The organism is Bacteroides sp. AM44-19, assembly GCF_003603395.1.
Classification (GTDB): domain Bacteria; phylum Bacteroidota; class Bacteroidia; order Bacteroidales; family Bacteroidaceae; genus Bacteroides; species Bacteroides uniformis.
Genome location: NZ_QTNB01000002.1, coordinates 461,371 through 519,041, shown reverse-complemented (window position 1 = coordinate 519,041; position 57,671 = coordinate 461,371). Strand labels below are relative to the sequence as shown.

The 57,671-nt window shown below is 45.9% G+C and carries 46 protein-coding genes (2 of these 46 only partly in view); 5 read left to right on the top strand and 41 right to left on the bottom strand.

Annotation, left to right across the window (positions count from 1 at the left end; all coding sequences use genetic code 11):
* The 16 genes from DW947_RS06550 to DW947_RS06475 all read right to left on the bottom strand — a co-directional run.
* Positions 1-728, bottom strand: the start of a protein-coding gene (locus DW947_RS06550; RefSeq protein ID WP_057281731.1) for a DUF4091 domain-containing protein. 1,003 nt of this gene lie to the left of the window's left edge; 728 of the gene's 1,731 nt are visible here — the first part of the coding sequence; it begins with the start codon at positions 726-728; the stop codon falls past the left edge of the window.
* 5 nt (positions 729-733) lie between these two features.
* Positions 734-1,783, bottom strand: a complete 1,050-nt coding sequence (locus tag DW947_RS06545) for a hypothetical protein (RefSeq protein ID WP_057089556.1) — start codon at positions 1,781-1,783, stop codon at positions 734-736.
* 25 nt (positions 1,784-1,808) lie between these two features.
* Positions 1,809-3,269: a RagB/SusD family nutrient uptake outer membrane protein gene (locus DW947_RS06540; protein WP_081027331.1), complete on the bottom strand. Its 1,461-nt coding sequence runs from the start codon at positions 3,267-3,269 to the stop codon at positions 1,809-1,811.
* A gap of 33 nt (positions 3,270-3,302) precedes the next feature.
* A complete protein-coding gene (locus DW947_RS06535; protein WP_005832743.1) occupies positions 3,303-6,590 on the bottom strand; it encodes a TonB-dependent receptor in 3,288 nt (1,095 codons plus the stop codon).
* An 86-nt stretch (positions 6,591-6,676) separates the two neighbouring features.
* Entirely contained in the window at positions 6,677-7,591 is a 915-nt protein-coding gene (locus tag DW947_RS06530; RefSeq protein ID WP_118930887.1) for a FecR family protein, read from the bottom strand.
* Between the two features lie 62 nt (positions 7,592-7,653).
* Complete coding sequence (locus tag DW947_RS06525; RefSeq protein WP_034523224.1) at positions 7,654-8,250, bottom strand: RNA polymerase sigma-70 factor; 597 nt, start codon at positions 8,248-8,250, stop codon at positions 7,654-7,656.
* A 408-nt stretch (positions 8,251-8,658) separates the two neighbouring features.
* Positions 8,659-10,011, bottom strand: coding sequence for an MFS transporter (locus DW947_RS06520; protein WP_005832748.1), 1,353 nt, complete (start codon positions 10,009-10,011; stop codon positions 8,659-8,661).
* Between the two features lie 190 nt (positions 10,012-10,201).
* Positions 10,202-11,098: a glycerophosphodiester phosphodiesterase family protein gene (locus DW947_RS06515; RefSeq protein WP_005832750.1), complete on the bottom strand. Its 897-nt coding sequence runs from the start codon at positions 11,096-11,098 to the stop codon at positions 10,202-10,204.
* Between the two features lie 23 nt (positions 11,099-11,121).
* The gene (locus tag DW947_RS06510) at positions 11,122-12,492 is read right to left on the bottom strand and encodes a RagB/SusD family nutrient uptake outer membrane protein (protein ID WP_057089558.1); all 1,371 of its coding nucleotides are present in this window, start codon (positions 12,490-12,492) and stop codon (positions 11,122-11,124) included.
* Positions 12,493-12,510: 18 nt separating this feature from the next.
* Positions 12,511-16,068 (bottom strand): TonB-dependent receptor, encoded by a 3,558-nt coding sequence (locus DW947_RS06505; RefSeq protein ID WP_005832753.1) that lies wholly within the window; start codon positions 16,066-16,068, stop codon positions 12,511-12,513.
* 1,081 nt (positions 16,069-17,149) lie between these two features.
* Entirely contained in the window at positions 17,150-18,130 is a 981-nt protein-coding gene (locus DW947_RS06500; protein ID WP_057281682.1) for a FecR family protein, read from the bottom strand.
* A 131-nt stretch (positions 18,131-18,261) separates the two neighbouring features.
* Positions 18,262-18,864, bottom strand: coding sequence for an RNA polymerase sigma-70 factor (locus DW947_RS06495; protein WP_005832757.1), 603 nt, complete (start codon positions 18,862-18,864; stop codon positions 18,262-18,264).
* 134 nt (positions 18,865-18,998) lie between these two features.
* Complete coding sequence (locus DW947_RS06490; RefSeq protein ID WP_057281681.1) at positions 18,999-20,270, bottom strand: histidine-type phosphatase; 1,272 nt, start codon at positions 20,268-20,270, stop codon at positions 18,999-19,001.
* A gap of 20 nt (positions 20,271-20,290) precedes the next feature.
* Positions 20,291-20,950 carry a CatA-like O-acetyltransferase gene (locus DW947_RS06485; RefSeq protein ID WP_005832761.1) on the bottom strand — a complete coding sequence of 220 codons (660 nt, stop codon included), beginning with the start codon at positions 20,948-20,950 and terminating at the stop codon, positions 20,291-20,293.
* A 61-nt stretch (positions 20,951-21,011) separates the two neighbouring features.
* Entirely contained in the window at positions 21,012-23,045 is a 2,034-nt protein-coding gene (locus tag DW947_RS06480; RefSeq protein ID WP_117962745.1) for a protein-disulfide reductase DsbD family protein, read from the bottom strand.
* A gap of 24 nt (positions 23,046-23,069) precedes the next feature.
* Positions 23,070-23,378 carry a Dabb family protein gene (locus DW947_RS06475; protein ID WP_005832765.1) on the bottom strand — a complete coding sequence of 103 codons (309 nt, stop codon included), beginning with the start codon at positions 23,376-23,378 and terminating at the stop codon, positions 23,070-23,072.
* A 102-nt stretch (positions 23,379-23,480) separates the two neighbouring features.
* Between DW947_RS06475 and udk the strand changes: the two genes are divergently transcribed.
* Positions 23,481-24,092, top strand: coding sequence for a uridine kinase (gene udk / locus DW947_RS06470; protein ID WP_005831829.1), 612 nt, complete (start codon positions 23,481-23,483; stop codon positions 24,090-24,092).
* A 55-nt stretch (positions 24,093-24,147) separates the two neighbouring features.
* A complete protein-coding gene (locus tag DW947_RS06465) occupies positions 24,148-25,569 on the top strand; it encodes a transglycosylase SLT domain-containing protein (RefSeq protein ID WP_172793037.1) in 1,422 nt (473 codons plus the stop codon).
* Positions 25,570-25,609: 40 nt separating this feature from the next.
* Here the strand turns inward: DW947_RS06465 and metH are convergent, their stop codons facing one another.
* From metH to DW947_RS06425, 8 genes are all read right to left on the bottom strand, one after another.
* Complete coding sequence (metH, locus tag DW947_RS06460) at positions 25,610-28,375, bottom strand: methionine synthase (protein ID WP_005831833.1); 2,766 nt, start codon at positions 28,373-28,375, stop codon at positions 25,610-25,612.
* A gap of 1 nt (position 28,376) precedes the next feature.
* Positions 28,377-28,829 carry an SsrA-binding protein gene (gene smpB / locus DW947_RS06455; RefSeq protein WP_005831836.1) on the bottom strand — a complete coding sequence of 151 codons (453 nt, stop codon included), beginning with the start codon at positions 28,827-28,829 and terminating at the stop codon, positions 28,377-28,379.
* An 8-nt stretch (positions 28,830-28,837) separates the two neighbouring features.
* Positions 28,838-29,410, bottom strand: coding sequence for a Yip1 family protein (locus tag DW947_RS06450; RefSeq protein WP_008665379.1), 573 nt, complete (start codon positions 29,408-29,410; stop codon positions 28,838-28,840).
* A 7-nt stretch (positions 29,411-29,417) separates the two neighbouring features.
* Positions 29,418-30,290 carry a hypothetical protein gene (locus DW947_RS06445; protein ID WP_022401972.1) on the bottom strand — a complete coding sequence of 291 codons (873 nt, stop codon included), beginning with the start codon at positions 30,288-30,290 and terminating at the stop codon, positions 29,418-29,420.
* 92 nt (positions 30,291-30,382) lie between these two features.
* Positions 30,383-31,552, bottom strand: a complete 1,170-nt coding sequence (locus DW947_RS06440) for a hypothetical protein (protein ID WP_225982668.1) — start codon at positions 31,550-31,552, stop codon at positions 30,383-30,385.
* A 29-nt stretch (positions 31,553-31,581) separates the two neighbouring features.
* On the bottom strand, positions 31,582-32,004 hold the full coding sequence (locus DW947_RS06435; RefSeq protein WP_022401970.1) for a DUF3244 domain-containing protein: 423 nt from the start codon (positions 32,002-32,004) through the stop codon (positions 31,582-31,584).
* Between the two features lie 143 nt (positions 32,005-32,147).
* Positions 32,148-33,842 carry a tetratricopeptide repeat protein gene (locus tag DW947_RS06430; RefSeq protein WP_117720956.1) on the bottom strand — a complete coding sequence of 565 codons (1,695 nt, stop codon included), beginning with the start codon at positions 33,840-33,842 and terminating at the stop codon, positions 32,148-32,150.
* 85 nt (positions 33,843-33,927) lie between these two features.
* Complete coding sequence (locus DW947_RS06425) at positions 33,928-34,425, bottom strand: DMP19 family protein (RefSeq protein WP_022401968.1); 498 nt, start codon at positions 34,423-34,425, stop codon at positions 33,928-33,930.
* A 444-nt stretch (positions 34,426-34,869) separates the two neighbouring features.
* Between DW947_RS06425 and DW947_RS06420 the strand changes: the two genes are divergently transcribed.
* A complete protein-coding gene (locus DW947_RS06420) occupies positions 34,870-35,571 on the top strand; it encodes an iron-sulfur cluster assembly scaffold protein (protein ID WP_005831848.1) in 702 nt (233 codons plus the stop codon).
* An 18-nt stretch (positions 35,572-35,589) separates the two neighbouring features.
* Positions 35,590-36,600, top strand: a complete 1,011-nt coding sequence (locus DW947_RS06415; RefSeq protein ID WP_005831851.1) for a GGGtGRT protein — start codon at positions 35,590-35,592, stop codon at positions 36,598-36,600.
* A gap of 59 nt (positions 36,601-36,659) precedes the next feature.
* On the opposite strand, the gene DW947_RS06410 is transcribed toward DW947_RS06415, so the two are convergent.
* The 8 genes from DW947_RS06410 to DW947_RS06375 all read right to left on the bottom strand — a co-directional run bounded on the left by DW947_RS06410 (position 36,660) and on the right by DW947_RS06375 (position 46,064).
* On the bottom strand, positions 36,660-37,697 hold the full coding sequence (locus tag DW947_RS06410; RefSeq protein WP_005832802.1) for an alcohol dehydrogenase: 1,038 nt from the start codon (positions 37,695-37,697) through the stop codon (positions 36,660-36,662).
* A 27-nt stretch (positions 37,698-37,724) separates the two neighbouring features.
* Positions 37,725-38,522, bottom strand: a complete 798-nt coding sequence (locus tag DW947_RS06405) for a TrmH family RNA methyltransferase (protein ID WP_005831855.1) — start codon at positions 38,520-38,522, stop codon at positions 37,725-37,727.
* A 51-nt stretch (positions 38,523-38,573) separates the two neighbouring features.
* On the bottom strand, positions 38,574-41,261 hold the full coding sequence (locus DW947_RS06400) for a transglutaminase domain-containing protein (protein WP_005831857.1): 2,688 nt from the start codon (positions 41,259-41,261) through the stop codon (positions 38,574-38,576).
* An 86-nt stretch (positions 41,262-41,347) separates the two neighbouring features.
* On the bottom strand, positions 41,348-41,761 hold the full coding sequence (locus DW947_RS06395; RefSeq protein ID WP_005831860.1) for a DUF2141 domain-containing protein: 414 nt from the start codon (positions 41,759-41,761) through the stop codon (positions 41,348-41,350).
* Between the two features lie 28 nt (positions 41,762-41,789).
* A complete protein-coding gene (locus tag DW947_RS06390; RefSeq protein WP_117962743.1) occupies positions 41,790-43,715 on the bottom strand; it encodes a TonB-dependent receptor plug domain-containing protein in 1,926 nt (641 codons plus the stop codon).
* Between the two features lie 137 nt (positions 43,716-43,852).
* Positions 43,853-44,764 carry a LytTR family DNA-binding domain-containing protein gene (locus tag DW947_RS06385; protein ID WP_005831863.1) on the bottom strand — a complete coding sequence of 304 codons (912 nt, stop codon included), beginning with the start codon at positions 44,762-44,764 and terminating at the stop codon, positions 43,853-43,855.
* Between the two features lie 66 nt (positions 44,765-44,830).
* Positions 44,831-45,433 carry a sugar O-acetyltransferase gene (locus DW947_RS06380; RefSeq protein WP_016272870.1) on the bottom strand — a complete coding sequence of 201 codons (603 nt, stop codon included), beginning with the start codon at positions 45,431-45,433 and terminating at the stop codon, positions 44,831-44,833.
* A gap of 55 nt (positions 45,434-45,488) precedes the next feature.
* Positions 45,489-46,064, bottom strand: coding sequence for a Crp/Fnr family transcriptional regulator (locus DW947_RS06375; protein WP_016272871.1), 576 nt, complete (start codon positions 46,062-46,064; stop codon positions 45,489-45,491).
* Between the two features lie 245 nt (positions 46,065-46,309).
* Between DW947_RS06375 and DW947_RS21540 the strand changes: the two genes are divergently transcribed.
* Positions 46,310-46,450, top strand: a complete 141-nt coding sequence (locus DW947_RS21540) for a hypothetical protein (protein WP_016272872.1) — start codon at positions 46,310-46,312, stop codon at positions 46,448-46,450.
* A 79-nt stretch (positions 46,451-46,529) separates the two neighbouring features.
* Here DW947_RS21540 and DW947_RS06370 read toward each other — a convergent pair whose 3' ends face one another.
* The 9 genes from DW947_RS06370 to DW947_RS06325 form a co-directional block, all read right to left on the bottom strand.
* Entirely contained in the window at positions 46,530-48,095 is a 1,566-nt protein-coding gene (locus DW947_RS06370) for a hypothetical protein (protein WP_243635074.1), read from the bottom strand.
* A gap of 84 nt (positions 48,096-48,179) precedes the next feature.
* Entirely contained in the window at positions 48,180-49,313 is a 1,134-nt protein-coding gene (locus DW947_RS06365; RefSeq protein ID WP_117962740.1) for a DUF4249 domain-containing protein, read from the bottom strand.
* Between the two features lie 12 nt (positions 49,314-49,325).
* A complete protein-coding gene (locus tag DW947_RS06360) occupies positions 49,326-50,489 on the bottom strand; it encodes a DUF4249 domain-containing protein (protein WP_005832823.1) in 1,164 nt (387 codons plus the stop codon).
* Between the two features lie 6 nt (positions 50,490-50,495).
* Positions 50,496-53,234: a TonB-dependent receptor domain-containing protein gene (locus DW947_RS06355; RefSeq protein WP_117962738.1), complete on the bottom strand. Its 2,739-nt coding sequence runs from the start codon at positions 53,232-53,234 to the stop codon at positions 50,496-50,498.
* A 1-nt stretch (position 53,235) separates the two neighbouring features.
* Positions 53,236-53,919: a hypothetical protein gene (locus DW947_RS06350; protein ID WP_087331801.1), complete on the bottom strand. Its 684-nt coding sequence runs from the start codon at positions 53,917-53,919 to the stop codon at positions 53,236-53,238.
* Between the two features lie 241 nt (positions 53,920-54,160).
* Positions 54,161-54,535 carry a YccF domain-containing protein gene (locus DW947_RS06345; protein ID WP_005832831.1) on the bottom strand — a complete coding sequence of 125 codons (375 nt, stop codon included), beginning with the start codon at positions 54,533-54,535 and terminating at the stop codon, positions 54,161-54,163.
* A gap of 37 nt (positions 54,536-54,572) precedes the next feature.
* Positions 54,573-55,679: a DNA polymerase IV gene (dinB, locus tag DW947_RS06340; protein ID WP_117962736.1), complete on the bottom strand. Its 1,107-nt coding sequence runs from the start codon at positions 55,677-55,679 to the stop codon at positions 54,573-54,575.
* Positions 55,680-55,710: 31 nt separating this feature from the next.
* Positions 55,711-57,057 (bottom strand): MATE family efflux transporter, encoded by a 1,347-nt coding sequence (locus tag DW947_RS06335; protein ID WP_044469012.1) that lies wholly within the window; start codon positions 57,055-57,057, stop codon positions 55,711-55,713.
* Between the two features lie 223 nt (positions 57,058-57,280).
* Positions 57,281-57,671: the final stretch of a 2-aminoethylphosphonate--pyruvate transaminase gene (locus DW947_RS06325; protein WP_117962754.1), read on the bottom strand. 698 nt of this gene lie beyond the right edge of the window; 391 of the gene's 1,089 nt are visible here — the last part of the coding sequence; its start codon lies off the right edge, out of view — the gene reads right to left on this strand; it ends in the stop codon at positions 57,281-57,283.

The following is a 57,671-nucleotide window of genomic DNA, read 5'->3' as shown; positions in this document are numbered from 1 at the left end:
TTTTGCCCATTATCAGCACACAAGCCGGACAGCTGGAAAGGGAACTGCCATAAATCCAAATGGAAAGCCCATTCGCTCACCGGAGGCAAGGCATGATTGACAACCAGCAACCTTACCGTGAACGTCAGTTGCACCTCACCACCCGATTTTACGGTGACCGTGCCTTCGTACTCTCCAGGCGCGGTGCCCGCAGGAATGTCGGCAGTCAGCCAAAGTTTTACCGGTTCCGAAGCAGTCACTGTTCTGACTGCCTCTTCGGACAACTTATCCGCAATCTGTACCGAAGTATGCGTGCGGTATTCATTGCAAACAAGAGCCTTTTCATCTCCCAACACATAGGATGGAAAACGCAAATGCAGATTGGAAGAAGCAATACGGTTGCCGCCGGACAGCAGGTCGCCGATTTCGTACGTCAAGTCATCATACCGTTTTGATTCCGTCCAAAGCACAATCTGCTTATGCACGCGCTCATTCTGCCATACGGTGTCTTTCCATACCGTAGTCACCAGCCTATCATCCTCCTGCCCGGTGAACTTCTGTCCTTTAGCATATCTCACAAACTTACTTTCAAACGAGCCTTTCAAAGTCTCCGAAGGGGTAACGGGCGGCTCGGGATTGACCGGCAGTTCCGGTTTTTCAGTGTTTCCGGATGGCGCCTCGTCCGAACAAGCACTCGTTCCAAGGGAGAAAAAGAACAAAGAAGACAATAATAATGTAATTTTTTTCATAAGTGTCATCCGTTTTTCTTGATTGAATAGTCATAATACGGCGGCTGACTCAAATTCAGTGTAATCGTATAATTCCCAGCCGTCCCGATTTCTATGTCCGTACCCTCTTCCGACAGTTTGGAAAGTCCTTCGGACGCTCCATATACAATTATCGGGTCGCCATAACCGACAGCAATGGTGGTAAACTTCAGCGTTCCTGGCGACAAATCCGTATCCAGGCTCCAGAGACGCGTTTCCGAAGAATAGGTCATAGCCTTCAAGGAACTGATGGCAGAGCCTGTAACCGCCCATTGCGTGTGGAGCAGCGTCATCACCTGAGTCGCCGCATCGAAATTAATCTTCCATACGCCCGGAGAAGTAATTTCGGGGGTTCCGTTATTGGAAGTCCAGTTTCCCCAAGGACCATCGCAAGCAAAAACATTTCCACCGGCAGACTCTTTCTTCACCATCTCGAACGAGCAGCTTGAACCGTCGGCTCCACCGGAGAAGTCGTAGTAGGAAGACAAATCCGAAGCAACAAGACCGATATTATCCCAATTCGTTCCGGTCAAATCAATATATCCCTCAAACTTGGTATCATAGTTGATGGAAGCAATCTTTTGCGATTTGTCCGGATTGACATAATATCTTTCTCCTTCCGGTCCATAGTCTCCGGTTTTGACGAAGTACATAAACGGCGGTTCATTGTAGACCATCTCAACAAAATAGCTTCCGGTTTCCATGCCGCGTTTCAAGACAAGCTCCCATCTGTTGCCGGTAAAAGTCACCTCGTCACCTACGGCAACGTTAGCCTCAGCCGAGGCATCTGCAAGAACGATTGATTTCACAACGGCCTTTGTCGAAGCCTTTCTGACCTCAAGGGTCAATACATTATCCAGCGTCTTGTCTTCCTTCAACCTGGGCACCGCCACATAGTCCATACCCTCGACCGACAACACCAGAGAAGATACCGGAGACACTATCGTGGGATTGGCAGGCAGTTCTTCGCTGCTGCAAGACACTCCACCAACCAAGGTACTTAAAAGTACCCAAAACAAAAATATATTCTTTTTCATCTTGTTCGTTTTTTTAAGGTTATTGTCAATATCCGGGGTTCTGCTTTACTCCGGTCATAATCATTAACTGGTCATTCGGTTTCGGCAGCAGATAGTTATGGTCGTCTATCGTTGATTCCGGATACCAAGGAGACAATTTCTCTTTCAACAGATAACGGCGGCAGAGGTCGAACCAGCGGTTACATTCAAACGCCAGCTCCCAATTTCGCTCGTCAAGAACCGCGTCATCAAACTGTTTCGCCGTCAAGCCGGAAAGTTCGGGCAAGCCTGCCCTTCTGCGAACTTCATTCAGTGCATCATAAGCCTTTTGCGAAGGGCTTCCTTCTGCAAGATTGGCAGCCTCGGCATATATAAGCAATATATCAGAATAACGCAACATGCAGTAAAAGCCATCCGCATTCTGCCCGCTCCCGATGGGCGCATTGTAATATCCGCCGCTTGCAGGACCGGCATCGCGCAGTTTCCCTACGTAGGGCTGAGCCGTGTTTGTCTGCTCCCACGGGGTTCCGTCTATCATGGTCAGATAAAAAGTACCTTTCACACGGCTGCCATCTCCTTTAGGAAACATATCAAAGAAGCGGCTGTCGCTTGTCCAGTCGGCCCAACCTCCTTCACCATTGGCATCGGGACGAGTGGCACGGAATTGATAACCGCCCGTCCTGCTGATGGAATTGCCATAAAGGGTGAAAATAAATTCGGAATTAGTCTGTCTGTTATCATACAGCCACAAGTCGAAGAAATGTCTCTCCAACGAATAAACTTTCTCATTGATGACTTCTCCAGCCTTATCACGTGCCAGCGCATAGCATGAAGTGTCGTTCAACGGGAAGCCTGCCATAGTGAGATATACCTTTGCCAGCAAGGACTTTGCCGTCCAGCTTGTGGGACGGGTACGGTCTTCCCGCTTCGAAGGCAGCGTCGTTTCCGCCGACTGCAAATCCACAACAATCTGTTTATAAATATCAGCTATGGCAGCCTGCGGTTCCACCGACGCATTCTTCTGATTGGCCTCCGTCAGTAAAGGAACCTCACCAAACCAGCGGACCAACTGGAAATAGCCGAAAGCACGGAGGAATTTGGCTTCGCCGTCAATGGGGCTCAACTCCTCTGCCGTGAGATTCGTATTCTGTGCAACCAGTTCTATCGTAGTATTACATGCACTGATGCTCGAATAACAATTGTTCCATAAAATATCCGTCACTTCTTCCGGATTGCCTACTGTGTTAATGTTAACCTGCTCGAATCCTTTCCATCTGACTACCGGGGTACATACATCTTCAGCACCGGCACACGCAACGTAGGGTGCATCTTCTCCATAGAGCTTGACAAGGGGGGTATAAGCTCCGGAAATATAACTGTTGAAATCGACAATTGTCTTAAAGAACTTGTCAGATGTGGGCTGTCCGGTCAAATCTTCCGATAAATCGGCACATCCGCAACAGATGCTAACGGTCATCAATCCCACTACCATTCTTTTTATATTCATCTTTATTTTCATAATATATCCTTAATTTATCAGTTAAAATGTAATATCCAAACCCACCAAGAAGCTCTTTGCCGAGGGATAGATGCCGCGGTCTACCCCGGCAGCCGTAGCGTCGGTTCCCATACTGGCCTCGGGGTCATATCCGGTATAGTTCGTTATCGTCCAAAGGTTGTTGGCACTTACATAAATGCGGGCAGCATTGAATCCAATCTTCGACAACAGTTGCCGGGGCAGACGATAGCCCAAAGTGATATTCTTCAACCGCAGATAAGCACCTTTTTCAACCCAACGGGAAGAGTTGACATATTCTGTCCCCGAAAATGACGGGATGTCCGTTTCGTTCTCCTGTGTCCAATGCTCTTTTATAACCGGATTGGTAGGAAAAGCATCCGAAGAATAGACTTCACGGCGCACACGGTTCTGATTATAAACATCATTACCCGCTACTCCCTGCCAGAAGATGTTCAAGTCGAAATCGTAAATGGTAAATGTATTGTTGAAGCCAAAGCTCCATGTGGGTTGCGCATTGCCTATGATACCGATGTCTTCTTTATCTATTTTTCCATCCCTGTTGAGATCTGCATATTTGGCATCTCCCGGCTTAGCACCATACAAGGCTGCCGTAGTCGCTTCATTCTGTTTCCACACTCCGGCAAAGGTGTAGCCCAGGAATGTACCCATCGGCTGTCCTACCATCTGCACGTAAGAGCCTACCAATCCGGGAAAGTCGGCATTGCTGGTGTAAATCATCATATCGGAAAGGCCATCCAGTTCCAGAATTTTGTTCTTATTATAGTTCACCGTATAGTTTATATCCCATTTGAAGTTTTTTGTCGATACGGGAATACCACCGAATGTCAAGTCAAAACCCCGATTGGATACCGCGCCTACATTTGTCAGGATAGATTCTACTCCCAATGCCGTGGGCACCTTCTGCCACATCAACAAATCGGTTGTCTTCTTCTTGTAATACTCGGCAGAAAAACTCAGCCTGCCGCCCCACCAACGGCTGTCGATACCTACATTCAGCTCATTCGTACGTTCCCACTTCAGGTTTTCATTACTCAACTGGGAAATGGCAAGGGTAGGATTGTTGTTGGCATCCAAGCCGGGAGTAAACTTCAACTGGGAGGCAAACGACGGAACAGCCGCATTGCCCACCGTTCCGTAGCTGGCCCTTAACTTGAATTCGGGGACAACATGACGGAATCTCTCCATAAAAGCCTCTTCCATCAAATTCCATCCTACGGAAAAGGCTGTGAAACCGTCGTATTTATGCCCTTCGGCCAATTGGCTGGCACCGTCGTAACGAACGGAAGCCGACAACATATACCGCTTCTGATAACTGTAATTGACGCGTCCCATGAACGACTGCATGGTTGTTTTGGAAGTTTCCGCCCAAGGCTGCTGCAAGATAGAACCAAACTGTATTCCATTGTATCCCAATCCCACGGGGATGCCTTTGGCTGATGCTGTCGTGCCATCATAGCTATCTTTCAGCATTTCGTAAACACCGGTTGCCTGCACATTGTGCTTACCGAAAGATTTGTCGAAAGTAAGGATTGAGGTACTTTGCAATGCAATATAATTAGACTGCGTTTTGCTTCCGCTTACTTCCGTAGTCGGACCGTTGTTCACTACCTGATTGTCGAAATAGCCTGAAGTCCGGCTATTGGTCTTGTATGAAAACAAGGTCGAAAATTTCAGGAAATCCCAAAACTTATATTCACCCGTGACAGCAACATTAAACACGGAAGCAGAGTTATCATTTACAAACTCCTTGGCATATCCTACCGGATTGAACGAAGTAGGCCCTACACCGCCCGGCTGCGTATAGCCGCCTTCGCTTTCGGAATCATAAACCTTCTTGGTGGGCGACCATTGCAATGCCGAACTGATAGCTTGTTCATATTCACCTTTCTGTGATTTGTTATAGGAAGCAAAGGTGTTCAGTATAAAGCTCAAACGCTTGTTGGCTTGTATCTTAAAATTTGAGCGGAAAGTATATTCCCTGAAATCCGTATTCAAGACAACCCCTTGCTTGTCGACATATCCCCCTGCCAGAAAATAGGATATGCCTTCTTTTCCACCACTCACACTGACGTTGTGCGTGTGGGATATGGCTTCTCTGAATATTTCATTCTGCCAATTGGTTCCTTCTCCTAAAGCGGCAATCTCATCCTGCATAAAAATCGGATTTTGCCCGTTTTCAATTCTCGCTTCATTCAGCAAAGTTGCATAGTCTGTCGCATTCAGAGAAGGTAACTTCTTCCTTACCTGGTCAAATGAAACAAATCCGTTATAAGAGATGCGTGCCTTGCCGGCTGTACCGTTCTTGGTTGTTACAAGAATGACACCATTGGCACCTTTAGAGCCGTATACTGACAAGGCCGCTGCATCTTTCAGAACCTCTATGGATTGAATCTGGTTAGGATTCAAGCTGCCGATGTTTCCGTCTTGTACGCCATCGATAATCACCAAAGGGTCGTTACCGTAGGTCAGAGAGTTTGAGCCGCGAATACGGATAGAGACAGCACCAGCAGGGTCACCACTGGTGTTTTGTACTACAACACCCGATACGCGTCCCTGAAGAGCCTGCGCTGTACTTGTATTGGGAGCAGAGAGCAATTCTTCTGATTTCACGGAAGATACGGAACCGGTTATATCGCTCTTCTTCTGTACACCATAGCCCACAACAACCACCTCATCAAGCATTTCCGTATCCTCTTTCAAGATTACTCTTGCCAGCGATTTATCCGTCACTTTAATATCTACGGTCTTATATCCGACATAGGAAATTGAAATCATGGCATCTCCGGGCACATCCATAAGAGAATATACACCATCCACATCGGTAATTCCTCCGTTGGAAGCACCTTTCACCATAACAGTAGCACCGATAATAGGTTCACCATTGGCATCTACAACAATACCGGTTATTTTCTTTGCAGATGAAGCGTTTTGCGCAGGCTTGCGAATCAGAGCAATTACATTCCCCTGCTCCTGCTTATACGAAAGAGCCGTCTTTGCCAGAAGCTGCCGCATAGTCTGGTCAATCGTTGCATCCTGCACATTCAACGATACTTTCCGGTCCAAATCCGGCAGGCTCTCATTGTAAAAGAACTTATAGGCACTCACCTGCTCTATCTGCTTCAGGGCAGACCTCAACGGCTGCTCCTTGAAGCTGATTGTGATTTGGGAATAAGCACTAAAGGAAATACTTAGAAACAATGCCAGACAGACAGTCCGCACTGCGTTCCGATTACCACTTCTCCCGACAAAGGAGCGGAAGAGTCTTAAAAAGGCTAACTTGTGTTTCATACATCAAAACTTTTATAGGTTTGATAAGTATACAGCCACCCCTATGTCTTCGTCCAAGCCGCCTTGCGATTTTAACTCCCGTTAACCTATTTGCTTTTTATTACGATGACAGAGCCGTCCATTTCATACGTAAAATCGGCAGTAAGCATCAGCATGTTCAAAGCACTCCGGATGCCATTGCCGGGGATGGTTCCGGTGAAACGTTCGTTCAAAAGCTTATCCGACTCAAAGCGTATCTCTACATTATAAATGCGCGAAAGAGTGTTCATGATATTCTTCAACGATTCTTTGTCGAAATACAGATTTCCCTTTATCCACTCAATGTAATCTTCGGAATTCACTTTTGTGGTAGTCAGCTTTTGGGTAAGCTTATTGTATTCCAGCTTGTCGCCGGGAATCATGGTGTGCGACATTCCTTGGGCGTACACCCCTACTTTACCTTCTTGCAACACAACAACGATGTCCTCGTCGTCTTCGTAAGCCGAAACATTGAAAGACGTGCCATGCACTTTCACTTCCAGGTTGCCGGCTTGCACTATGAACGTACGGCTTTCATCATGAGCAACCTTAAAGAATGCCTCTCCATTGAGTTGCACACACCGATTCTTTTTACCAAAATCATTGAGGTAGCTCAATTGGGACGCTGAATTCAGAACAACGTTCGTTCCATCCGGCAACTCAATCCTTGCCTTGTCGCCCTTACCAGCTTTCACAACGAAAGGCATTCCGGGTGCTTGAGACATGTCTATCAGGTAATAAGTGAAGAAAGCGAGGCAAACGGGCAGACAAATCATGGCAGCCCATCTCAGAATATTCATACGGACAACCCGCGCAGACCGTGACTTGCCAACCGTCTCTTCCTTGATACGGACAAACATCTTGTTGCGCAATGCAACATCAATCTCTGCATCCGATTTGACAAACTCTCCCTCCCACCAGTTTTGCAGGTGGCGATCGTTCTTCATCCAATCCATTAGTTTTCTATACTGTGCCTTATCCATCTTTTTGTTATTTAAAAGTATACACTTTCATCCCGCTTATTATCCAAAAGCCCTTGTCACATTTACACTTCATTAACAAAGAATACAAATAAAAGGGCAAGAACAGCGTCGTAATTCTGCATTAACTGCGTGCGCATGAATTTTACGGCAAGAGACAACTGCGTGGCAACCGTGCTCTCGGATATTCCCAATTGTTCTGCTATCTCCTTATTGGTGTAATGCTGCCTTTTGCTCAGGATGAATATCTTTTTGCGTTGTTCGGGAAGCTTGTCTGCCAATGAGTCTATGTACTCATGCAGAAAGTGCAAGTCGATGCCTTCTTCCGTCCGGAAATCACGGTCTACGCCGCTTTTCATCAGATACTCGTTATAGACAAACTCTACAGTCTGCCTTTGGTACATATTCATCAGCAGATTCTTGGCAATGGTGCAGAGGAAAGATATGAATGATGATTCCGGGTCTACTGTTCCGCGTACCTCCCATATACGGATAAAGGTGGACTGCACCACTTCTTCAGCCATATACCGGTTGCCCGCGGAAATACGCATGATGAAGTTATACAGCTTACCGCTATATCTGTGATAGAGCTTCTCGAATGCCTGGAAAGAGCCTGCACCCAATTCGGCCAATAAGCGTTTTTCATCTGTAGAATCGACCATATCCTTAGATTTTTGCAACAAAAGCATATCCTTTACGGACATAAAGAGATGGCAATATTATCAATATTTTCGCAAATAAAGGCAGATAAAAGGAAATATTATGTGAAAAAAGAATTCAAAGTGATTTTGGTGCGGCAGGAACTTCATACTTTTTGAGTGTTTTTAAATGAAAGACAACTCCACATTCTGAAAATCAAAAGGATGTTTGTTTTCCAAAACACATTTGTTATCTAAGTTTGCCCTAAATACACAAACTATGAGAATTATAGCCAGGAGCATTTGGGAAGTACAGCAAATCAAATCCCATAAAAGAGGCATCGCTATGATGCCTCGAATTTTAGTTGCAAACTCCCCTTATTCTATTCATTTGCCGATGTAAGGATAGAATTAAGCTGCTTTGGCAATGTGCTATGCTTCTTCTTCATTCCGCGCATTCCACACAAACAAAGCCAGCAATGTAGATAGCAATGCCGCCCCTATCCAGAACCAGTTGATGTAGGTAAAGTCGTACACCTCCACGCCATCCACCAACTGCTTGTTCCCTTCTATCAGCACGCCGCTCATTACGTCTTGCAATCCTGCACCTATATAGCTGGCTATACCTACAACGCCCAATGCTGCGCCCGAAGCATTGCGCGGAGCAATATCTACAGCCATCAGCCCTCCGAGAAAGCAAATCAGCACACCGATGCCAAGGCCGAAAAGTATCATGGCCAAAGCGTCCACCCAGAAATGAACACCGGGAACCAGCAGGAACAAGCAGAGTGCAACCACATTCATCAGTCCGAAGATAAGGGCGGGCACATTACGGCGGCCGCCGAACAGCTTGTCCGAAATGACACCGGAAAACATCGTACCCACAATGCCACAGACCGAACTGATGGAAATGATGAAACTGGCATCCAGTGTAGAATAGCCCTTCTGCGCTTCCAGATAGAATACGCCCCAACTGTTCACCGCATAACGGCTGATATACATAAAAGCACTACTGAGTGCCAATATCCAGATGGCAGGATTGCGAAGTACGGCTTTCTGCGCACGGCTGAATTCCTCGCTTTCCAACACACTCATTTTTTTCTTCGCCTTAGGCATATTGACAATGGGCAACCCTTTGCTTTGCGGTGTATCGTGGAAGAAACGCCAGGCAATCAATGCACCTGCCAGCCCCACAAGTCCTGCTCCAAAGAAACCATACCGCCAGCCGAAAGCACTGACAATGGAGGCAATGATGATAAATGTCATCGCCTCGCCGATGTTGTGGCTCGCACTCCAGAAGCCGTAGAAAGAACCGCGCTGTTTGTCGGTGAACCAGCGTGACAAGCCTACCACGCAAGAAGCGGCCCCCATCGACTGGAACCAGCCACTGATGCCCCAAAGGATGGCAAACAAGATGAATGAATGGACAAAGCCGAGACAAAGGTTCACCAATGCCGTGACCAAGAGTCCGGTAGTCATGAAACGGTTGATGTTGCTGCGGTCGGCCAGGAAACCGTTTGTAAACTTACCTATGGCATAAGTGAAGAAAAGTACGGAACCGATAATACCCAGTTCTGTTTCGGAGAAAATACCTTCCTCCACTATCGGTTTCTTCACTACATTCAAGCTGAGACGGCATACATAATACATGCCGTAGCCAAGCGTTGCCGCAAGAAAAGTAGACCATTGCAGCCGCTTCAAGCGCCGTTGACAGGCGGACACAGAAAGGTCGGTACAAGGTTTATCGGAAGAAACCTTGTAGAAATTTATAAGATGTTTCAACATTGTATTTTGTTATTGGATTTAAGTTTCGCAAGCTCAATCGCAACCATCCGGCGGATGTATAGCGAGGAAAGGAGATATTCCGTCGCTACACTCCGCTGAATGACAGAGATTACTGAATATAAATTTGTATTATGCCAGAGCCTTTGCAACCAAGCTTGCGGAACTCGAACGGATAGTGAACCAAATTGCTTTATTCGTGCATTTTTTTCGTTCTCAGATACTCCAGCAAATAAGCCGGACGGTCAGTCTGTAGGATGCGGCATCCCAATGTGTCAATCAAATAGCCATAGCCCTCATCGGGGTTTTGCAAAGACATGTCATCGTCGTGTCCGCCTGCCATCGTATCCCACAAAGTGTTGTACCAGATAAGGGAGCGGTCGGCTAAAGTCGTTGCCAGCTTCTTGGGAAGCGGGTTGGAGTCCTTTACATACAGCAGTTCAAAAGCTACGGGAGACATCTCCTTGACAAACGTCTCTATCTGTTCCTCGGCCCCCGGCTTGTCGAGGTCGACAATGGGCATATAGATTACGTCATTCAGATAATCGCCGAATTGTTTCTTGACTTCGGCTGCTGTTTTGCGCCCTTTCATTATAATCTGCTTGGTGGTTCCGGTCTTCTTCATCAGCTCATAAATCTGGTCGAAATAGAGGTCGGCCTGGTCCAGATTTATCATTATCTTGCCTTTGGCATGCAGCAAGGCCTCTTCCAAAGTAGGAACTTTGTGGATGGTACGTATGTTGCAGCCGTTTTTCAACTTCAACCCACGTATGTAGTCGAGAGTGGCTTCCGAAACCAGCCCCTTGCCGGTGGTTGTGCGGTCCAGTGCCCGGTCGTGCATCAGTATCAGTTCACCATCCTTTGTCTTCTTTACATCCAGTTCCACAATATCCACACCCATTCTAACGGCATTGTCTATTGCCTCTAAAGAGTTTTCCGGAAAATTGCGCCAGTCGCCGCGATGGGCTACCACAATTACTGAACTCTGGTCGCGATTCATCAGTTTTTCACGAATCTGCGTCACTCGGTCTTGAGCCGAAAGCTGCAATACTGCCAAAACAGCAAACAGCAATAAATATATCTTTTTCATCATTTCATGGATTATAAATTCAATCATTCCAATGCATAGCCTTCGTTCTGCCAACCGGCTTTGTCATTGACATTCTCTATTTCGGTTTGAGGAACCGGATAGAGCTGCCGATAAGCATCAATACCGGGAAATATGGCAGCCATTTGTCCGGTGCGAACAATGTCGAACCAACGGTCGCACTCCAGAGCAAGCTCCAAACGGCGTTCCTTATATACTGCCTGGCGGAAGAGTGTTTTTGTGGACAGTTCGGCCAATGTTTTCCCTTCAAGACCTGCATTTGTGCGTACGGCATTCAGAGCATCCAAAGCATCTTGTGTAGGAACAGCGGCAAGCTCATTGGCAGCTTCGGCATACATCAGCATCACTTCGGCACAACGCATTACCGGAAAGTCGGCACTGGTCTCATTGTTCGTTGCCGGAGCATTGAACTTGCCCGGACGCTGTCCGCTGCCCGTAGGTTCTACCAGGGCCTTACGGTTATCCTTGTCGCTTTCAAACTCCGCTTGCTCCAATGAGATGATATTGCCATTGTCATTGTTACGATAGCGGTTGTTCTGATGTACCGACTCGCCTACTCCACCTTTCAGATATTGAACGGCAAAAATAATGTCCTTGCTCGTCTTCAAGTCGTTGGGAAAAGTTTGCGGCATGGGCACCAGCATCAAGTCTTTTCCGGCATGAATGGCTGCTACCACCGGAGCAAGTTCATTGACCACTTCCTGATAGTTCTTCCTATATAAATAAACCTTTGCCAGCAATGCATGCGCCGCATACGAAGTGGCACGGCCTCTTTCCGATTCGGGCCAAACCGCGGGTAAACCTTTGGCTACAGCCAAGTCGCTGATTATCTGCCCATAGACTTCATCAATGGGAGCACGCTTGTTGTTACGCGCTTCGGCCACGGTCTGCGTTTTTGTAATGATGGGCACCTCGCCCCACAAGCGAACCAGGTTAAAGTAACAAAGAGCACGTATAAACGAAGCTTGTCCGGCAATGCGAGAGCGCTGTTCGTCGGACATCGGCACTTCTTCCACATTCTGCAACACCAGGTTGCAACGATAAATAGTCTTGTACAACGAAAGCCATGCCCCCGACAAGTTGGAGTTTGCCGGAGTTTCCGTGAAAACTTCTATCTGATAAGTGATGCCGCCACTGGCACCGGAATTGTCATTCTTCACATTGTCACCACGTACTTCCATCAAAGTCATGAACTTCGCTCCATACTGGTCGCTGGATTGCAACTCATCATAGATACCTATAACGGCTCCTTCCAAACCCTTCACATCCTTATAAAAGGTTTCCTCCGTAGGAAAATCAATAGGTTTCAAGTCTATAAAATCACTACAGCTTGAAAGAACCATTGCTGTAAGAACAAACATTATTACTTTTTTCATATTACTGTCTTTTTAAGATTAAAACGTAAGATTAACACCTATCGAAGTGGTTCTTGCCAACGGGTATACACCATAGTCTTCGCCATTGGTAGTAGCGGCACTGCGATTTGAAACTTCCGGATTATAGCCTTCATAGTTGGTAAAGGTAAACGGATTTTGGATGGAACAGTATACGCGCGCCGACTTCAGATACACCTTTTTGAGCCAGTTTTCGGGCAAGGTATATCCCAACGAAATATTCTTGATGCGCAGGTAAGACCCGTCTTCCACGTGCCATGTAGAGGTGGTGCCGTTCTGCCCCTTACTGACGCGGTTGGCACGTACATTCATTCCACTACCAGGATTGTCTTCCGACTTCCAGCGGTTCAAAGCTCCTTTGTAGTTATTCATATTCCCTTCGTGGTTATAGAAATACCGGCGAGACAAGTTCAGGATTTCATTGCCCTGCACACCTTGAAACACAATGCCGAAGTCAATGCCTTTCCAAGCCAGTGTAGCACCGAAGCCATAAGTAAAGTCGGGCATATAGTTGCCCACGATGGCGCGGTCGGTATCCGAAATATCAAGTATCCCGTCTCCATTGACGTCCTTGAACTTGAAGTCGCCCGGCTTCGTGTCGGCCAGTCCGTAGTTGGTGGGAGAATCCTTGTAGTGCAAAGCTGCATCCACTTCGGCCTGATTCTTATAGACACCTTCTACCACTGGAAGATAATAGCTTCCGATGGCCTCACCCACGCGGGTTATGAAATAGGCATTGCTCACCGAACCGGAAGAAATAATATCGGCATTGCCCGGTCCAAGTTCTTTCACTTCGTTGATGTTCTTCGAGATATTGAAGTAAACACTCCAGTTGAAATCGCCCATCTTCTGATTGGTGGCGATATTGAATTCCACACCTTTGTTGTTCACCTTGCCGATGTTCTCGAGGCGAGTGTTGTAACCGGTTGTCATGGGTACGGGGACATTGAGCAACAAGTCATACGTGTTACTGTTATATAAATCCAGCCCCAAAGTCAAACGGTTACTGAACAGCGACGCATCGAAACCTACATTCACCTGCGCTGTCTTTTCCCAATGCAGTTCGGGATTGGGCATGCTCTTGGGGGCCGCACCCTTTATTACTTCGGCATTGCTTCCGCCCAACACATAACTATAATAGGCAACTTCGCCTTGTGCACCATAGTTGGGAATACGGAAGTTACCCGTCAGACCGTAGCTGGCGCGAAGTTTCAAGTCGTCGATGAAAGTCAGCGACTTCATAAATTGCTCTTCCGTCAGACGCCATCCGGCAGATACCGACGGAAACCATCCCCAACGGTTCTGTTTGCCAAAACGGGAAGCACCGTCGGCACGGATTGCTCCTGTAAGCATGTACTTGCCTTTATAGTTATACTGAATTCTGGCAAGTCCTGAAAGCAAGGCCCATTCGGAAGCATGCGAATTGCCGCGGGTAACGGTACCTGCATTGAGAGTGGGCACGCTGTTCGTAATGAATCCGTTGGCAAAAGCATAAGTACTTTCGTCTCGTTGGTATTGCATGGTCCAGCCTACCAGTGCAGAAAGAGAATGCCCGTGGATTTCCTTATTATAGCTCATCGTTTGCTCAAACAGCCAGTTGTACATCTTGGCAGTCTTCGCCGTTGCTTCGGGCACCGACTCCGGATTTCCCTCCGTATTGGAAATGGGGATAGTGGACGGACGGAACGTATCTTGCGAGCTACTGTAAATATCCACACCGAAATTGGCCCGATACTTCAATTCGGGCATAAAAGCCACTTCTCCGTAAATATTGCCAAAAACACGGGATGCCTTCGTTTCGTCCTTCTGCAACATGGCTAATGCTACGGGATTCCATACTTGCGTCTGGCTGTTACCTTTCTTTATGGAACCGTTTTCGAGTACTGTCTGTGTATTGGGACTCCAGGCATTCTGAGAGAAGCAAAATGAACCGTCGGGATTATAAACCGGAAATATAGGAGCACTGTGCAGCGCCGAAGCAATGATACCGCCACCGCCCGAATTGTAAGCGCCGTCAGAATTAACCGCATTCTCTATCGTTACAGACGGATTGAGCGAAAGGCCGAACTTGAAAATACCTTCGGTTACATCGAGGTTGAAGCGCGAGCTGTAGCGCGTAAAGTCACTGTTGATAATGACACCTTCTTGTGACAAATAATCTACAGACGCATAATATCTTATCTTCGGGCTGCCGCCTGAGACAGAAACCGAATGGCTCTGCATGCCTGCCGTACGGAAGATTTCGTCCTGCCAGTCCGTGTCTACCAGTCCTTTTTCACCTCTCAGGTATGGCAAGATTTCAACGGGAACAATTGTATTATAATCATTGCTTGTATTTTGCAGACGGATGGCATTGCTGTCCGAGATGTCAAAAGACAAAGGATTCTTATTCTGCGCTATGAGCTTACGGTTGATGGACTCCATCTTGTCGGTATACGTATTGTTGCGTGCATCGTTCACCAAATCGGCATACTCGTAGGCATTCAGCATGTCTATCTTCTTTGAAACCGTCTGCCAGCCATAGTATCCGTTATAGGAAACTGTAGCACGCCCTTCCTGCCCTCTCTTGGTAGTAATCAGTACCACACCGTTCGAACCACGCGAACCGTAGATGGCAGCCGAAGAAGCATCTTTCAGCACCTCGATGGACTCTACATCGTTCATATTGAACGTATTCAGCTGCTCCTGGGCAAGAGGCACACCGTCCACAACATAGAGCGGAGAGGTTCCTGCCGTAATAGTGCCCGTTCCGCGTACCTTAATCTGCAAGGAAGAGCCCGGAGCACCCGTCGACTGAGACACCTGCACACCCGGCATCTTGCCCACCATCGCCTCGGCCATGGAAGTAACCGGTTGGCCTTTCATATCACTGGCACGAAGGCTGGCAATGGCAGTAGTCACGTCGCGCTTCTTCTGCACACCATATCCCACAACCACTACTTCGTCCAGCAACTCGTTGTCTTCCATCAAGACGATTCTGTCCAGGCCTTTGCCGCCCGCTTTTATCTCTACCGTCTGATAGCCGATATATGAAAAGGCGAGCATCGCATTCCCGGGTACATCGGCCAGGCTATAATTTCCGTCAAGATCGGTAATCACTCCATTGGCAGTGCCCTTTACCAATACACTGGCACCGATAATCGGCTCCCCGTTTGGGTCTACCACTTTTCCGTTGATTGTCTTTGTCCTCACTTTCTCAATAAGCTCTCCACTTTTCTGATTGCCTACGGATATTGTATTGTTGTCCCTATTGAAATATAATTTTGCTTGCGAGGTAATCTGCTCCAAGACCTCTTGCAAAGAAGCGTTGGAAACATGGATGGAGATGCGTGGAGCTGCATTGACTATTTCTTGGTCATAGAAGAATTTCAAACCAGTCTGCACGCCCAGTTGGTTGAACACATTCTCTACCGTTTCATTCTGAACATTCAGTGTAATGCTTCTTGTCTCTTGTGCCCGCACGTATGGGGCTGTAAACAACAAGCATACGAACAGTAAAAAAGCTAAAAATGAATCTACATTTCTACATTTCCTTTCAGTATTAGGAAGATTATTCATAAATTTGTGCGTTTTAGTAATTGAAATAAATTATTAAAAACAAAGATGTGTAATGCGCGATACGTTATTCACACGGGTCGAAACGAATGAATATCCGTCCGGATTACCGGAATAGGGGCTTCTCTTAGAGACAGCTCCTATTTTTTTGTGTAGCTCAAGTTGGTGGTTTCATACTTAATTTTATTAATGATAAAGGTTAACACTCTGGCGATTCGCTTATATATAGTACACAGTCGCCCGAAGAAGCAGGGGTCTCATTAAGATATTTTCACTATTTATGCGAAGCAGTGATTGAATTATATTCATATTTGATAAGAAAGGAACCTAAGTGATTAGCAGTACTATCTCAATTGAGGGTGTGTCGAAATAGAGACTTAGAACACAAATTACGCAAATTATACAAATCATGCTTTTTAATGACTACTGATAATCAGGGATTATCCGAGTCGCTTATTTGCGTAATTTGTGTAATTCGTGTTCCCTTATCACTTCTGACACACCTTCTACCCGTAGGGGGAGGTGGTAGGTAAAACAATAAACACCTATGAATCATAAGAATAAGGTTTTCTTTCCTCACCTACCACCCCGCCCTTTGGGCACCCCTCCTTCTTGAAGGAGGGGAATTGAGATAGTACTTTTAACTCATAAGCGTTTCTGAAACAGTTCATAACTGATAAGAAAGAAATAATCCGTGCTTGAGTAACAAGAGTTTCTTCAACTTGCCCTCACCACCCTCACCGTTTTCCTGAACCTCCCTGTTCATCGGTGTTTCTTACGAAAAATGCAGTGAATTGATAGTGTGTTCACTATAGTGGTCTGTCTTCTTCACGATAGTGAACAATTCGGGCCATCTTAGTGAACATACTTGTTCACTTAAGTGGAGCGTCAACAAACTCAAAGACTTTTCAGGAGAAACGTATGTGCGAAACACAATGAATGCCTGCACAGTACACTACAAACGCCTTTCAAATACCCTTCAAACGGACAGCACCAAGCCCTTTTTTCTATATTGGCCTGAGTTCGATATAAGGCTTTGCTTATAACTGTATAATAGCGAGTCAAATTCAACTCCTGATTCACACTATTTATAGAGCAATACCTTGTTCCCATCTTTCTTATAATGAATGCCGCTGGTATATTCGATAGACTGCAACACAGCTTCCAGGCTCTTGTTGTCGTGCTCGCCCGAAATCAGATTCTTGAACACCTGCCCTTCGGCAAAAGAGATGGAGCAATTATAAACGCGTTCCAACTCTTTTGCAACATCGTTTATCGGAGTACTGCTGAATCGCAATCCGCCTTTCCGCCATACTGCCACAGTGCGTTTTTCATGCTGCTTGTTGTATTCGCCGGAAATGGTATTGATGTACACCCGCTCCTGGGCGCTTAAGCGCATCATGGCTTCTGGCAAGTCCACTTGCACCTTGCCACTCTCCACATCGACAGAAACAACCTCATCGGACAAATAAGCTTTGATATCAAAGCACGTGCCCAATACACGAACGTCGAAATGATGGGTATTGACAATGAACGGCTGCTTCTCGTTGCGATGAACCCGAAAGTAGCCCTCACCTTCGAGCTCCACCCTGCGTTCGTTGCCCGCAAAGCGGTCGGGATAGCGAATGCGGGAGCAGGAGTTCAAGACCAGTTGCGTGCCGTCAGGAAGCAACACCTGCTTGCATTCGCCATAAGAGGTCGAGGCTTCCAGATAAGAAATCTGCTGTTCGTTGATGTAATCCAGATATCCGACGCCACCCAGCACCAAACAAAGAACCGCAGCCGCAGCTGCAGCGACAGTTGCCATGCGGCGAAACCAGGTCCGTTTTTTGTGCTCGATGCGCTTCAACAATTGGCGCGCCTCTTTCTTCGACTTCTCGCGTTCGAGGTCAGTCAGCGGTTGTTGCGACGCTGATTCGTCCCAAACATCGGCAGCCAGTTCCTCAAGGATGCCTTCCGGTTCCGGCACAGCCAAGTGGTCTGCCAACTTGCTGACATCTTCAACCGTGTACAAGTCATCCAAGTAACGGCGAAGCAAAGTCTTATCTTTCTCGTTATGTTTCATAATCGTTTTTTTGCGGGGAGCTACAAAGATGTTCTTAAACTATCCCTTTTAAAAGAATAGTACACGCAAAAGCGAAGCATCTAGGGTGTATTTAACGTTTTTTATCTCATACGGAAGAAAGATGGGCTTCATTACAAATTCATACAAACAAGAAGCAGCACGAGGTCGGCAGCCGCTACCGAGTTCTTCTGCAAATATCCGCGCAGCGATTTCAATGACAAGGATATAGACTCCTGCACCGTATTGACCGATATACCCAGCGTTTCAGCAATCTCCTTGTGAGACATCTGCTGTTCACGGCTCATTTCAAAGATTTCACGCTGGCGGGGCGTCAATTGCTGCAATGCACGCAAGATTAGTTGCCGCAAGTCATTAGCTAGAATTTCATTCTTCGTTTCATCGGTATAATCCACAGCCTGCGCAAGGACATGCTCCTTGAGTTTGTTCTGGTTATCGAGGTCGCGCAGCTGATTCAGCACACGGTTGCGAACAATTGTATAAAGGTAGGAAGAGAAGGAAGCATCGGGATTGATGAAACGTCGGCTCTGCCAAATCACGGTGAAAGCGTCCTGAAAAACATCCTCGGCATGCTCGCGCGACTTCAGAAAACGCATGGCAAAGTATATCAGGCGGCCCTTATAGGCAGCGTACAGTTCACAAAAAGCATCCTCATCTCCATCTATCAGGCGGAGAACAAGTGCCTTTTCATCAATTAGAGTTTCTGCTGCATACATAGGGCTATCTTTACATTCAAGTACAAAGGTATCGCTAAGATGTTGCAAACGTATGTAAAATTCGGGAAAGAAAAAAGAAAAATGAAAAATAAAGCCGGTTCATCCCTCAAGCAATGACCGGCTTTAACACGCTTCTATCGTCTATAGGCTTTCAGTTTATTCCTATAATAAGCCTCCACATCCTTCCAATGGTAATAAGGAGCCAGTTCGCTTTCTACCGGAAGTTTCATCTCATGCTCGTTGAGCAGCACCTTTACAAGAATGTCATCACTGCCTTTCTTGCGGAAGAAAACGAATTGAACGTTGCCTGCCATCGGGAAAATCTTGTAGTTTCGCCAAGTTTCATCGAGTCTGCTTAAATCGGTAGTCTGATAAGCACAATCACCCAATTCCAGCAGGCATACCAAAGGAAGCAGGCAAGATTCATGGCCGAAACGTAAAGTTGCGCTGTTCTCTTTCTTCACGATGCAAGTGTCGGCCGTATTCAGTATATTTTCCAGCAGATTGGATTCCATATAAGGTATTTCGCTTTTGGTGAGCGGAGACGGGCCATAGGATATATACCAATTCTTGTTGCTGATTTGCCACAAATCATAGCATTCGTCTTTGGTGAAGAGAGAGTAAAGTTCCAGATTCGTGTCGAGACTCTGCATGTTGCTTGCCACATCAAACAACCGGGTCATCAATCTGCCGGCATCCACTTTCCAGTTTACATAATCCTCGTTGTTGAACAAAGCCTTCATCAAGCGTTCCGGATGTACATGCTCCTTCCGGATGGCAGCCTTCGCCTCGACCACTTCATCCGCCTTGCACAATGTCTTGACATAGGGGTCATCGTTATTCATATAGTACATGTCGGCATAGCTGGCATCGTTCTTGAACTGCAACTTCGGATTGAGAGATTGCAGCTTCAAACATTCTGCCGCCATAGAAAGAATGCAGCGGATAACCACCGTGGAGCATGCATCCACCTCGGCTTCTCCTTTAAAGACTTTCGGGAAATTCTTGTACATTCGCTCTGCAATGCCTTTGTGCTGGCGTGCACCCAGCGGAGTCAGTTCGCCATATCTGCTCTTAGCCATGCGCGAGACGCTATCCAAAACACAAAGTGTCTTCTTTCCCAACTCAGTGAGCACACCATTCTCATCAGCCTCACGCATCACTGCCAACGGCTTCTCGTAATCATCCGGATTTATAAGGAACCGTGAACCATGACGGGCATAGTGGCTCAGATAAAAGGGTTTATAACCTGCAGGAGGAGCTGTCTGCTCCACAGTCGGTTCGGGATAGGCATAGTAATTGGCTGCCGAACGATGAACATCTGCAAAGATTTCTTCTTTGGCTGTCTGGGCTCTCATTCCAAGCACCAGGCAACAAAGAACGGTTAGAAAAACGAAACGCTTCATAGATACTACTCTTTTATGATTTATTCATGTGAAATCTCTTTCAGGTATTCTTCTATCTTTCCGAAGAAGGATGCCAAGTGCGAACCATCAACAAAAGAATGATCCACATAGATGGAAAGTGGAAATACCAGACGCCCTTCACGGGTCACCGTTTTTCCGGCAGTCATCAAAGGGTGGCTGCAAGCATTCCCGGCTTCGGCAAGCGTATAAGTGGTAGAGGTGAAATACATCTTAGGGACAGCGCTCAAATGCACTACATCGTAATCGCCTTGCTGCGCGAGATGCTTCTCGGCTCCATAAGGATCGCCATCTTCGGGAATATTGGTAATCAAAGCATAGGCTTCGGCATAAAAGCGGTTGAAATCTTCGTGATAAGGTATGCGTATTGTATAGAAAGTCTTACCGGGAACGGCTATCGGAGAAATGATATCCACCCGATCGTGAAAGACGACCTGTCCATTCTTGTCTTTACGGAAACGAAGTTCATCCACCTCGTTTGCCGAACGGAGCACGGCATAAAGATAGTAAAGGAAAAAAGAGCGTCCCGCTGCTCTGGCAGCCAGACTTGCCTCTGTACAATCAATCTCTGTAGTAATGGAATACCAGGAGCTAACAAAGTTGCGGAAAAAGTTGTAGTTATCCCGGCGTTCCCAAGTTTCAATGTCTATAATCTGTTTCATATACAAAAAAGGGGGTTAGAAAAAAGGATGCCACTTTACGGGCATCCTTTCTATATTCAGTTTATTTTTCTTTCTTATAATTCTCCAATCCAGTCTGCAAGAACTCGATATATTTGGGAATATCTTCGTCGTAGGAGTAAGACTTATTGAGCGGTTTGCCTTCGTTGTCAATCAACACGTAGAAGGGCTGCGCATTGGCGCCGAACTTGACACGCTGCAGATAGCTCCATTTGTCGCCTACGGTACGTAGCGTACGTTCCGTGCCGTTCTCCACAATCTTCACGGGAGAAGGAAGCGGTGTCTTGTTGTCGACGTAAAGCGTGATAAGTACATAGTCGTTGTTGATAATGTCACTCACCTTCGGGTTTGTCCATACGGCAAGCTCCATCTTACGGCAGTTCACGCAACCATAACCGGTGAAGTCGAGCATCACGGGCTTGCCATGCTGACGGGCATACTCCATACCGAGGTCGTAATCATCGAACTTGGCATGCACTTCATTATTGTAAAGATTGAAGTCTTGCGTCTGCATGGGCGGCGCAAAGGCACTGACAGCTTTCAACGGAGCTCCCCACAAACCGGGAACCATATACACCGCAAATGCCAGTGAGGCCAACGCCATAAAGAAACGGGGTACACTAACCTTTGAATCGTCATCATCGTGCGGGAACTTGATTTTGCCCAACAAGTAGAAACCAAGCAGCGCAAAAAGCACAATCCACAAGGCGAGGAACGTCTCACGGTCGAGGATGCGCCAGCCGTAAGCCAAATCGGCCACCGAAAGGAATTTCAGGGCAAAGGCCAGCTCCAGGAAGCCGAGCGTCACCTTGATGATGTTCATCCATCCACCGGACTTGGGCATGGACTTCAGCCAGGACGGGAACAGGGCAAACAGCGTGAAAGGCAATGCCAAAGCTATGGCAAAGCCCAGCATGCCGATGGCGGGAGCCACCACGCTGCCCGTCGTGGAAACCTGCACCAGCAGGAATCCGATAATGGGTCCCGTGCAGGAGAAAGATACCAGCGACAAGGTAAATGCCATCAGGAAGATGCTGAGCAAACCGCTTGTCGCCTCGGCCTTGCTGTCTACAGCCGTACTCCACTTGGAGGGCAACGTTATCTCGAACGCTCCGAAGAAGGAAGCCGCAAACACCACCAGCATCAGGCAGAAAAGGATATTGAATACTGCATTCGTAGAGAGTGCGTTCAGTGCGCTGGCTCCGAAAACAAGCGTGATTGCCAGTCCGAGCGTCACATAAATCACCACGATGGAAGCGCCATACGTCCACGCATCGCGGATGCCCTTCTTCTTGTCCTTGCTGCGTTTCAGAAAGAAGCTGACCGTCATCGGGATGATGGGCCATACACAGGGGGTGAAGAGCGCCAGCAGTCCACCGGCAAATCCCGTAATGAAAATATAAATCCAGGACATGTCTTCCTGCGAAGTGGTTTCGCCCAAAGAATTCAGTTCACTGATGACCGGCTTCCATAGGTCCACCTTGTCCGCCACCTTGATTTCCGTCGGCCCGTCCGCACCGCCGATAGCAGCCACGGGAGCCGTGCCGGAGACAGTCTCCTGCTTTGCGGGCTGTTCTTCGGCTTTCGTTTCAGCGGCAGCGGCGGCAGCTTCTTTGGCAGCCCCTTCTGCCTTGCCGGAGAACTTGAAAGGAACTTGTGTGGGCGGCAGGCAGTTTTCATCGTTGCAAGCGCCATATTCCAGATAGCCTTCTATCTGATAAGCGCCACCCGTCAACTTCAGCTTCTGCACAAATTGCGCCGTATTCTCAAAATAGCGCACCTTCATTTCGAACAACTTATCGAAAGTAGAGATTTCCTTGCCTACGGGCTTCAGTTTACCAACCACTTCCGCTCCGGATATTTTCTCCACATTGAAAGTCGCCGAGATAGGACCGCCATCGTCCAGGTCAGTGGAATAGACATGCCAGCCCTTGTCAATAGCAGCCGTAAAAACGACCTCCGCTTCATCAGCAGCCACAGTCTTCAGTTCGGACTTGAACTTGACGGGATCTTGTATCTGTGCCCGCATCGCCACCGTGAAAAGCAACAGAAATAGAGGGAACAATAATTTCTTCATGTTCTCTGATTTAATTTTTAATTTTTAATTTTCAATTATCTCGTAGTCCACGCAGGCACGGCTCTCTTTCACAGCAGCGATAAGCTTGCCGGCAGCTACATGGTCGGGATGGGTAGCATAGTATTTCACGTCATCCAACGTATCGAACTCACTGTAAAGAGCGATGTTCCAAGCCTCGGCAGGATTGATGTTCAATCCGACTTCAATCTTGCGGATAACGGATATTTTAGCCGGAAGCGCTTCGATAGCTGCCTTGAAACTGTTCATCGCAGCCAACTTTTCGTCAGCCGGTGCCTCATCTTTTAACTTAAATAATACAATGTGCTTTACCATAACTTTGCCATTTAAATGATTTATCACTATATTTGTCAGCCTAAGCGGCTGTTTTAACAACTGCAAAAATACTGGTTTTGTTTCAAATATACACTTAAACGGATGTTAATAATAGGAATTGCAGGCGGAACCGGCTCGGGAAAGACCACCGTCGTACGTAAAATTATCGAAAGCCTACCGGCTGGTGAAGTGGTATTGTTGCCACAAGACTCTTACTACAAGGACAGCAGCCATGTGCCCGTGGAAGAACGGCAGAACATCAACTTCGACCACCCCGACGCTTTCGAGTGGAGCCTTCTTTCCAGGCATGTCGCCATGCTGCGCGAAGGAAGAAGCATAGAACAGCCCACCTACTCATACCTGACGTGTACCCGGCAGCCCGAAACCATCCATATCGAGCCCCGGGAAGTCATCATCATAGAAGGTATCCTTGCCTTGTGCGACAAGAAACTGCGAAGCATGATGGACCTCAAGATATTTGTAGACGCTGACCCCGACGAACGCCTAATTCGTGTAATCCAGCGCGATGTAGTGGAACGCGGACGTACGGCCGAAGCCGTTATGGAACGCTATACACGTATACTGAAACCCATGCACCAGCAATTCATAGAGCCCTGCAAACGATACGCCGACCTCATTGTGCCGGAAGGCGGAAACAACCAGGTGGCCATTGATATATTGACCATGTACATCAAGAAGCACTTGGGGAGTTAATTTGTAATGGAGAATTGATAATGGAGGATTAAGAACGCACTAAACCCTATGAGATATGAACAGCCTGTTTTCTTTCGCCAGACATAAATCATCCATTATCAATTCTCCCGTCCCAATTATCTTGCTGTTGTTGTTGTGCTGCATCGCAGGATGCCGTGGAGGACATCCTGCCGAAAAAGAAGAAGCGGATGACCTGCAACAGATAAAGGACAGCGGAGAACTGGTCGTATTGACACTGTACAGTTCCACTTCCTACTTCATCTACCGTGGCCAGGACATGGGATTCCAGTATGAGCTAAGCGAACAGTTTGCCAAGAGCCTGGGAGTAAAGCTAAGAATAGAGGTAGCCCGGAACGTGCACGAACTCATAGAGAAGTTATTGGCAGGCAAGGGAGACCTCATTGCCTACAACCTGCCTATCACTAAAGAATGGAAAGACAGCCTGATATATTGCGGTGAGGAGGTCATCACGCACCAAGTCATCGTGCAACGTAACGGCGGACGCACCAAACCACTGAAAGACGTGACGGAACTCATCGGGAAAGATGTATATGTGAAGCCCGGAAAATATTATGAACGGCTGGTCAATCTGGACGAAGAGCTCGGAGGAGGTATCCACATCCATAAAGTGACCAACGACAGTATCAGTGCAGAAGACCTCATCACCCAGGTGGCACAAGGAAAAATCCCCTATACCGTAGCAGACAATGATGTGGCACAGCTTAATACCACCTATTACCCCAACCTAAATATCGGACTCTCCATCAGCTTTGACCAGCGTGCATCGTGGGCAGTCCGGAAAGACTGTCCGCAACTGGCAGCCACCGCCAACAAATGGCATGAGGAGAATATGACTTCACCTGCCTATACAGCAAGTATGAAACGATATTTTGAAATCGGCAAGGCCATTCCCCACTCTCCTATCCTCTCCCTGCGCGAAGGAAAAATTTCCCATTACGATGATTTGTTCAAGAAATATGCTCCCGAAATAGACTGGGACTGGCGTCTGCTGGCGTCTCTGGCGTATACAGAATCCAACTTCGACTCCACTGCCGTATCTTGGGCGGGTGCCAGGGGGCTGATGCAACTGATGCCTGCCACAGCCAGGGCTATGGGGCTACCCGAAGGAAAGGAACAGAACCCTGAAGAGAGCATAAAGGCTGCCGTGAAATACATAGGCGCCACAGCCAAAAGTTTTTCCAAGATACCCCAGGAAGAACGCATCAACTTTGTGCTGGCATCTTATAATTCCGGTATCGGCCATGTGCTGGATGCCATGGCACTGGCCGAAAAATACGGCAAAAACAAATATGTCTGGCGTGATAATGTAGAAAACTTCATTCTGCTAAAAAGCAATGAGGAATACTTCACCGACCCCGTCTGCAAAAACGGCTATTTCCGTGGCATCGAAACTTATAACTTCGTAAGGGATATTACGTCACGCTTCGAGCAATACAAGAAAAAGATAAAAAAATAGGGATTAAGGATTAATCCCTAATCCTTATTTTCCTTCCTATTTAAAACAGATTCAGTTTGTTCTTTCTCGCTTCTTCCAGGGAAACGGTTGTCACTTGTTTCTCCCGGTTCTTTTCGCACAACTGCCGATACTTCTCATGCAGTTCTTCTTCCAGCTCCTCCTTTGTCTTAGGATTCATCAGCTTGGCTGCTACTGTAGCATTCTGTGAAGCGTCCTTCAGATGGATTACGGGAGCATGATAGACCGGAGCAATTTTCAGAGCTGTGTGAAGCGGTGAAGTCGTGGCACCACCTATCAGCAGAGGAACGTCCAGACCTGCCTTTTCCAGCTCAATGGCTACATGCACCATTTCATCCAGCGAAGGGGTTATCAAGCCACTCAATCCTATCATGTCTACCTTTTCCTCTATGGCATGCTGTACAATGGTTTCGGCAGGCACCATGACGCCAAGGTCCACTATATCGTACCCGTTGCAGGCCATTACTACCGAGACTATATTTTTGCCAATGTCGTGCACATCACCTTTCACCGTAGCCAGTAGTACCTTCCCGGCAGCAGTCGCACCTTCTTCTTTCTCCGACTCGATTACGGGCTGGAGGATGGCAACCGCCCTCTTCATGGTGCGCGCCGTCTTCACTACTTGCGGCAGGAACATCTTGCCTGCCCCAAACAAGTCGCCGACATGATTCATGCCTGCCATCAACGGACCTTCAATGATAGAAACAGCTTTGGGATACAGCTTCAACGCTTCGGCAAGGTCTTCTTCCAGATAATCGCCGATACCCTTTGTCAAGGCGTACTTCAACCGCTCTTCCACAGGAGTCCCCTCTCTCCAGGCAAGTTGGGAATGGGCGGCAGCCTGCCGCTCTCCTCCAGAAGTTTTTGCCGCCTCTGCTTCCGCTTTCAAGCGTTCGGCAGTTTCTATCAGGCGCTCGGCAGCATCGGGACGACGGTTCAAGACCACATCCTCTATGCGCTCCAATATATCAGCGGGAATATCGGTGTAAAGAACGGAGGTAGCCGGATTGACGATACCCATATCCATGCCCTCGCGGATGGCATAGTAAAGGAATACGGCATGCATCGCCTCGCGAATGTAATTATTGCCGCGGAAAGAGAAGGAAAGGTTACTCACTCCTCCACTGACATGCGCACCGGGCAGATTCTTGCGTATCCATCCGGTGGCACGGATAAAGTCTACAGCATAATTGTTGTGCTCGTCCATACCGGTTGCCACGGCAAGTACATTCGGGTCGAAAATTATATCATGGGGATTGAAACCTATCTTGTCCACCAAAAGACGGTATGCCCGTTCGCAGACCTCAATCTTACGTTCGTACGTGTCTGCCTGCCCTTTTTCATCAAAAGCCATCACCACGGCTGCCGCACCATATTGCTTGATGGTACGCGCATGCTCCAGGAATTTATCTTCCCCCTCCTTCAAGGAGATGGAGTTGACGATGGACTTGCCTTGCAAGCATTTCAATCCGGCCACAATCACTTCCCACTTAGAGGAGTCTATCATGACGGGAACACGGGCAATCTCCGGTTCCGAAGCTATCAGATGGAGGAAAGCCGTCATCTCCACTTGAGCATCCAGCAGTCCGTCGTCCATATTTATATCGATGACCTGCGCACCGTCTTCCACCTGCTGGCGGGCAATGCTGAGCGCCTCGTCATATTTCTTTTCATTAATCAGACGCAAGAATTTGCGCGAACCCGCAACATTACAGCGTTCACCCACATTCACGAAGTTATTTTCCGGCTTCACTTCCAGAAGTTCAAGCCCGGAGAGCCAAAGATTTTCCGGTCTGGGAACCGGCTGATGGGGCGTTGCACCGGCAATCAGCGAGGAGTACTCGGCAATGTAGGCATCTGTCGTTCCGCAACAACCACCGATAATATTCACCAATCCCTCATGGATATACTCTTTTACTTCATGTGCCATATCGGCAGGAGTCTGGTCGTATGTGCCCAAACTGTTGGGCAGTCCGGCGTTGGGATAAGCACTGATATAATAAGGTGCACGGACAGCAAGCTGCTCCAGGAAAGGTTTCAGCTGGCGGGCGCCAAAGGAGCAGTTCAACCCAACTGAAAAAATATCGGCATGTTGCACGGAGGCGAGAAAAGCATCCAAAGTTTGTCCCGACAGAGTACGCCCTCCAATATCAGAAACAGTCACAGAGAGCATCAAGGGTACATGAACTCCTACAGTTTCCATCGCCTGCCCGGCGGCAAAAATAGCAGCCTTGGCATTCAGCGTATCAAAAATGGTTTCTATCAGCAAAGCATCCACACCACCTTCGAGCAATGCTTCCATCTGCTCACGGTAGGCATCGGCCAGTTCATCGTAGCTCAAGGCACGAAAGGCCGGATTGTTCACATCGGGACTCATGGAGCAGGTCTTGTTCGTCGGTCCTACGGAGCCTGCCACAAAACGGGGTTTGTCGGGAGTAAGAGAAGTAAACTCATCTGCCACTTTGCGTGCCAGGCGCACTGCGGCAAGATTCATCTCACGCACATAGTCCTGCACATGATAATCGGCCATACTGACGCGGGTGGAACTGAATGTATTTGTTTCGATAATATCTGCACCTGCCGCCAGATACTTGCGGTGAATGTCTTGTATCACATCGGGGCGTGTCAGACAAAGCAGGTCATTGTTACCTTTCATCTGTCCGGGAATCTGCGAGAAGCGTTCATCCCGAAAATCTTCCTCTGTCAAGTTGTATTGCTGTATCATGGTGCCCATTGCACCATCCAGAATAAGGATGCGCTCACGCACCAAACTACCAAGTTTACTCATATTATCTTTTAAACATACGCGCCATATCGCGTTTGTCATCTTTTTCCTTCAGTGATTCGCGCTTATCATATTGCTTCTTACCTTTGGCAAGTGCCACCACAAGTTTGGCCAGCCCTTTTTCATTGATAAACAAGCGCACGGGAACAATGGTGAAACCCGGATCTTTCGTGCCGCGCATCAGTTTTTCAAGTTCCTTCTTATTCAACAAAAGCTTGCGCTCCCTGCGTGCATTGTGATTGTTGTACGAACCATAGAAGTATTCGGCCACATGCATGTTCTTCACCCACAATTCGCCGTTGGCAAAGTAACAGAACGTATCGACTAAGCTTGCTTTCCCCAACCGGATGGACTTGATTTCTGTGCCCGTAAGCACAATGCCAGCCGTATAGGTGTCCGTCAGTTCGTAATCGAACGTAGCACGCTTATTCTTTATATTTACAGGAGCTTGTTTCATAACATTTATCAGTTTAGCACTACCGTCAGCTTATTGAATATCCATTCAATGGCCACCGGACAAGCTATTAACAAAATAGAAGAAAGAATGGTGAAACGCAAACGGTCTTTTTCCGCTATCTGCATCACCTTTTTGCTTCCTTCCCACACAACATACACGATATAGAATTGGAGCAACAGAGCCATAATGCCGAAATCAGGCAATATGCCGATAACAATCCTCAGCATGAACACCACTACCAGTGCATAACCTGCAAACTGTTGCGCCAAAGGAATATCACTGTCCAGCATAAACATGCGGACACGCAACCCATTGATGAGATAGGCTGCCAAAAAATATCCTCCAAACAAGGATACAGCCACCGCACAGCATTGTGTCATGGCATATTGAAAGCTTTGCGGCCCGTCCCATCCCATCTTCATCAAAGAGCCGATGAAAACGGACAACCCGCATAAACCAATCATAGGATAGACAAAAGTAGTAAATACTTTTCGTCTATCCTCTAAACTAATTTCCTCCCAGGCACGAGCCGGAGAGGAAATCAGTAGTATTGCTATATGAAATAAATCTTTGTAATTCAATATCAATTTATTGATTAGTAGACGCAATTTTGTATTCTACAGTATATTCCGTATAGTTTTCCGGTATTTCTGTATTGCTATTATTTCCACTTTCATGCGACTTAATAACTAATTTAGTAGGAAGATTTCCTGCTTTTTCTTTAAACCTTTCTAAAGCATTTTTTATATCATACCCATACCAATTAGAATAATAAACATCTGTCTTATCATCAGCACCCTTATCATGACGCAGATAGAAAACAAGGTCTGTGGCCCCTGCTTCAATTTCATCCAGTACACAAGCTAAAGCAAATTTATGCATCTTAAACTTATCGTTGTCATTTTGCAGTCTCCAAGCTATAGGAGTTACAAGTATATCCTTGTTATACAAAAATGGCTGAACTGACCCATTTTCCAATTTCAAAGTTATCACCGGTGCTGTTTCCGGCGCATCAACAACCAAGCTTTCTGCTGTCATTGATACGACAGCGTTTGCAAAAGAAATAGGCTGAAAATTCTTCAAAGTGAAGTTGGTAGTTTTAGATTTTTCATTCGTCTCAGGTTCTATGCTCTTTCCTAAGATGATTCCCATTCGAGAATCTGAAATCTTCAAACTTGAATTTGCCTCAAATTGAGTAACAGAAGCCGGTGTAGGTTGATAAGTGTTACCCGCAGCATCTTCAAAAGAGAGTAATCCCATATAGTTATTCACTAAAACCATGCCATAAATGTCATCATACTCTCCGTCATCTGAATTCAGACACGAAGTAAACGAAATGCCCATCAACAATGTCAAGGCAACCATCAAGAATTTTAATTGTTTCATCTTTCCTATAAATATTAGAGTTTGCAAATTTAGATAAAAGAATTGAGTAATATAGTACTCTCCTCGTTTTTTCATTGTTTTTAAGATTAAATGAAAGATTAATCTAAATACTGCAAGCCCCAATATTTATTTAACATTTATAAACAACCATAATTTAGATAATCACATTATTCTAAAACATATTCTCCTACCAATTTCCCTGTTGTTGGATTATATGTTCTAGCTTCAAAAGAAGAAAAGCAGTCTCCACTCCATTTTCCTTTAACTCTAAACGTTTTAGTATCCCCTATTTTCCTTAATGTAGCAACGTAAGTCAAACTACCTTTGTACATGACTAACACCGCATCAAGTTTTACAGTTTCACCTGGTTGAATCGGGATTTGTCCAGTTCTCGTTTTTGTTACCGTTTTACTATCACTTGTACCATAAGTCCAAGATTTATTTGTCTGCTGCTGTACAGAAACATTTACTCCAAGCGAAGAATCATCTCCTACCACATTAGGTATACCCACGTTCAATCCTCCTGAAATAGTGACACTTACTCCTTCTGTTTTTGAAAAATCAGATTTTTCTGTATAGCTTGTAGATAAAGAATAGTTCCATGTATCAACGCTTAAATGTTCATTTGTATATTCATCATGGTCACAAATCACTTCTGTAGGTTCAAAGCTGTCAACCGTAGTCCGTACATACTCTAAACCAACAAGTTCATATTCACCAACAGGAACTATTTCCCATAAAGCGAGGCTTGAGGAATTATTCGTTTTAAACTTTACAGAGGAAGACGTTGAAGATTCTGATTGCAAATAATAAGAAGACAAACCAGTATTAAAGTTTCCATACATCGTATATATCATACAATTAGCATCAGCCAAACAATTAAAGCTTAAGCCAGGTCCAGCCAAAGGTGAATCAAAAGTTGATTTATTCCAATAACTCAAACGAAGATTATCAGGTATTTCTGAAGATAAATAGTTATTAGGAGTAACAACTCCATATGTATCGGATGTCACTCTATTATTTCCCCCAGCAACAACAATAGTTCTTCCATACTTCAGATACCATCTCTGCCTCAAAGATCCATCATCTTTATCTGTTAAACAAATTTCAGTACCTTTCTCTTTACAAGTAAGATACTTTTGTTTAGAGTTTCCAATATTCAAAATATTCACTGGAATTTCGGCAAGCTCACTTATCGGATCAAAATCCGCACTAGAACCTATCGCCCTTGTCATCACCTGCCCCACACCACTACTTTCCACAAAGTTATCCAATTCCTCTTGCTCACAAGAAAATAGAGCTAACACTCCTACCAACAATAAACTAATCTTTTTCATAAGCATTACATTTTTTAGTTAACAATATATCATAATTCAAAACAGCCATATGCATATGCCCCATTATCTCCTTTAATTTCTATACAATACTCCCCTGATACTCCGAAAGGAAGTTGCAAATATTTCCGAAGGGGAGATAGAATATTCTCGGAAGAAGAATAAATCACAGAACCATTTTGGGAAATGGCAATTTCCACTACCCCGATTCCTTCCATAAAATCCAATTCCACGGAATAATTAGAATCTTCAACGAATACAACAAATGGCACTAATGGTATAACGGAACGGCTTCCATCTTCTTTTCCCGTAGTCAGAATTTCAAAAGGAATATCATTTGAATGCAAAAAGACTTCTTCTTTTCCAGAAGTAATACTTATGTCGACCAAAGGATTAGCATCGACCTTTAATAAAGAAAATAACAACAATACAGATAAGATAATTTTCAGTTTCATAGTCTTTCATTTTTTATTTATACAAAATTAGGGACTATTCAACAATAATTCAGCAATAACTATGCGGACAAAAATAGGGTAGGTAATAAATTATATATCAACACACTACAAAGAAACATATAGGACAAAAAAACGTTTTTTTCTCAATACATCATTACCATTTGCTCTAAAGAATCATTCTTAGTAAGTCCTAAATCTGCTTTTAGTCTTTGTCTGTTTTTATATATGGATTTCATTTCACAATCAAAAACAATCATTAATTGCTTGTTAGAGAATCCCACTTTCAGCAACGCAGCCAACAATAATTCATTTTTTGTTAAATCAAACTCTTGTTTAAGTCGAGTAATAAAATTCGCATGAACCAAATCCAAAAAGTCAAATATATGTTGCCGTTCAGCAATAGTCATATTACTAATAATCAAATTTCCTTGCTTCAATTCCTCTAATACAAACAAGGCGTCAACACTCGAATTCTCACATACTCGCTTATTTTCTGCTATTAAACAAAGGATTTTTCTATTCAGGATTCCTATTTCCTCTTGTTTAGCCTGACGTTCTTGTAAGCTCACATTCTCCAATTCTGCAATTCTACAAGCATATCTATTAATAATTGCATTATTATTTCCAATAATCTCGACATTACGCAACAATTTTGTTCGATACCTTTTCCTAACCAGAAAGAAAGCGATGATGCCCAACCCTAATATGAATACAAATAAAAACAAATAAAAATAAGTCTGTTTCTCATTTTCCAGCCTTATCTGTTTATTTTCCAAAATAAGCTTATCATTTTCATACTTATTCTGCAAATCCAACAACTGCTTTTGCAGTTCAGCATTACGAGTCACCTCTAATAATGAATCAGACTTCTCTTTATACAAAAACGCTTTCAAATAATTACCATCTTTTTTATGCATATCAGCCAAATAGTAATATGCACCCGAAGACACAAAAATATTAGTTGCATTGATACAAGAAACAAAACAATCTTCAGCTTTTTTCTTTTGACCTACTTCAGAATAAACACGTCCCAAAGACAAACTATAACGATATTTATCATTTAAATTATCACAAACTTCCATTGCATTTGAAAAATACTCTATTGCTTGTGGATATCGTTTTTCATTATTGGCAATAAGTCCTAATAAATGTAGAAAAGATGCCTTCATACCACTAACAGTGTCACTCAACACAAGCCCTTTTTCAGCATACCAACCTGCACTATCATTATGATGTACCGAAAAATAGCCTCTTGCCATATTCCTATAACCATATAAAATACGACGTCTGTCACTCGCCAGTTCATAGTACCTGATAGAATGTTTAAAATTGTCTATAGAATTTTCATACAATCCTTGAACCGAGTTCAAATACCCTATATATTCCCAGACCATCCCTTGTACTTTATAATCCCTAGTTTCTTCCAAGAGACTCGATGCTTCCAGATAAGCCTGCATAGCATCTGAGAAGCGCTCCTTTAACAACATCACTTTTCCATAATAAAAGTAAGCCTTCCCTGCCTTCAATTTATCACCTTCCTGTTTATAATATTCTACCGCTATCATTATCAATGAGTCTGACTGCAAATTATCCAAATAGTTTTTATCCAAAGCCTGCGTTAAAAGCAAAGCATAATCTGCTCTCTGTTGTCCTCTCATACATTCGGGACATTCAATTTGACTCAGAAGCGACAAGGCACTATCAGGAAATAATTCCATACACGCTTCCACACGTCTTAAGACATTATTGTCCTCTTTTTCTTGTACACATGAGATAAACAATACAAGAATCATCAATAAATTAATTCCATTTTTCATCCCGGCATTCATAGCTCGCATATTTTAGCTTTCAGATAGCACATCTCTCCAATACCGAAAGGCAAGAATGGGTATAGGCTAATATGCCTTTCCTCGTTACTCTCTATCACACAATCTTGGCAAACAGCTCCAAATGCTCATCCACATAGCCGGCAACCAAAGCTGTATATTCCTCCTCTTTTTCCAAAAATTCATCTTCCAGTTCATCGAAAGCCTCATATTGCTCGTACATTGCCATAAATTCCTCGTCTGTGCGTTCGCGTTCCAAGTCGTCACGATGGCTATCGTATATTTTCTTGGCAGCATAAACCAACTTGCTCAAATCGCCCACTCCCCACAAACGCATCACTTTGGCAAACGGATTGTCGAAAATATAACCGCCATAACCATTTTGAATCAGTTGGCAGAAGCCCCCTTCCATCACTTCATCACGGAATATCTGATAGGCCAACAATGAATGCTGTTCACCGGTAAGCAAAGGCATCGTCCCGGCAGTCATTTCTCCGCCTATTTCTTTCTTATAAGCATCGGTGAATACGCCGATAAATGTATCCATCCCTTCGCCGGCAGCCTGGCGCAATGCCACATCTGTAACTTCTATCATAGTTTGTATTTTATTTAATTGTGCCACAAAGGTAAGACTTTGCAGTCATAGTCAAACACGGACTCCCCTTTATTTTCTTCGCCTTGCCAACCAGTTGGCAGGATTTTGCCTTACCATTGGCAAGACTTTGCCACCGTGTTGGCAAAACTTTGCCATAGGCATGGCAAAAGTTTGCCAAGACGCAAGCAAGGGGTTGGCAAAATTACTTCCTGATTGACAAGCACATACCCTATTGATTCACAAATCCTATCAGAGACGAGAAAAAACAGTCAACTGCAAACTCCACTTTACATTCCGCAGAAATTCAGCTTCTTATTACTTCTTTTTAATAAAAAAGTCAAATTGAACAGTTGGCAGAAACGGGGAAAACAGCTAACTTTGCACCCGACTAATAAAAGTGGACTACGTTTTTTTTAATTATATCACTTAAAAAAAGAGCTAATTATGACTTATTCACACGAAGTGGAACACATGTGTGTTGTGAAGAAAGGTCCTAACCACGGACCGGCTCCTATTCCCGAAGAAGGTAAATGGGTAAAAGCTAAAGAAATTGTTGACATCTCTGGTCTGACACACGGTATTGGCTGGTGTGCTCCTCAGCAAGGTGCATGTAAATTAACCCTCAATGTAAAGGAAGGCGTTATCCAGGAAGCTTTGGTTGAGACTATCGGTTGCTCCGGTATGACTCATTCTGCTGCTATGGCATCAGAAATCCTCCCGGGAAAGACTATCCTCGAAGCATTGAATACTGACCTCGTTTGCGACGCTATCAACACAGCTATGCGCGAACTCTTCCTGCAAATTGTTTACGGTCGTACTCAGTCTGCTTTCTCTGAAGGCGGTTTGATGATTGGAGCTGGCTTGGAAGACTTGGGCAAAGGTCTGCGCAGCCAGGTAGGCACATTATACGGAACGTTGGCTAAGGGTTCTCGTTACTTGGAAATGGCAGAAGGTTACATCAAGACTATCGCTTTGGACAAGAACGACGAAATCTGCGGTTACGAATTTGTTCATCTGGGCAAGTTTATGGATGAAATCAAGAAAGGTACAGACGCCAATGAAGCATTGAAGAAAGTTACCGGTACATACGGCCGCTTCACTGAAGAGCAAGGTGCAGTTAAACACATTGACCCACGTCACGAATAATATAAGGAGGAAAGACATATGATTAGAGAAGTAAAATTTGAAAGCCAAGACCGTCGTATCAAGCAGATTCTTGCTGCATTGAACGCAAACGGTATCAAAGACATCGAAGAAGCCAATGCTATCTGCGAAGCTCATGGTCTCGATCCTTATAAGACTTGTGAAGAAACTCAGCCCATCTGTTTCGAAAATGCAAAATGGGCATACGTTGTAGGTTGCGCCATCGCCATTAAGAAGGGCTGCAAGAACGCTGCTGAAGCTGCTGAAGCTATCGGTATCGGTCTGCAGGCATTTTGTATTCCGGGTTCTGTAGCTGACGACCGCAAGGTTGGTATCGGTCATGGTAACTTGGCAGCCATGTTGCTGCGTGAAGAAACCAAATGTTTCGCTTTCTTGGCAGGTCACGAGTCATTCGCTGCTGCCGAAGGTGCTATCAAGATTGCCGCTAAAGCTGACAAGGTACGTAAAGAACCTCTGCGTTGCATCCTGAACGGTCTCGGCAAGGACGCTGCACAGATTATCTCTCGTATCAACGGCTTTACATACGTTCAGACTCAATTCGATTACTATACAGGTGAACTGAAAGTAGTTCGTGAAATCGCATACAGCGACGGTCCCCGTGCCAAAGTAAAATGCTACGGTGCAGACGATGTTCGCGAAGGTGTGGCTATCATGTGGAAAGAAGGCGTGGATGTATCCATCACTGGTAACTCTACGAATCCGACCCGCTTTCAACACCCGGTTGCAGGTACTTATAAGAAAGAACGCGTATTGGCTGGCAAGCCGTACTTCTCAGTGGCATCCGGTGGTGGTACTGGTCGTACTCTGCACCCGGACAACATGGCTGCCGGACCGGCTTCTTACGGTATGACGGACACCATGGGTCGTATGCACTCAGACGCTCAGTTCGCTGGTTCTTCATCAGTTCCTGCCCACGTAGAAATGATGGGATTCCTGGGTATCGGTAACAACCCGATGGTAGGATGTACAGTGGCTTGTGCGGTTGACGTGGCTCAGGCTTTGAGCAAGTAAGTAGCAAGTAAATAATTACATAGAAAAAGAGGATAGCCTTCATTGGCTATCCTCTTTTTCTATCTACCCACAATCGCCACCTTTATCACCCCCTCCAGCCTATTCTCAAAAATACGGTAGGCTTCGTCAATTTCCTCCAACGAGAAACGATGTGTGATAAGCGGTGTGGTATCTATCTGTCCCGCCGCTATCAGGCGCAGTATCTCGGCACAATCGCACCCATCCACACCACCGGTCTTGAAGACAAGATTCTTGCCATACATCTCCGGCAAGGGCAATAACTGAGGCTGGTCATAAAGCGCCACAATGGTGACAATGGCATTGGGACGGGCACACTCCCATGCCAAGCGGAAAGTATCTTCCGTGCCGGCAACTTCAAGTACGACATCTGCCCCACCATGGTCGCTATGCTTCCTCACAAAGTCTTTGCAGTTTTCCGGCCCAATGACCAGCACCTCCGGATAATGCTCGCGGACAAAACGGATTCTTTCGGCCGACTGCTCGCAGACAATAATGCGACGGGGCTTCTTCAGCATGGAACAAAGCAGGGTACAAATACCCGTCGGCCCGGCACCGATGATGAGTACAGTGTCTTCCTCGGTTATTTCGGAGATACGGGCAGCCCAGAAGCCGGTGGCCAACACATCGCCTACCAAGAGCGCCTGCTCGTCGCTTACCGTATCGGGAATACGGTTCAGTCCCTGGTCGGCATAAGGCACACGTACATATTCCGCCTGGCCGCCATCGATACGGCACCCCAAAGCCCAACCGCCATTGGTGTCGGTACAGTTGTTCACATATCCGTGACGACAAAAGAAACATTTACCACAAAAAGTCTCCACATTCACAGTCACACGGTCGCCGGGCTTTACCGACTCAACTTCGGCACCCACCTGCTCTACGATGCCCACCATTTCGTGTCCTACCGTAATTCCGGGTACGGCGCGCGGTACACTTCCATGCTTTATATGCAAGTCACTGGTGCATATGCTACCCAGTGTCACCCGCACAATAGCATCACGTGCATCTTCCAATACCGGTATCGGTTTCTCAAGCAATCCGAACTTTCCGTGTTCAATATAAGTATATGCCAACATAATATATGCTTTTTTGAGTTATCACTTCTAAACGCGAAGTTGCCAGAAAGCAACAGCCGCTGCGGCCGCCACGTTCAGCGAATCTACACCGTGCGCCATGGGGATACGAACCACATAGTCGGCTCCCGCAATCGCTTCGTGCGAAAGACCATCTCCCTCAGTACCCATCACAATAGCCAACCGGGGCTCGGTCTTCAAAACGGGATTGTCTATGGAAATGGAATTGTCCGTAAGCGCCATGGCCGCCGTGCGGAAACCCAACTCACCGAGCGTATCCAGAGGACCGTCCATCCACGTCCACGGCACAAGAAAAACCGTTCCCATTGAAACCCGGACCGCACGACGGTTCAGAGGGTCGCAGGAATTACGCGTCAACAGCACAGCATCCATGCCAAGAGCTGCCGCCGAACGGAAGATGGCCCCAATATTGGTGGTATCCACCACCCCGTCGATAACCACAATACGCCGGGCTCCCCGGCAGACGTCCTCCATACTCTTCGGAACCGGACGGCGCATGGCACAAAGAACACCACGCGTCAAAACGTAGCCGGTCAGCTCGGCAAGCAATTCCCTACCGCTTGTGTAGACGGGTATATCGCCACAACGCTCAATGATTTCAGCAGCATCCCCATAGATGTGCTTGTGCTCACACAAAAGGGCCAAAGGCTCGTAGCCGACATCCAGAGCCACCTTGATAACCTTAGGACTCTCAGCTATAAACAGCCCTTTGTCCGGCTCAAGGCGGTTGCGCAACTGGGCTTCGGTAAGGGTACTGAATATCTCCACACCGGGATGGGTCAAAGATGATATTTCGATAACAGGCATCGGATGATTTACTATTTGACGATTACTATTTACAATTCATGGCAGAAAGCCCTATAACCCCTTTATTGTCTTCATCAGTTGTTCTCCCAGTCCGATGGTGTATCCTTGCGATACAAAGACCACCCGATTGAAAGTATCGGCTATGATGAACATCGGCAGGCTCTCTTTATGCTTCAACTTCATGCTTTCTGCAATCTGCGCAGCGATACCGTCCGTATCTATACCATAAATAATGGTAGAGGGCAAATCGGGGAATGACTCGCGGGCGAACTTGCCGGCTTTGGCCTCATTAGGGAACAGCAACACCATCTTACGCCCCCACTTCTCCAAATCAGCCTTGAATGAAGCGATGTCGCGCAACGCATGATTGGTTGGCTCTTGATTGACACCCAGAATGCCTACGACAAAGTAACCGCGCCCACAAGCCTGCAGCAGACTCTGCCGGGCTGCGGAGCCGGCGTCCGGCAGCGGAGTGAAGAGAGACTCCGAATTAAAGTTCCCGATAACCTGCACCTCATCCTCGCTCTCGCGCATCACCAACTCAATTTCCGTTGTCTTCTCCGGCAGAATATTGAAAAAGGTGGTTTTAGAAAGTACCGCACCGCTGGCAAGGCGTGTACCGGTCACCAAAACATAATCTCCGGCCTCCAGAGCAGTTCCTTCCTTCAGCAGATTGCTCCATGTAGTACCGCCGCCCATATCTGCATCGCCTTCGTCATAGGAAAGCAATTGCAAACTGCCCTGCGGGGTCTGTTTGGAAAGAGTGAAATGAGAATAGTATTTCGGGTTATCCAACGAACGGATAGGCTTATAGGAAGCCACCAACTTTCCCTTCGAAGCAATTCCTTCTGCCATAAAGACCGGCTCTTCCGGATGATGGTTCAAGTCCACATCCATCGCACCATCATCCCCTATCAACTGTACTTTGCCGGTCACTCCGTTGATACGGGCAGGGATTGCCATGCTGCGTGCCATGGAGACGAAGAAAATGTCACGACTATGGGCATCAGCCACACGGGCCTTCCAGACCCCTTCCGGAGAAATGGGAGCCCCTCCCAAATTACAGTCATTGTCTACCCGGATATTTTGGGCCACCCATGCCACCAGTTTCATCGGCTCTGCCTTGTATGCCTCAGCATCTTCCTTTGAGACGGCTTTCTTGAAAAATCCTTTATAGGGGGTCAGTATCTCGTTGCTTACGCGTGGATTGCGCACATATCTGCGGAAATGGTCGGCATTCTTGCACATACGGGATTGCATGTGGTCCATCAGAACTTCCAGTGTAACGTCGCGGAGGTCTTTTGCCGAAATCCGTTGGAGCAGGTCCAGACCTCCTCTTTTGGACTTTTCAGAGCGCAACCGTGCCATGAAGTCGGCAATGACCCGATGGTTTCCTCTGGAAGCGACCAGTATCCGTGAAACGGCATCTTCGTCGAGCTTGTACTGCCGGGCAAAATAACGCGCCGTCTCATCCGTCATGAACATAGACACATAAGCGTTGCGGATGGAATCTTCATGGACCATGCGGCGGTCATTCGCCGCACGCTGTTCGGGCGTAACCGCCGGCAACTCCGCATTTTCGGGGGGCGGCACAAGTTCAAAATCTACCGCATGGCCGTCGCCGGCAGTCTTATCCATCTTCACAACCAGTTCATGGTCCTTACCGAAAGAAAGTTTGGCATAGCCGAATTTTCCGTCTTTGGAAGCCCATACCAGCATGTCACCCTTACCGGCCGTCAAAAAAGCCTTTCCCTCTGCATCGGTCTGCTTCCGGGCTACAGTATAGAACTCCGCATAATTATAGAGCTTGAACTCCACACAAGCATCAGACACCGGATTTCCATGTCCGTCCATGACCGTAACTGTGGCCTTAGCCGTCGGTGCATAGTTACCGATTACATTGATTTCCGTATAAGTAGGAGTGACAGACATCACTTCCTCCGCTCCTTCATAACGTCCGAAGACCTTGGTATGCATCAGCATACCGCGACTGGCCGGAGCATTGAACCAACCAAGGTTGAGTACCGGTTCGGGTTCGCAGGCTCCAAGAAAATACCATTTCCCGTCTGCCCATGCTTCTACCCACGCATGATTGTCGTCGGTATGCGCCCACCGGGGTGTGTAGACCTGACGGGCAGGGATACCCACCGAACGCAAGGCGGCAACCAGCAAGGTAGATTCCTCGCCACAACGCCCGTATGCCGTGCGTACCGTTGCCAAAGGCGAACTGGTACGGGCATCGGAGGGAGTATAGATAGCCTTCTCGTGGCACCAGTGGTTCACCTCCAGAATGGCATCATAGAGGGACAGAGACTTGACACGATTCTTCAGTTCTTCGTAAAACACTACCCGTGCACTGTCCAGATGCTCATTGTTGACCCGCACCGGAAGTACAAAATGACGAAACAAATCCTCAGGAATAACTTTTCCCCAAGGCATCTCATCGGCAGCCTTTTGGGAGGCGCGCACGTTCATCAGATGAAATTCTCCGGAATAATCGGCAATGTCTGCCAAAGGCATATAGGCATAAAGGAACTCCAAAGCTTCGCGTTCGTACGACGTCAAGTCCGTATCGAATATGGCAAACAAATCGCCCTGCGGCAACCTTTCTTTTTTTTGATTGAAATCCTGCTCCACACGTTGGCGGTAAGAAGTGTCTGTAATGAAAGAACGTTTGCCGCAAGAGGCAAGCAAACATACCAGTCCGAGAAATCCCAGAAGTCGTGCAACTCGTTTCATAATGCAATTATTAAGGTTGAGCCACAAAAATAGTGTAAATCGTCCGCAAAAGAAAATTAATTCCCGTTTTTACTTACATAATCACTCTACTTCAGATGTATCACCAAAGTCGTGTCTCCGGAAAAAGTGAAGCTGCATTTGTCATAAGACGGCGGGCCCATAACGCCTTGAGCATCATTACTGAACCCGTACTTCTCTGTAGGAATGCCGAAAACGGCAGTATCCAGTTTCCCGTTTCCGTTCTCGTCTTGAAACAGCGAAATGGCATACGTACCCGCAGGTAACCCCTGGCAAGGAATGGAGAGCGACGTATCTTTCACATCTATCCGGAAGGCGGTCAAGGGTTTCTTCATGAATGTTTCTTCCGAATTGTAGATGGCGACATAGAGATGCCCCTCCACCTTTTCAATGTCACACACTTCAATAGTCAGGTTCTGGGCAAAGAGCAGCTGGGCGGCACTTTGCATTACAAATACTAAAAAAATAATCATTGCTTTCATCTTTGTTTATTTTAAAAAGGGTTATTGTCTAAAAATTGGATACATCGTAGGCGGCCTTCTTGCCTAAAGTCACATATACTCCTACATAGAAAAAATGGTCGCTGGAAGCCAGGACAGCCTTGTTATCCACCTTACCGAACTCATTCTTCCGGCAAAGGATATTGCTGGCGGAAGCATGGATAATTACCTTCTTGCTTGCCAGGAAGGTCACACCCAAATCCAGACTGTTATAAGGCTTCACTTCATCGTTCATCAGACCCAGCAGCATGGGGTTATGATAAGGACGTCCGCTACTGAAACGGTCGGTCACGCTGACAATGGAACGCAGGCGAGGCAAGGAATACTTCACCACCCAGGCTGCATTATGCCGTGTAGCATACTGAGGAGTAGTCAGTTCCAGATACTCCCGATATTTACGTTTGGCTATATTATAGGTATAGGATAACTGGTATTCCAGATTCTTGAAGGACGCTCTATCACGGAAGAACAAGTCTATGCCTTTGCTGTGTCCATAACCGTTGGAGGTCAAGAATACAGCTTTCGTATCGGCATCCGTTTCCTCCAATGCCAGACGGTCATAATCCTTATAATAAAGTTCAGCTTTACAGAAACGCCCTTCATAGTCGTACTGAACGCCTAAATTGTACTGCATACATACTTCCGACATCAACTGCGGCCGACGCACCAGACAGTTGTTCTCGGGCAACTGTGTGTATCGCCCTACAATCCCCGACAGCATCATGTTTCCCCAATAATAGTTCGCCGCCAGCCGGGGAGAGAAATTCATCTTACGGTTCGGAGAAGTGTATTCCGTGCGAAAAGAAAACTCCATCTTCAATTGTTCCATCGGATAATAAGCCATCGAAAAGAAACCCGCACCAATGGTAGGCGACATGCGATTGCTGTCATCCGTCCCGCACAACAGATAATGATTCCTGTAATTGCGGATATAGCTCTCTATCCCCATATCCAGGCGGAATACCGATGACAGCCGTTTGGAAACTTTAGCCTTCAGATGCGTCTCTTGCTGATGTTCCAGCCAGTTATCACCCGAAACAACTGCTCCTCCCATTCTCCGGTTATAGTAAGAATAGGCCGCCCCTGCAAACCAACTCCACTCTCTGGAAGTATGCCTGCGAAAGGTTGCATTTACATAGATATTGTCTTCACCCAGCCCGAACAATCTGCGGTTATCCCCTTCGTAAGTGGAAAAGTCCGTCCGGTCGTATTGTGCGTAAACCTTCCATACCACTCTTTCATCAAGAGTATAACGGAACTGGACAGCTCCGGAAAACATCCGGTAAGGCTTCTCGAAATCCCTCCTGCCCGAATAAACCTTGTCATACAAACCCAGGTTCTGATAATTCAAGTCAACAGACAAGGATCCTCTGTCAAAAGTCTTTGTGCCCCCTCCACCAACACCGACAACGGAAGCGTTCACTCCGACTTTATCGACCTTGCTGTAATCTTTTGTTTCCAATGGCAAGACTGCCGAAAGCGCTTCTCCATATTCTTGTGAAGCGCCTCCCGAAGCAAAGTTTACCCCACTGAACATAAATGTAGAGTAACGGCTGCGAGCAGGGGTATTTATTCCGTTCGAAGTATAGGGATTCAGTACATGCATTCCATCAATAAAAGTCTGCGTCTCGTAACTGCCTCCACCACGTACCAGCAATTCACCGGTTTCACCCTGCACTTGCGTACCGGGCAAAGTCTGCAATGCCTTGTATAAATCACCGTTCGCACCGCCCACCGTAACCAGTTCCACCGGATGCATATCGCTCCAACGGCTGTTGGCAGCAGGAGTTCTGGCTCCTTTTACCACTACTTCTTCCAAAGCGACACTGTCTATATTAAAATTCAGACGTACTGTATCGGTCACTGATTTCTGCGCTACGGAAGGCTGTGTATAAAGTAATACGCCCAATATCCCAAAGACTGTTTCCCGTTTCATATCTTTACATTCGTTGTGTTTCCTGCCGCAAACATAAAGGAAGGGTATAAGACAAAAAAATATCCGGGACAGACAGCCCGGATATGTGACAACCAACAAACTCTTTGTGACGAACAACGTATTTCTGTGACGAGTGACTAACTCTTTGTCCGGTTTTCAATCAATGCTTTCACCTCTTTGGCGTATGCGCGTGAAACCGGAACCTCTTCTTCGCAACCCTCCAGATTCAGCTTATATCCCTGAGAGTTTCCATCTACTTTCACCACCATCCGGATGTTTACAAGAAAGGCCCTATGGCAACGGATAATAAAAGGGCAAGCAGAGACAGCTTCCTCTGCCTGCTTCATGGTGGCACGCAACAATCTCCATGTAATTTTCTTTTCTTTATCCGAATCTGAACGGTAACCTACTTTTACGTAATTCCCCTTTGCCTCTGCATAAAGGAAATCTCCGGCCTTTACTTCCAGCATTTCTTTGGTGCCACCGGCAAACACCAACGCTTCTTCCGAGGAAAACACCTTGTCTTCCAAGCTCGCTATCCCAACTTCCGGGGATATTCTCCTTGAAAGGTGACCGTTCATCTCCATAGCTTCTTTCAGATTGCGGGTCAGTTGCAAATTGCGGTTCCACATCAGAAAAAATATGGTAGGAAAAGGTGCCAGCACCATTACCCAAGACAAAGCCAGAAAGAACAACCGCTTGTCCAACCACATTCCCATCAACCATGATTGATAGGCCCAAATCCCCACTGCTATCAGCAACAACATCAGCAGCAAATTCAACACATGCTTACCCAATGTCCAGTTCTGCTCCTTGTAATAAGCAGGAAATAATGCCGGAAGCAAATAGGTGAAAACTCCCGAAGCACCTGCCGCAATCAATGCAGAACCGGCAACCACCCCAAACACACTTCCCTTTATTCGGGAAATACCGAACGGCTGAAGTATATATAATATCAGAAAAATAATGGCCGAAGGTATCACTACTGCCTTCCAGCGTTGATAAAACGTAGGATAAGGACTCCGCCAAAGTTCCACCAATTTCCCCATAAGTATATAGTCTCTCTTGTTTACATGGTAATATATGCAAAGATAATACATTTACTCAACACATGCTCATACAGATACTATATTATCAATCTGTTTTATCACACGACAAGGATTTCCCACTGCCACACAATTCGCAGGAATAGAACGGGTAACCACACTCCCCGCCCCGATAACGCTGTTCCTCCCGATGGTGACACCAGGCAAAATGACAACCCCTCCACCAATCCATACTCCATCCTCTATTCGTACAGGTAAGGCATACGTACGGCAGATTTCTTGTCCTTCCGGACAGTCCTGCACCATACGTTCATCTACTTTGGTAGAATGGGTTGCCGTATATATCTGTACATTAGAGGCTATCAGGACGTTGCTACCTATGTCAATACGATTGTTGTCCACAAAGGTACAATTCATGTTGACAATTACCTTGTCGCCCATAAAAATATGCTTGCCACATTCACAATGGAAGTCAATATCCACATGCACATTCTTGCCTACATGTCCCAACATCTCACACAACAACTCCCTCCTGCGCTTGCTATCGGCATAATCTGTGGCATTGAACTGTGCCAGGAGACGTTTTGTACGCAAAATCATCTCCACTATTTTCGGGTCCCTGCTTCCTATAAAAGGTTCGCCAGCCATGCACTTTTCATATTCTGTTTTCATACGCATCCTTTTTTTGCGGACAAAAATACAAAACTCTAATGTATAGGAATTTATCCTATGTTAAAAAATACCCCTTTGCCCTAATACGACTCAATGATTGTTGTGTAATGCCAAGGAAAGAAGCGATATGTCCCAAAGTCACTCTATGAAAAAGGGCCGGACACTCACTCATTAATTTTTCATAACGCTCATACGCAGACAAGTTGAGGCGAGATATATGAATATCTTGTAAGCGAAGAAAATTTTCCTGTTGTAACACCCTCATCCAATTTGCAATATCTATATCTGACTTATACAACTCATTAAGCGTTTCAATGGAAATAGAATAGACCAGTGTTTCTTCCAATGTTTCCACGTATTCAAAGCCTGCTTTGTTCCTATATAAATCCCACGAGCCACAAGCTACATCACCTTCCATAGAGAACCATGTCGTTATTTCTTTTCCATCGTGCAAGGTGTACGAGCGTGTCATTCCCTTCTCTATGAAGTGGACTTGCCTATCAAATTGTCCTGCACGGATAATAAGTGTTTTGGCAGGAAACACTTGCTTTTCAAAACCATGTGTTAATGCTGCCAATGCTTCATCTGAAACCGGATAATAAGCTCTTATTGTTCTGACAATATTCTCCATACTAAAATATTCCTTTTTACAAAGGTATAAAACAAGGAAGAGTTTGCGAAACTTGCGTAACATATTTGTCATATATAGATTGCAAAATCTAGTATTTCTAAAGAAAATAAAGGATGAATGGCTATTTTTTATGTTATAAAACACATTTCTCGCAAACATTTCGTATCTTTGCAACGTTATAAGATAAAAGAAAAGATGTAAAAACCCGCTTTCCGAAACGCGGAGAGCACAAAAAGATGAGAATTATGAAAAAGAATGCAAATGAAATTTTTATGTTACAGTACCAAATCAAACGCTATCAGGCAAGGGGTAATGGAACAATGTGTCAAACACTGAACGGTAAACTACAAAAGCTGCTTGCAAAGCAGTCCCTCGTAACCATGTAAAAAAACACCTTTAAATACAATGAATAAAGGGCAGGGAACTTTTCAGTTCTCTGCCCTTTTTCTTTTTTATCCATCTATACTAATGGTTAGCACCAACAACAAACTCGCTTTGCATCCTTATCTCCCTACCGTCAACCGAAATTCCTTGTAGGGTAATTATATATATTCCGTTCATATCCGAAGTATAAAAGTTGAGTGTACCCATAGCGGAAGTTATCTCCGGATTCCAATAAAGTGTATGCCGAAAATCCGGTAAGCGAGAACCGGCTTGTTTCTCTGAATTGTATGATGGAGCAACAAATGCGATTCTCTTTTGTGGAAACTCATAAGAAAACATCTGTGAATTCTTATCCAAACGTATATCAGGCAATGTTCCCCGATGGGTTATAAACGAAACAATTCCATCATACAACTCCCCGCCAAAAGTATATTTGCCAGTATAACGATGTATATAGTGTATCAAACGGGCATCATAGTTCAGAATGGTTTCATGGTCATCAAACGGAATCCCGTCTAACAACACCAGTGTTTTCATATTACTGAATCTCCTTATATCCGGTTGCAGTATCCGGATGACATCTTTACCTTCCAGCTGACTGATACGTATTCCCTTGACAAATTCCACAAAAACATCCCTCACAGTCCTGAAACGAACATACTCATCCAGATTATAAGTGGAAGCGGGAACAAAATCATAAAGTTGTTGCAATATACTCTTGCTATACGAAGAATCTACCGGCAAAAGAGAATGTAATTGCGCGCTGAAACCACGCTCTATCAAGTCTTCTTTCCGAAATGACACACAGACCTTAGGAAGTTTTTCCGCCAACACCCCGACAAAAGGAGAAACAAGCTCCAATCGGCAGGGACTTTCCTCCTCCGGTAATGCAGTTAATACAATCTCCTGCATATCCGTTATTCCGGTCGTATAAAAAGCATAAATAGCGTCAGCCTTAGGCTGTCCGTCAAAGACACGAATATCCTTGCCCACACATGCCAGACGTGCATTTACATTGTCAGCAGGCGCTCCCATCAGCCTGCCGGTTACAATATGCCCTTCACACTCTGCAGCAAATGACCGTTCCGGAACACTTGTATAGTTCTTCTGCCCGTCGGCTGATATTGGAAACCCCTTTAGCACATAGTCTTTTCGTACTACGGACAAAGTAAGCTCCTTGACATCAGCAGGCAGATTGGGTAATGTCAAGGCTACTTTACTCCGGTTCCCATAGACCGATTTATCTGTCCATAAGTCCGCTCCGGAAAGCTGATTGCCGGAAGCTTGTGAAACGGTAATGGAATCCGTGAAAAGTTCCACATTATCCTCCTCTGTTGTCTGAACAGTATTAAGCAAGGCTATATACTTCTTTGGGAAACAAGCCATAGGATAGTTCCTCATATAACGCGTATATGCCGTCAGTTGGTAAGCTCCGGTATGCATGACTTGCGGAAGTCTGATACACCCCCATCCATTCCCGTTCTGCAAGTCGATTTTACCTTGTGCGTATACCAGCTTCGTGTCACTTATCTCTACATAAGCTACTTTGCTTAATACGCTTCCACGAGACAAGGAATCCGTCACACAAACTTTTATCCACAAATCTTCTCCAGCCACATAGCAGTCCTTGTCTGTATAAATACGCATATTCTCAACAATTTGAGCATGTAATCCCAATACAAGAACCCAACCTATAATACAAAATATCACTCTCTTCATATCATTTCAATATTAATTCATTTCATCCGGCCAGAAGGAAGGCTTTTCCAGGCTGGCACCTAAATAGCGTACGTCTGTACAACCTCCGGGAACCCATGCATAACCTACCATCAATGGATAAGCAATAGCATATCCCATCACATATAAATCCATGTACGAATCTGCCCAACCTCTAAATTCTTGGCAATAACCGTCAGGAAACCTATAATATATATCATCGGCAGAAATGAAAATACGATATTTTGCCACATTCATGCTAACTCCCACATAACCAACTACATTTTTGCCTGAATTGTTGCAAATAATATTCGTAGGAAGTTCCGAAGGCTGAGGAATAAACAATCCACCCATTTCTTCATTGATTTTTATTTTCTCCTGATAATATTCGTACTCGCCCCTCGAAATCTTACGCTGTTTCACCAAAGTGCTATAATGATGAAAGACACGGTTATTATCCGCCTTTATAGAATAGAGCCACTTATCCTTCAATTGAGCATCCTTATTTGTTCCTATATTACCTACTATGATTTTAGCCGACTTATCATGACACCATCCCCGTGCATATGGTGTAGCATCAAAATCAACCACCTCATCAGTGGTAGGGTCATAACGGAACTTGGGATTATATACTGCCCTCACTTCCCAATCTTCCTCGTAACTCCAGAAATAACATCCGCCATCTTCACTCCGCATAGAAAAGCGGATAGAGATGTCACCGTATTTTTCCGGTTGCTCGTAGGTAACGTCATTTATTGTTTCTGTCTCCAATGGATATTGAGGCTCCGAAGTATAAATATCCCCTTCATACACAATTTTCAGACTATAGCTGGCATCTTTATTCAAAGAGCCAATTACAACTTGGTATTTTCCATCTCCCAAAGAGGTGCCATTAAAGCAAGAACCATCACTTCCTACTACACTGACTTCTGCATCTATCTTGTTATAATCTTGAGGAATTCCTTCTACATTCAAAGGAAAGGAACAGCTCAAGGAAAAAACGACTGTACTATCTGATATGATGTTACCTTCAACTATAAGCACCCTCGTACTACTCTCCGGCAAGTGCGCATTGAATTTATCCACACAACTGCCAATAGTGAGCCACAACAAGCATATCCATGTTACTATATATTTTGCATTATTCATCGCTTTTTCTTATTAAAACAGATTGATTTCAACTGGCCAGAAGGAAGGCTTTTCCAAGCTGGCACCTAAATAGCGTACGTCTGTACAACCTCCAGAAACCCATGCATAACCTTTGAATCCCGTACGTGGGTCCGGGTCCGGATATGCAATGGTATACCCCATCAAGTATAAATCTAAAAATGTATACTCTTCTTTCAGCCCTTTCGCTCCCTGACAATACCCCTCAGGAAGCCTATATTGTATATCATCTGTAGAAATGAAAATGCGATATTCCGCCACATTCAAACTGACACCAACATATCCAATGGCCTGTTTATTTGAGCTTTCACATCTAATGTTCGACGGCAATTCCGAAGGCTGGGGAACAAACAACCCGCCCATCTCCTCATTAAGCTTTATTTTCTCCTGATAATATTCATATTCACCCTTCGAAATCTTACGTTGTTTCACTATAGTACTGTAATAGCAAGAAAAACGAATATCGTCTGCTTCAATGGAATAGAGACACTTATCCTTTACACGATTATCCTTGTTTATTTCCATATTACCTATTATTATCTCGGACGATTCACTGTGACACCATCCGCGTGAGTATGGTCTAGCATCATAATCAACGATCTTATCTGTTTCGGGGTCATAAGCACACATAGGATTGTATACGGCCCTCACCTCCCAATCTTCTTCATAACTCCAAGAATAACATGCAGCATCTTTGCTTTGCATAGAGAAACGGATACTGACATCACCATACTCCCCTTGCTGTTCGTAGGTGACATCGTCTATGCTTTCCGTCCCTATCGGATATTGAGGTTCGGAAGTATAGATATCTCCCTCATAGACAATCTTTAAGCTATAGCGGACATCCCTATGCAATGTTCCGACAGCAACCCGGTACTTTCCATTACCCAACGCAACACCCCTAAAACTGGAGCCATCCTCACCGGTTACACAAACTTCAGCATCCACCTTATTGAAATCAGGAGGAACCCCTTCCACATCCAAGGAAAAGGAACGGCTCAAAGAAAACACGACAGCACTATCCGATATTATACTACCTTCAACTATGAGAAGGCCGATACTACTTTCCGGCAAGTGGGCATTGAACTTATCCACACAATTACTAAGGAACAACCATAACGGACATATACATATCACCCAATATACTTTATTCTTCATACCCTTTCAGAATTTAATATTATAAGTAACAAAAGGAATGGGAGCACCGAATATGGACATCTTGTATCCTTGAATCCTACCCTCCTCGGACACAAAATAGACAGAGTACACATTCTTCCTTCCGGTCAGGTTATAGATACCGAAAGAAAGGGAACTGTGGGTCAACAATGTCAGGTGGTGACTGGGTTCAATATTGAACGACAAATCCATACGGAAATAGTCGGGAACACGATAACTGTTACGGTCGGTATAGTAAACCTGCATTTTCTTCAAACCCTGGTCGTAGTATTGCCCGGCAGGAATTGTGGTGGGACGGCCCGTACTGTAATCCATATTGAAAGACATGCTGTAACGGCGGGTAAACTTGTAATTGCCTACAAGCTTGAAGTCATGCGGCTTGTCATACTCGGTCGGATACCATTCTCCACCATTGATGGGACGGGCTATGCGCGGATCATTCTGACGCAAGAAAGTGCGCGAATAAGTATAGCTCATCCACCCGTTCAGTTTTCCAGCCGGTTTTTTCACCTGGAATTCCACGCCGTAAGCATATCCCTCCGTATTGATGACATCCGTCTCCAGATGGTGGTTCATCAGGATTTGGGCGGAACTGCGATAATCCAGATAATCAATCAGCTTTTTGTAATATCCTTCTACAGATAATTCCAGAAGTTGCCCCGGCGTATTATAGTAGGCACCTGCCGCCACCTGCCAGCCACGTTGAGGCTTGATGTTGGGGTCGCTCAGCTTCCAGGTATCCGTAGGAGACATAACGGCAGTATTCGATACCTTATGGATATACTGCCTCATCGTATTGAAACCGGCCTTTACGGAAAAATCATCTGTAAAGGCATAACGTGCCGACACTCTGAATTCCGGTCCGTGATAGGTCTTGATGACCTTTCCATTCCCCGCCGTGATAGAATCCACCACCGAAGACATGGAGGGCAGTATACCTTCCTGATATGTATAGTAAGTGCGCGGTCCCAAAGCATTGAGCATAGAATAGCGTATACCCGCATTGATGGAGAGCCTGGAAGTTATATCCCATTCATCCCCTATATAAACGGCACTTTCCAGTGCTTTATCCTTTTGCAGTTCATCATATCTTACCAGCGAATTAGGCCCCACCGGCTCGTAGGTCCCGGAATTCACATTATACAGCTGGCTCATCAAACCGAAGTTCACCGCATGGCTATTGCCGGCTTGATAAAGAAAGTCCGCTTTTCCAAACCATTGGTTAATGGCAAAAGACAGCCGTGCGGCAGACGCTTCCTCCACCGTTTCATCATTTCGGTAATCGTAGTGGTCATAACCGAAAGAGAAGTTTCCGGTCAGCTTTTCTGCAAAGACAGTCCTCCAGTTTGCCGAGAAATTCATATTGTTGTAGGCATACTTCTCATTGTCATTAAAGGCAAAACGGTCGTGACTATAATAGCCATAGACATTCAGCTTGTTGCGCTCGTTCACCGTATGCGAGAAGACAGTCCCCAAATCATAGAAACCGGCTTTCCCATCACGATACCCGCTTTTGTTGGGTAATGTCTTCATTATCCAGTCCGAATAGGTCGTACGTCCACTCAGCAGAAGGGAAGTCTTTTCCTTAATGATGGGAATCTCGAGATTCAACTTACTGGTCACAAGCCCGATACCTGCAGAACCGGTAAACTTTTCCTTGTTCGCCTCCTTGCTGGTGATGTTCAGTACGGAAGCGATACGCCCGCCATACTGGCTGGGGATACTGCTCTTATAAAGTTCCGCATCCTTTATCATGTCCGAATTAAAAGCCGTGAAAAAACCGAAAAGATGATTGGGGTTATAAATCGTTCCGTTATTGAAAAGAAGCAGGTTCTGGTCAGCGGCACTCCCACGCACATTGTAACCGCTTGATGCCTCCCCCACTGTCTTGATGCCGGGAAGTGTCTGTATCATCTTCAGCACATCCACCTCACCCATAGCCGTAGGAATGTTTTTCAGCAGGGCAGGCTGCAGCTTCTCCATTCCCAACTGCACACTTTTCACGTTCTGTATACGCCCCGAAACAATAAGCACCTCATCCAACATATGGTCTTCCTCTTCCAACTCGATATGGACAATGCCTTCACCATAAAGCATAAATTGCCGATGGGTCACTTTGATATTCATCCCACTGATTTCAAGAATATTATAGCCTGCAGGCAGGTCAATGGTAAATTCCCCCTGACGGTTGGTCGTCGTAGCTACCCACGGCTCTCGATGAATGATGTTGATACCATCCAGATTCTGGCCGGTCTTAAAGTCAGAAACTCTTCCGGTCAAAGTTATCATATCTCCGGGGGCAGGCTTGTACTTGTTTCCTATCTCATAGACCTTGTTTTCTGAAGAAGACTTCACAACAGGAATATATGAAGGCAATAGTTCCTCATCTGTCTCCAACTTTTCCCCCATCAATGCCGGTGGCAGCGAGGTGGCCAGAAAAACCTCCGGCAAGACAAATATTCTGTCACCATAAACCGTCACCTTATAGATAGTAGCTGCCAAAGCCTCTCTCAAGTACTCGGCAGTGGGGTTCTTCACCTCTGCCCGCTTCACTTTAAAAGGAACCGTTATCGTTGTATAAACACGGCAAGACGTGCCCTTTTCTACTGCATCCATCAATTCGAATATGGAAATGCTGTCCGTAGCCATCTGTTGCTGTGCAAACATGCCGAAAGGCGACAATAGGAGGAAAAAGGCTACTGTATATTTAAGATTATGTGCTTTCATATTATTTTCCATGAATTAAGGAATCAATATATTCCGTTAACCGGGTCATTGCCCGGACACCGCCATTTTCCTTGAAGTCCAGCCGCTCTTTCCGGCAATAAGCCTTCAACTGCTTCTTGTATGTAGGAAAAAGTTTCAAGAAACCCGAACGGGAAGTTATCACATAATCGGTTCTGCCACTGCGAAGACTGAAATAGCTCTTTTTCTTGAACCGGCTGTAATAAAGATCGTTTTTCTTCACCTGAGACTCCATTGTGGATACGATATACTGTGTCAGGCACATTTGCGGACTATCATATAGCAACGCAGCGAAACAGTCACCCTGCGGTACAAACTTCTGTCCTTCTATGACAAAATAATCCACTTTCCGCATATCTACCTGCAAGGTTATCCGTTTCTCCGGAGTAACCACAATCAGACTCTTTTTATAGGTATCATAACGGAGCTGCAAATCCGAGTAAAGCCATCTGCCATAACAGACAGCCCCCTCGCGAAATTCATCCGTATTCCAATAGGGATGGTTAAGATACTTCTGCTGGTTATAATTTTCCTCTGCCTTACCGGAGTAAAGAGCAGCATAATCTCCTGCCGCTTTTCTGAATTCATCAAAAACGGCTTGTTGTGCACAAACCAAAGATGGAAAACATAGGACGCATAGTAGCGTGTAAAGGTGTGTTTTTCGCATATATGTGAAGTGTTATAGGTGAGGATAATCACAAATATAACATTTCACTTTTAAAAATAAAATTATTATTATATATAATTCAAATAAAAACAAAAAATAGAGCCATAATCGGATGCTAAACACAAAGCTAAACATTTAGCATGCAAGCAGAAGCACATTACAATAAGATTAAAGCACCATTCATCCTCCGCCATCAATTATACTTACATATATTTATAAAAAAACGATACAGCACAATCGCTCAAGCCGCAACAATATCCTTCCCGAAAGGAGTCAATGCCAGCCCTGCCAGCTTAAAATGTTGGATACCGAACGGAATGCCTATAATGGTGATGCACAGCAATAACCCGAATCCCAAGTGCGAAAGGCAAATCCAAATGCCGCCCAAGAATATCCAAAGAATATTCATCAGCACATAGAGGCAACCGTTGGAACGTTCCCCGCTACGAACCTCTTTGCCGAAAGGCCACAAGGCAAGGCTTGCCATTTTCAAGGTCTGCATGCCAAAAGGGATGCCAATAATGGTGAACATCATCAATAAACTTGCAATAAGATACTCCACAGCAGTGATGATACCTCCAAACATCAACCACAAAATATTCATAAAACAGCCCATAGCTTTCCTTTTTTTGATACTGAACACAAATATAGCATTATTTATTTGAATGTTCCGTCTCCCAGTCACTAAATTCAAAACTCAGCTGTTCCCAGACTCCTTTCTCCTCCCCCTCTTCACGGGGGTTGGAAACGGAAAGCCCAATCAAACGGATAGGATGATGTTCATAATCCACTTCCTGCAGCAATTGCTTTGCCAAAGGCAGAATCACGTCAAGGGCAACCAGCTCCTTTGCTTGGGTCATACTGCGGGTAATCTGGCTAAAATCATGAAACTTGATTTTCAGCGTCAGCGTATTCCCGCGGAAATTGGCGTGCTCCAGGCGCCCCACCAGCTCCACTGCCGCATGGTACAACTCTATAATGACGGATGAACGCTTGCTGATGTCCTTCTCCAAAGTATGTTCGCAACCCACAGACTTGCGGATGCGGACAGCCTCTACCGGACGGATATCGATGCCACGGGCAAAATCATAATAAATTGTCCCCACTTTGCCAAATTCGCGGGTCAGCATCTCCAAAGACTGCATGCGCAGCTGTTCCCCGTTGTGAATCCCCAAAGTGTGCATCTTCTTCGCCGTTACCGGTCCCACTCCCCAGAAACTTTCAATGGGCAGCCGGGCAACAAAGTCCAACGCCTGGGCAGGATGTATGGTGCAAAGCCCGTCCGGCTTGCGGTAGTCCGAGGCTATCTTGGCAAGAAACTTATTATAGGATATGCCGGCGGAAGCCACCAGATTCAACCTCTCCCGCACCTTCCGCTTTATCTCCTTCGCGATGTCTACAGCCAATGGAATGCCCGGTTTATTCTCCGTCACATCCAGAAAAGCCTCGTCCAGCGAAATGGGCTCGATGACATCCGTATATTCATGAAAGATTTCGTGTATCTGGCGGGAAACGGATTTGTAGACTTCCATCCGTCCCGGGATAAAGATAAGTTGGGGGCACAGCCGCTTTGCCTTCAGTGACGACATGGCAGAACGCACCCCGAAACGCCGTGCCTCGTAACTGGCTGCCGCCACCACTCCCCGTTCCTCCGCATGGCCCACGGCAATGGGCTTGCCCCGCAATGCAGGATTATCACGCTGTTCTACGGAGGCGTAGAATGCGTCCATATCGATGTGTATAATTTTTCGTCCGGTCATTCTTCTTTCAACTCCCCGATACAAAGATACACTAATTTTTCTTCATCCGAAGTATCCGCCGATAGACATAAATGAAGGCTGGTATTAAAAAGGCATCTGCAAAAATCCATGCAGTAGGGTCACCAAAACACACGGCCAGATAGCCGAAAGCCGGAACAGCCAGCAGGCTGACCAGTATCCGGGCAATCATCTCCGAGACACCGGAAAGCATGGCAAGATTGGTATATCCCACCCCCTGGATAGTGTATCGCAGGATGCAGAGCAGTCCCAGAACCGGAAAAAAGGAAACGGAAATGTGCAGGAACAACTCCGTATTCTTTAAAATCTCCAACTCAGAGGCATCTACAAAGAGCAGGGCAAAAGTCCTGGCACCGAACATCAGTACACAGAAAGTGAACGCCCAATAAACAATCATCATCAGGGTGCTTGCCTTGACTCCCATCCAGATACGTTCCGGCTTGCCCGCACCGTAGTTTTGCCCGCTATAGGTGGCCATTGCCATGCCCAGACTCTCGAAAGGACACATGAAAAACATCTTGATACGCATGGCTGCCGTGAATGCAGCCACACAAGCCGTACCCAAAGCATTATTGGCGCTTTGCAGCATAATGCTGCCAATGGCAGTAATGGAAAATTGCAGTCCCATGGGTACGCCGATGTACATCAGTGTGCGTGCCAAAGCACCGTCGAATTTCCGCTCGGCAGGCGTTGTCTTCAGAATGTCGAAACGACGCATCATATAGATGTAGCACAATATGGCCGAGACGCCTTGTGAAAATACGGTAGCGATGGCAGCTCCTGCCACTCCCCAACCCAGTACCAGAATGCAGAACAAATCGAGCAGGATATTCAGTACCGTAGAGAGAAGTAGAAACCAAAACGGCGTCTTGCTGTCACCCAATGCACGGATAATACTGGACAGCAGATTATAGAAGAAAGTAAAGGGAACCCCGATAAACGTGACAAGCAGGTAATAATAGGCTCCCGTGAATATGTTCTCCGGCGTACTCATCATGTGCAGAATATCTGCACAGTAAATGCTGGTAACCACGGCAATGACAACAGACATCACCGCAGCCAGCTGCAGGCTGACAGCCACATAACGGCGCATCGTGACATAATCCCGCGCACCGAACTTTTGCGCCACGGGAATGCCGAAACCTCCGCAACAGCCATTGCAGAATCCCAGAATAAGAAAAACGACCGAAGTGCTTGCCCCGACTGAAGCCAAGGCGTTGATACCCAGAAAGCGCCCCACGATAGCTGCATCCACCAATGAATAGGTCTGTTGCAGCAGATTGCCGAGCAGTAAAGGCAAAGTAAAGTTGAAAATCAACGGAAGAGCCCGTCCTTCCGTCATTTCTCTGGATGTTGCCATAAATCTGATACCTCCGAAATTGGGTGCAAAAATACGAAAAGATAGCGTTTACAGACTTGACGAAGGTCAAATTTAATAGGGAAGCTTAAGAAGAAGGAAGGCGAAGGACAAATCATTCCATCATGGGGAAAATATTATTCCACCACTAGGAAAAAATCGTTCCACCATGGTGGAACGATTTTTCCTCCACGATGGAACGATTAAATCTATGCAGATTCGGAGCTTAGTATTTACACTCGCGAATTATCTCTATCAGCTGCCGGAAATCTTCGGGATGAACATCTCCGATATTGCCGATACGGAAAGTGTCGGCTTGCGAAATCTTTCCCGGATAGATGACAAATCCACGCTCTTTCAGTTGTGTGTAGAAAGCTTTGAAATTGAAATCGGCATGAGGATAGAGGAAAGAAGTAATAACGGGCGATTGAATCTCGTCCGGCAGCAACGTTTGGAAACCGAGGGAACGCATGCCGTCTACCAGCACGCGGTGGTTCTCGCAATATCTGTTGTGACGGGCCTCCACACCGCCCTCCTCTGCCAGTTCGTCCATGGCTTGCTTGAAGGCGCGGACCACGTGTGTAGGAGAAGTAAAACGCCATTTGCCATGTCCTTTC

Coding starts and splice junctions, on each gene's coding strand:
- DW947_RS06465 (WP_172793037.1), top strand. CDS start 24,148: ATGAACAGCCTGTTTTCTTTCGCCAGACATAAATCATCCATTATCAAT.
- DW947_RS06530 (WP_118930887.1), bottom strand. CDS start 7,591: ATGGATAAGGCACAGTATAGAAAACTAATGGATTGGATGAAGAACGAT.
- DW947_RS06420 (WP_005831848.1), top strand. CDS start 34,870: ATGACTTATTCACACGAAGTGGAACACATGTGTGTTGTGAAGAAAGGT.
- DW947_RS06390 (WP_117962743.1), bottom strand. CDS start 43,715: ATGAAACGGGAAACAGTCTTTGGGATATTGGGCGTATTACTTTATACA.
- DW947_RS06440 (WP_225982668.1), bottom strand. CDS start 31,552: ATGAAAAAGATTAGTTTATTGTTGGTAGGAGTGTTAGCTCTATTTTCT.
- metH (WP_005831833.1), bottom strand. CDS start 28,375: ATGAGTAAACTTGGTAGTTTGGTGCGTGAGCGCATCCTTATTCTGGAT.
- DW947_RS06535 (WP_005832743.1), bottom strand. CDS start 6,590: ATGAAACACAAGTTAGCCTTTTTAAGACTCTTCCGCTCCTTTGTCGGG.
- DW947_RS06505 (WP_005832753.1), bottom strand. CDS start 16,068: ATGAATAATCTTCCTAATACTGAAAGGAAATGTAGAAATGTAGATTCA.
- udk (WP_005831829.1), top strand. CDS start 23,481: ATGTTAATAATAGGAATTGCAGGCGGAACCGGCTCGGGAAAGACCACC.
- DW947_RS06345 (WP_005832831.1), bottom strand. CDS start 54,535: ATGGGCTGTTTTATGAATATTTTGTGGTTGATGTTTGGAGGTATCATC.
- dinB (WP_117962736.1), bottom strand. CDS start 55,679: ATGACCGGACGAAAAATTATACACATCGATATGGACGCATTCTACGCC.
- DW947_RS06425 (WP_022401968.1), bottom strand. CDS start 34,425: ATGATAGAAGTTACAGATGTGGCATTGCGCCAGGCTGCCGGCGAAGGG.
- DW947_RS06490 (WP_057281681.1), bottom strand. CDS start 20,270: ATGAAGCGTTTCGTTTTTCTAACCGTTCTTTGTTGCCTGGTGCTTGGA.
- DW947_RS06520 (WP_005832748.1), bottom strand. CDS start 10,011: ATGTTGAAACATCTTATAAATTTCTACAAGGTTTCTTCCGATAAACCT.
- DW947_RS06405 (WP_005831855.1), bottom strand. CDS start 38,522: ATGCCTGTTATCGAAATATCATCTTTGACCCATCCCGGTGTGGAGATA.
- DW947_RS21540 (WP_016272872.1), top strand. CDS start 46,310: ATGAAAAAGAATGCAAATGAAATTTTTATGTTACAGTACCAAATCAAA.
- DW947_RS06475 (WP_005832765.1), bottom strand. CDS start 23,378: ATGGTAAAGCACATTGTATTATTTAAGTTAAAAGATGAGGCACCGGCT.
- DW947_RS06545 (WP_057089556.1), bottom strand. CDS start 1,783: ATGAAAAAGAATATATTTTTGTTTTGGGTACTTTTAAGTACCTTGGTT.
- DW947_RS06515 (WP_005832750.1), bottom strand. CDS start 11,098: ATGAAAAAGATATATTTATTGCTGTTTGCTGTTTTGGCAGTATTGCAG.
- DW947_RS06435 (WP_022401970.1), bottom strand. CDS start 32,004: ATGAAACTGAAAATTATCTTATCTGTATTGTTGTTATTTTCTTTATTA.
- DW947_RS06480 (WP_117962745.1), bottom strand. CDS start 23,045: ATGAAGAAATTATTGTTCCCTCTATTTCTGTTGCTTTTCACGGTGGCG.
- DW947_RS06385 (WP_005831863.1), bottom strand. CDS start 44,764: ATGGGGAAATTGGTGGAACTTTGGCGGAGTCCTTATCCTACGTTTTAT.
- DW947_RS06335 (WP_044469012.1), bottom strand. CDS start 57,057: ATGGCAACATCCAGAGAAATGACGGAAGGACGGGCTCTTCCGTTGATT.
- DW947_RS06445 (WP_022401972.1), bottom strand. CDS start 30,290: ATGAAAAAACGAGGAGAGTACTATATTACTCAATTCTTTTATCTAAAT.
- DW947_RS06360 (WP_005832823.1), bottom strand. CDS start 50,489: ATGAAGAATAAAGTATATTGGGTGATATGTATATGTCCGTTATGGTTG.
- DW947_RS06495 (WP_005832757.1), bottom strand. CDS start 18,864: ATGTATGCAGCAGAAACTCTAATTGATGAAAAGGCACTTGTTCTCCGC.
- DW947_RS06355 (WP_117962738.1), bottom strand. CDS start 53,234: ATGAAAGCACATAATCTTAAATATACAGTAGCCTTTTTCCTCCTATTG.
- DW947_RS06525 (WP_034523224.1), bottom strand. CDS start 8,250: ATGGTCGATTCTACAGATGAAAAACGCTTATTGGCCGAATTGGGTGCA.
- DW947_RS06410 (WP_005832802.1), bottom strand. CDS start 37,697: ATGTTGGCATATACTTATATTGAACACGGAAAGTTCGGATTGCTTGAG.
- DW947_RS06350 (WP_087331801.1), bottom strand. CDS start 53,919: ATGCGAAAAACACACCTTTACACGCTACTATGCGTCCTATGTTTTCCA.
- DW947_RS06400 (WP_005831857.1), bottom strand. CDS start 41,261: ATGAAACGAGTTGCACGACTTCTGGGATTTCTCGGACTGGTATGTTTG.
- DW947_RS06395 (WP_005831860.1), bottom strand. CDS start 41,761: ATGAAAGCAATGATTATTTTTTTAGTATTTGTAATGCAAAGTGCCGCC.
- DW947_RS06370 (WP_243635074.1), bottom strand. CDS start 48,095: ATGCGTATTTATACAGACAAGGACTGCTATGTGGCTGGAGAAGATTTG.
- DW947_RS06380 (WP_016272870.1), bottom strand. CDS start 45,433: ATGAAAACAGAATATGAAAAGTGCATGGCTGGCGAACCTTTTATAGGA.
- DW947_RS06415 (WP_005831851.1), top strand. CDS start 35,590: ATGATTAGAGAAGTAAAATTTGAAAGCCAAGACCGTCGTATCAAGCAG.
- DW947_RS06510 (WP_057089558.1), bottom strand. CDS start 12,492: ATGAAAAAAGTAATAATGTTTGTTCTTACAGCAATGGTTCTTTCAAGC.
- DW947_RS06365 (WP_117962740.1), bottom strand. CDS start 49,313: ATGAATAATGCAAAATATATAGTAACATGGATATGCTTGTTGTGGCTC.
- DW947_RS06540 (WP_081027331.1), bottom strand. CDS start 3,269: ATGAATATAAAAAGAATGGTAGTGGGATTGATGACCGTTAGCATCTGT.
- smpB (WP_005831836.1), bottom strand. CDS start 28,829: ATGAAACAAGCTCCTGTAAATATAAAGAATAAGCGTGCTACGTTCGAT.
- DW947_RS06375 (WP_016272871.1), bottom strand. CDS start 46,064: ATGGAGAATATTGTCAGAACAATAAGAGCTTATTATCCGGTTTCAGAT.
- DW947_RS06430 (WP_117720956.1), bottom strand. CDS start 33,842: ATGCGAGCTATGAATGCCGGGATGAAAAATGGAATTAATTTATTGATG.
- DW947_RS06500 (WP_057281682.1), bottom strand. CDS start 18,130: ATGAAACATAACGAGAAAGATAAGACTTTGCTTCGCCGTTACTTGGAT.
- DW947_RS06485 (WP_005832761.1), bottom strand. CDS start 20,950: ATGAAACAGATTATAGACATTGAAACTTGGGAACGCCGGGATAACTAC.